Consider the following 57,671-nt stretch of genomic DNA (forward strand, 5'->3'; position numbering starts at 1 on the left):
TCTACCTCCTGGGGGGGGCGGGGGGGGGGGGGGGGGGGGGGGGGGGCCGGGGGGGGGGGGGGGGGGGGGCGGGCCCCCCCCCCCCCCACCACCCGATGCTCAGCGCCGCCCGGAGCGACGGTCGCCGCGGCGGTCGTCCGCCGCGCCACCGCCGGCCAGCCCGGCCCGGCGCAGCGCGTCCGCCATGGCGCTGTTGCCCAGCGGCGCCGAGCCGCCGGAGCCGCCGCGGTCACCGCGGTCGCGGCGGTCCTGCCCGCGCCCGCCGCCCTGGCCGCCGCTCTGGCCGCCCTGACCGCCCTGGCTGCCGCGCCGCTCCTGGCGCGGCGGACGGGCCTGCCGGTCGCCACCGCGCCCGCCGCCCTCGCCGCCGCGCCCCACCTCGTCGTCCAGCCGCAGGGTGAGCCCGATCCGCTTGCGCGGCACGTCCACCGAGGTCACCCGGACGGTCACGATGTCGCCCGGCTTCACCACCTCGCGCGGGTCCTTGACGAAGTTCTTCGACAGCGCCGACACGTGCACCAGCCCGTCCTGGTGGACGCCCACGTCGACGAAGGCGCCGAACGCGGCCACGTTCGTGACCACGCCCTCGAGCACCATGCCGACCTCCAGGTCGCCGATCTTGTCGACGCCCTCCTTGAAGGTCGCGGTGCGGAACGCCGGGCGCGGGTCACGGCCCGGCTTGTCCAGTTCGCCGAGGATGTCGGTGACGGTCGGTACGCCGAAGGTGTCGTCGGCGAAGTCGCCCGGCCGCAGGGCGCGCAGCTGCCCGCTGTTGCCGATCAGCTCCCGCAGCTCCCCGCCGGTCGCGGCGAGGATGCGGCGCACCACCGGGTACGCCTCCGGGTGCACGCTGGAGGCGTCCAGCGGGTCGTCGCCGCCCGGGATCCGCAGGAAGCCGGCGCACTGCTCAAAAGCCTTCGGACCCAGCCGGGACACGTCCTTGAGCGCCTTGCGGGTGCGGAACGGGCCGTTGGCGTCACGGTGGGCGACGATGTTGTCCGCGAGGGTGCCGGTGATGCCGGAGACCCGGGTCAGCAGCGGGGCGGAGGCGGTGTTGACGTCCACGCCGACCGCGTTGACGCAGTCCTCGACCACCGCGTCCAGCGAGCGGGAGAGCTTCACCTCGCTCAGGTCGTGCTGGTACTGGCCGACGCCGATCGACTTGGGGTCGATCTTGACCAGCTCGGCCAGCGGGTCCTGGAGCCGGCGGGCGATCGAGACCGCGCCGCGGATCGACACGTCGAGGTCCGGCAGCTCCTGCGAGGCGAAGGCGGACGCCGAGTAGACCGAGGCCCCGGCCTCGCTGACCATCGCCTTGGTGAGCTTCAGCTCCGGGTGGCGCTTGATGAGGTCCTCGGCGAGCTTGTCGGTCTCCCGGGAGGCGGTGCCGTTGCCGATCGCCACCAGGTCGACGTCGTGCTTCATCGCCAGCGCGGCCAGCGCCGCCAGCGCGGCGTCCCACTTGTTGGCCGGCTGGTGCGGGTAGATCGTCTCGTACGCGACCACCTTGCCGGTGGCGTCCACCACGGCGACCTTCACGCCGGTGCGGAAGCCCGGGTCCAGGCCCATCGTGGCGCGGGTGCCGGCCGGGGCGGCGAGCAGCAGGTCCCGCAGGTTGGCGGCGAAGACCCGGACCGCCTCGTCCTCGGCCTCCGCCCGCAGCCGGCCGCGCAGGTCGATGCCGAGCCTGACCAGGATCCGGGTGCGCCAGGCCCAGCGGACGGTGTCGCCGAGCCACTTGTCGGCCGGGCGGCCGTGGTCGGCGATGCCGAAGCGGGCGGCGATCCGCTGCTCGTAGTCGCTCGCGCCGGGCAGGTCGCCGGCCTCCTCCCCGTCGTACGGGGACAGGTCGAGGTCCAGCACCTCCTCCTTCTCGCCGCGCAGCATCGCCAGGATCCGGTGCGAGGGGAGCTTGGTGTACGGCTCGGCGAAGTCGAAGTAGTCGGCGAACTTCGCGCCCTCCTGCTCCTTGCCCTCGCGGACGGTGGCGACCATCCGGCCGCGGGTCCACATCCGCTCGCGCAGCGAGCCGACCAGGTCGGCGTCCTCGCCGAACCGCTCGACCAGGATCGCCCGGGCGCCCTCCAGCGCGGCCGGCGCGTCGGCCACCGACGCGTTCAGGTAGCCGGCCGCCAGCGCCCCCGGGTCCTGCGACGGGTCGGCGAGCAGGGTGTCGGCCAGCGGTTCGAGACCGGCCTCGCGGGCGATCTGCGCCTTGGTGCGCCGCTTCGGCTTGAACGGCAGGTAGATGTCCTCCAGCCGCGCCTTGGAGTCGGCGGCCAGGACCTGCGCGCGCAGCGCGTCGTCCAGCTTGCCCTGCGCCTCGATCGACTCCAGTACGGCGCTGCGCCGCTCCTCCAGCTCGCGCAGGTAGCGCAGCCGCTCCTCCAGGGTGCGCAGCTGCGCGTCGTCCAGCGAGCCGGTGACCTCCTTGCGGTAGCGGGCCACGAACGGCACCGTCGCGCCGCCGTCCAGCAGCTCGACCGCCGACTTCACCTGCCCCTCGCGGACGCCCAGTTCCTCGGCGATCTTCCGCTCGATCGCCTGCTGGGCCTGCTGGGCCGCCTGTTCGACTGGCGTGGTCACGAAGCCGGTCACCTTCTTCAGAGTTGCTGTCCGTACCCGGGCATTCTCGCAGCAACCCCCGACACCCCGCCCTGCCCCCGGCACCCCGGGCGTGGCGCGCCGGGGGCTCCGGCCGCGGTCAGTAGCCGTCGTCGACGGTGCGCTCCGGGGAACCGTCCGGACCGAGCCCGATCAGCACGGTCTCCTTCTCCTTCACCAGCCTGATCCGGTCCGGGCCGTCCCAGGCGACCTCGGGCGGCGGCTCCGGCCAGCGCGGCCGCGAGCCCGAGCGCCCCCCGTGAAACCCAACGCCCCCGCGAAATCCCCATGTTCTCACCCTAGTGTTCGAAATCCGCCTGAGCGCGGGGCCCCTCCCGGCGTACAGTGCCGGGCATGTGCGCAGCCGCTCGGACGCCCGACCACCTGCACGACGACGACCACCCGTACGACCCTCTGCACGATCCTCTGCACGACCGTCTCCACGACGACGAACCCGCCATCGACACCGGCCTGGTGAGGCGGCTGCTCGCCGCCCAGTTCCCGCACTGGAAGGGCCTGCCGCTGGCGCCGGCGGGCTTCACGGCCACGGACAACGCGATGTTCCGGCTCGGCCCCGAACTCGCCGTCCGCCTCCCCCGGGCGGCCTGGGCCGCGGGGAACCTCGGGCGCGAGCAGCACTGGCTCCCCCGCCTCGCCCGGCACCTGCCGACGCCCGTCCCGGCACCGGTCGGCCAGGGCCGGCCGACCGTCGGCTACCCCTGGAACTGGTCGGTGCTGCGCTGGCTGGACGGCGCCACCCCGGTCCCGGGTTCCATCCCCAATCCCGTCCAACTCGCCTACGACCTCGCCGACTTCCTCCGCGCGCTGCGCGCCGTCGAGCCGGACCCGGGTGCCCCGGCCGCGCTGCGCGGCGGACCGCTGGCCGGCCGTGACGCCGCCACCCGGGCCGCCATCGGACGGCTGCGCGGGGTGATCGACACCGAGACGGCGACCGCCCTGTGGGACAAGGCGCTGCGGCTGCCCGGGCACACCGGTCCGGCGGTCTGGGTGCACGGCGACCTCACCCCCGGCAACCTGCTGGTCACCGGCCAACGGCTGAGCGCCGTCCTGGACTTCGGCCTGCTGGGCGTCGGCGACCCGACCGTCGACCTGCTGCCCGCCTGGAGCCTGCTGCCGCCCACCGCCCGCCCGGCCTTCCGCAGCTCCCTGGCCGTCGACGACGCCACCTGGGAGCGCGGCCGTGCCTGGGCGCTGTCCCTGGCGCTCGTCCAACTGCCCTACTACCGCACCACCAACCCGCCGCTGGCCGCCAACGCCCGGCACATCGTCCGGGAGATCCTGGCGGACCGCAGCGTGTGACCCCGGCGTGCGCCCCCGCACCCGCCCCCGCCCCCGGCCCCGGTCCGGCCCCGGTCAGATGAAGCGCGTCGGCTCGGCGGCCCCCGGCGGCAGCGGGGTGCGGGCCGACTCCGACTGCCAGGCCCCGGCCAGCTCGGCCGGGAAGCGCCGGCCACTGCGGGTCAGCACCAGCCCGGGCGTCAACTCGACCTCGTCGCCCGGGCGGAACGACCGGTCGGCGCCCGGCGGGAGCCGCTCCCACGGGCCCAGGTGGCCGCGCCGCCCGGCCGCACGCAGCCGGCTGCCGTACGTGCTGGCGTCCCGTACGGTCACCGCGCCGCCGCGCACCGAGACCACCAGGTGCCGCCGGCTGACCAGGGCCGCCCGCTCGGCCGGCAGCAGGCCGAGCAGCGCGATGCCGTCCTCCGCCGCCACCGGCGCCCGGCCGACCACCGTCCGCGACCCCTCGTCCAGCGTGTACCGGGCCACGCACTCCCCGTCCAGCACCACCTTGACCTGGGCGGCACCGGGCCGGGCCCCGTCGTCGAGCAGCGGCGTCCCGTGCAGCTCGCAGGTGGGCACGCCCCGGCGCATCCTGGGCAGCATCACCCGCCCGCCGCGGTGCAGGCTGTACAGGGTGCAGCGGGCCTCCGGGCAGCGCCACGCCCGCCCGACCACCTCGACCAGCGGCTTGCGGGCGGGCGTCAGCAGTCCCTGCTTCTTCAGCGCGGACAGCTCCATCTTCTTGGAGATCTCCGCACCCGTCCGGTACCCCATGTCCAGCGGCACCAGCCGCACCGCGCCGCGCCCGGCCGCCTCCGGCCGCAGGAACTGCCAGGTGTTGCCCTGGATCCACGGGTGCTCGATCCGGTGGTCGTCGTAGTGGTCGGCGGTGACCACCTGGATCCCGGTCATGCCGGCGATCTCCAGTACCCGTTCGTCGGCGTCCGGCACCTCCTCCACCAGTCCCTCGGCGACCCAGCGCGCCAGGGTCCGGCCGTCCGCCGCGTCCTCGAACTCCCGCCGCCCGCCCAGCAGACTGCGGTCGGCCACGCAGTAGACGGCGACGTCCCGGTCCCCGGTCAGCCGCACCAGCGCGTCCACCACCAGCCCCAGCCGGTGCAGCGACCGCGCCGCGGAGCCGCCGAGGTCGGTCCGCCGCACGACGTTGGAGAGTTCGACCAGGTAGTCCGCCCGGTCGGCGGAGGTGGCGAGGTTGCGGTCGAGAGCGCGGAACGAAGGGCGTTCGGGGCGGTGCTCCATGGAGGCCTCCGTGCGGTCGGCGTGCACGGGGCGGACCGGGACGAACCGTCCCCACGCCCCGTCACAACGCTTCCATCATGGCCGATCCCGGGTCCGATCGGGGGCGGGCAGCGCGTCGACGAGGCGGTTGACCGCCCGGTCCCGCGTCCAGGGCGGGAACTGTGGCACCCGGTGGAGCGCTTCCAGACTGGCCGCCAGTTCCGGCGAGCCCAGATGGGACCGCCTGCCGGTCTTGTCGAGACGGCGGACGAACCGCCGCACGGCCCCCGGGCTCCAGCGGGCCTCGGAGCGCATCGGCACGTCGAACGGCCAGGTGGTCGGCGGTCCGCCGACCGGCTTCAGCCAGACGTACGAGTCCTCGGTGCCCGGTGCCCGCTGCGTCACCGAGCCGACGGTGAGGAGGAACATCGCGACGTTCTGCACCAGGGACTTGAGGCCGATGTCCCGGATCTCCACGTCGATCTGCTCGATCTCGTCCCAGCGGAAGCCCTCCATGCCCTCGGGGCGCAGCCCCTCCTGGTCGAAGACCGGCACCCCGGCGGCACGCTCGCCGCGTCCCAGGTGCGCGCCGCCCGGTTCGTACCGGAGCGGACCGTACATCGCTGCCATGCCGTGGTCCTCTCTGCCGATAGGGCGCTGCCCGGCAGCCGGCCGTGACCGGTTGCCGGGCAGCGCCTGCTTCAGTGGCTTCCCGGGGAAACCGGCGTCACGCGAAGAGGTCCCGGAACTTCCGGAAACGCTCGGTGACGCTGTTGATCGTCTCCTGCACCTTGTTGTAGTAGATGTACTCGTACTTGGTCGCCAGCTGGTTCCCTCCGATGAAAGCCCACGGCACGTACTTGTGGAACCTCCCCGCGAAGCTGCTGGCCGCGTAACTGGCCCCGCTCGCCTTGGCCAGACCGGAGATGCCCGCGGTCCAGCCCTTGGTCAGGTTGTTGTAGCGGCCTGCCATGCCGGCGAACTTCGTCGCCGTGTTGAAGCGCCCGAAGCCGCCGACGGCCGCGTTGAGCACGGTGTTCCGCGCCTGCCGCTTGGCCTCCGTCCAGTGGCCGCCGGAGGCGTACGAGACGGTGGCCAGGCCACCGGTCACCGCGGAGACCGCCTTCATCTGCGGCACCCAGATGCCCATGACGCCGGTGGTGGCCGAGACGGCGCCCAAGGCCTTGCCGACGTACATCGACCCCTTCTTCTTCCACCAGTCCTTGATGCCCTTGCGCCCGTCGAGGTCCGTGCAGCCGATCGGGTCGGCCATGCAGTACTCGTAGGCGTTGGCGCTGCCGCCGGGGACGGGGTCCACGGAGAGGAAGCGGCCGGTGGCGGGGTTGTAGAGGCGCACGCCCATGAGGACGATGCCGTCCTGGGCCTCGGCGGAGCGCTGCTTGCCGCCGAGCCAGCCGTAGCGGGCGGCCGGGGTGCCCGCGGTCGGGTTGCCGTACTCGTCGGAGTCGAGCAGCACCGGGCTCGTCAGGGCGGTGTCGGTGACCAGCACGACCGAGCCGAACAGGTTGGTCAGCTGGAGCTTGACCGTGCCCTGGTCGGTGACGGTCGCTGACAGGTCGCCGTCGGTGCCGGGGACGTTGCGGGTCCAGGCGCCGGCCGCGTTCTCGGTGATCCAGCGCGGGCTGTCGGCGCCGGTGCCGAAGTGCTGGACGCGGGTGGCGGTGGTGGACCAGCTGCCGTCGGCCTGCTTGGCGGCGGTGGTGCTGCCGTTGAGCCGGCCGACCGGGTCGAGGCTCCAGGTCTGCTTCGTGGTCGCGGTCTCCTGGGAGGCGACCAGGTCGTTGACCCGGTAGCCGAAGGCCGTGCCGCTCGGCGTGGTGAGCGTGCGGCCGAACGCGTCGTAGGTGTAGCCCGCGTCGGTGATCCGGTCCGCGCTGTCGTACGCCGAGTTCACCGTGGTGGCGCCGGCGGTGGTGCAGGTGCCGTCACCGGCCGGGCCGGAGGTGGTCTTGGCAGTGCGGTTGTAGTGGACGTCGTAGGTGTAGGTGCGGGTGGTGCAGCCGGCGGCGGCCGTGGACTGCTCGGCCTTGACCAGACGGCCGAGGCGGTCGTACCCGTAGGTCTTGGTACCGCTGGTGCTGGTGGTCCTCGCCACCTGGGCCTGGGTGGACAGGTCGTTGCTCTGGGACCAGACGACCTTGCCGTCGGAGGCGCGGGTGTAGCTGCGGGCGACGGCCTTGCCGGAAGCGTTCAGGGTGTCCTTGCGGACGATGCCGCCGGGGTAGGTCTGCTCGACGAGCTGGCCGTCCGGGCTGTACTTCGCCGTGAACTCACCGGCCTTGCTGTCGTTCACCGAGGTGAGCAGACCGCGCGGTTCCTTGGTCCGGTCGTAGGTGAACGTGGTGACGCCGGTGGGGTCGGTGACCTTGACCGGCTTGCTGAACCTGTCGTACTCGGTCGTGGTGGTCGCGCCGTCGGCATCGGTGTACGAGATCGTCCGGCCGAGGACGTCCTGGACCATGGTGACGGACTTGCCGCCCGCCGTGGTCGACAGCACGTCGCCGGTGGCCGGGTCGTAGGCGGTGACGGCCTTCGGCACGGCCTGGCCCTCGTCGCCGGTGATCTCGGTGGAGACGGTGCGGTCGACGGCGTCGTAGACGGTGGTGGTCCTGCGGGTCTTGCCGGCGTTGGTCTCGACGATCTCCTCGGGCTTGCCGGTGCGCGAGTACCGGGTGGTCTGCTTGACCGGCAGGGTGGTCGCCATCCGCGCCGTGTCCGCACCGGTGACGTCCGCCCCCGGCGCGGTGACGCACAGCTGGCCCGCCCACTCCGGACGGTTGGCGCAGACCGGGTTCGCCGCGTTGGCGCCCGCCGTGTAGTAGGTGTACCTGGTGGTGGTGGCGTCGGCCGCCTCGGACCCGGGGACCCGGATCTCCTCGGGGTGGCCCTGGGGGTCGAAGCGGGTGCTGGTGGTGAGCTTGGCGCCCAGGGCGTCGGTGGTCACCGTGGTCGGCTTCTTCACCGTCCAGCCCGAGGTGCCGCCGATCGGGGTGCCGTAACCGTTCTTGGTCACCCGCAGCTCGACGTCGTCGGCGTAACCGTCGATCCGGGCGCCGTCGGTCACGGTGGTGGCCAGGTGGTAGGCCCGGCCGTCGGGCTTGCCCTCGTCGTAGCTGTTGGTGTTGTGGTCACGGGCCACCACCGAGGTCCCGACCGGGAGGGTCGGGTTCAGGGTGGTCTTGGTCAGCGTGACGGTGTCCAGGCCGGCGTGGTGGCGCTCGCCGGTGCTGGCCGGGTTGGTGCCGGTGATGGTGATCTTCAGCTCGTGGTCACCACGCGCCAGCCGGATCGGCTGGCCGGTCGCGTACGGCACCACCGCCGGGTTCGCGGAGTAGGTGTCGATCGGCTGGCCGAGGTTCTGCCCGTCGATCGCGAACTGCACGATGCCGTGGTCGCTGTACTTGGTCAGCTGACCGGAGAGCAGGTACTCGCCCTCCTCCGGCACGCTGACCCGCACCACGTCGAAGCCGCCGGCCGCGGTGGCCCGCACGCTCAGGTGCGCACCGCCCGACCAGGTGAGGCCGCAGCAGTCGGTGTCGACCTTGACCGGCACGTTGGCGCCGAGCTGCGGCAGCTTCTCGGCCTCCGCCGTGACGGTGGCCGGCGTGGTCTGGCCGTTGACCTGCTCGCTCAGCGAGGCGCGGTAGACCGGGCCGAGCGTCTCGACGACGTCCTGGCCGTCGGCGGTGTAGACGGTGCGCGAGTCCAGCAGCCGGGCCCGCGACGCGGAGTCGGTGGGCAGGTTCAGCTCGGTCGCGTACCGGGCCGCGTCCGGGTGGGTCCCGAGCGCGATCGCGCGGTTGGTCGCCTCCAGGGCACGTACGACGTGGCCGTAGCGGTCGTACTCCTTGGTGTCGATGTCACCGCCCGGAGTCACCGACGGGGAGGCGGTGTTGACCTCCTGGCCGTTGGCGTTCAGGTAGTGCACGGCGGCCGGCTTGTAGCCGTCGGGTCCCGGCTTGACCGCCGTGGCGGTGTTGGTGCCCGGGTCGTCCTCCGGGTCGTACACGGCGGTGGCGTCGGTGGGGGCGTCGAGCTGCGCCCACTTGGCCACGTCCGCGCCGGCCAGGTCGTACGGACCGCCCGCGCCGCGGGTCAGCGGCACGTCGTAGACCACGGTGATCGCGGTCTCGCCGCTCACCTGGTCCTTGCTGCCCTGCGCCAGGGCCGGACGGCGGACCTTCAGCAGGCGCCCCGGGTCCTGGTCGGCCGCGGCCTTGCCGAAGTCGAAGGACCACGGCAGGTGCCCGGCCGCCGTGGTCCGGGTGACCCGGCCCGCGTCGTCGTAGCCGTAGGTGGTCTTCAACGTCTGGGTCAGGCGCGGGTCCCAGGTCTCGGCGAGGCGGCCCTTGTCGTCGTACGCGTAGTGGGCGACCTCGACGGCCTCCTGCTTGGAGGTCGCCGGGTTCCACGACCAGACCTTGACGGCCTTGACGCGGTCCAGGTGGTCACCGGGAGCCGTCGCGGTCGCCGTGGTGACCTTGGCGTACTCGTACTCCATGACCTCGCAGCCGCGCGGCAGCGGGTCCACCGAGCACCTGTTGGTGTCGTCCACCCCGGCCTCGACCGGCGGGATCACGCGCTTGACCAGCGAACGGCCGTCGGTGGTGTCGTACAGGTACCGGGTCGCCGAGGCGGCGCCCGGACCGATCTCGCTGACCACCTGGTAGCTGTTCGAACCGGCCTGCTGGGCGAAGACCGTCCTGGTCCCGTCCTGCTCGGTCAGCTCGTACGTGGTGGCGTTGGTCCGGACGTCCCAGACCTGGTTCGCACCGGCCCAGCAGACCCAGATGGTGGCGCCGTTGTAGGCGTCCAGGCACTTGCCGGACTGCTGGTTCAGCAGCTGGCCGTCGGTGCGCACGTCCCACTTCTGGTTGGCGCCGCCGTTGCAGTCCCAGAGCACCAGCCGGGTGTTGTCGTCGACCGCGCCCCAGGGGTTGTCCAGGCACCGGCCCAGGATCTGGATGCGCTGCTGGTCGTCACGGGTCCACTGCTGGTTGGTGGCACCGGTGCACGGCGCGGTCTGCAGCACCGCCCCGTTGCCGGCGTCGCCGTTCGGCACCTCCAGGCAGAGGCCGTTGGTGCTGAGCACGATCGCACCGGAGGTGGCCGGCACGGCCTTCAGGGTGAGCGACTCGGCGCCCGGCTCCGGGAACAGGGTGCCGTCGGAGCCCTTGGCGAAGGTGAGCGAGGAGTCGTCGTTGCCCTTGATCTCGACCAGGTCGGACTGCGGGAACGACAGCGAGCGGAAGTCCGAGCCACCGCCCGCCGCCGGGCCGCCGGCCCACTGCGGACCGAACGGCGCCACGATCTCCTTCATCGACAGGTCGTCGAAGAAGACCTGCTTGTCGGCGGCCGTGAAGCCGTTGTAGAGGCGGAAGAACGCCTCGGTGGCGTCCGCCGGAACGGCCAGGTCCACGCTGAGCTGCTGCCAGCCGTCGGTGAAGCCCGCCTTGGCCGAGGTGGTCTTGGCGTAGCCGGCCCCGGTCTTCACGAAGCCCACGAGCCGCAGGCCGCGGTCGCCGAAGTCCGGGTTCAGACCGGTCGAGCCCGGCACGTAGATCCAGCCGGTGAGGCGGTAGGTCCGGCCCGGCTTCATGCCGAGCGCCATGGTGTTGTCCGGACCGACACCCGCGTAGGAGTCGATCTGGCCGGTCGGCGTGATCAGCAGCGAGTCGGTCGAGCTGTCGTGGCCGCGCGCGGTGGAACGCGACAGCGTGGCCAGGCCGGCCGAGAACCCGTTGGTGTCGGTGCCGATCTGGCGCTGGTTGGTGGTCAGGCGCTCGCCCTGCGGCTGCCAGCCGCGGTCCGTGCCCCGCGAGGAGGAGGTGCGGGACACCGACATGCCGAAGGCGTCGGCGTCGGTGGTGCTGGTGGTGTAGTCACCGGTGAGCAGGTTGACCGAGCCCGGGCCCGCGTCGGCGCTCGCGGCGCCGTCCGCGTTGCGGTCCACGGTCAGGGTGTTCCAGACGGTGGTGTAGCCGTTGCCGGAGCCGTCCTGCGGGAACAGCTTGGCGCGCACCTGCAGGACACCGCCGACGTTGCCGAGGGTGTCCAGGACGTTCCAGTTGGCGTGCGGGCCGAGGTCCGACAGCAGCGGCTTGTCCTCGGTGACCGGGGTGTTGTCCGCCTTGGTCAGGTTGACGCGCGGAACCGTGTACTCGGTGGCGCCGGGGCCGCGGCGGTACTCGTAGACCACCCGCTTGAACTGCGCCTGCGCGTCGACGGCCAGCTTGACGCGCTTGGCCGCCTGGGTGCCGTTCACCGGCGAACTGATGCCGGCCTGGCCGACGTGGAACACGTACTCGGCGGGCGGGGAGAGGTTGCCCGCGCGGTCCTTGGCCTGCACGCTGAGCACGCGCCGGCCCTCGGTGGTCGGGGTGATCGACGTGGTCAGCGCCGCGGTGGCGTCGACGGTGACCGCGGTGCCGCCGTCCAGGGTGTAGACGTAGGCGGTGAGGTCGTCGGTACCGGCGGCCGGGGTGAAGGTGAACGAACCGGCCTGGTTGGCCGCACCGTGCCACAGCGAGTCCGCCGGGTAGTCGGCCGAGGTGACGAACGGCGTGCCGGGCGCCACGGTGTCCACCACGAACGGGGTGGTCACCCAGTTCGAGCGGGACTTGCCGTCGTCCAGCATCGAGGAGATCGAGTACTGCACGCCCTCGTCGAGCTTGGCGATCCCGAAGTCGGACGCCTTGACGGAGGCCCAGGAGCCGCTCGGCGTGTCCTTGGGGATGCTGCCGATGAAGGTGCCGCCGCGCCACAGGTCGAAGTAGACCTTGACGTTGTCACCGTCGTCGTCCGCCGCCTGCGCCAGGAAGCGCGGGTTGGCGTCCGCGACGTACTTCGGGGTGCCCGGCTGGGACGGCTGGATCTCGACCGACGCGGGGGTCCGCGGGACCGAGTTGTAGGTGATCGAGATGTACGGCGGGGCCGAGCTCTGGGCGGAACCGAACTTCTTCCAGGAGAGGCTGCTGTTCTCGTCCGTCGCCTTCAGCATGAAGCCGTAGTCGTTGGAGCCGTACTGCGCGAAGTACCGGATCATCTCCGTGACGTCGGTGTTGGTCCAGCCGGACCCGTCCGGGGCCGCGCACTGGTGGGCGTCGCCGCCGTCGAGGTCGTAGGTCTCGTACGTCCGGGTCCACATCTGGCCCCACTGGGGCTCGTTGCCCCACCGGGTCCACCAGGCCGCGCCGCCCGCGTTCCACACCTCCCACTGCTTCGGGGTGCAGGAGGAGGAGTGGAAGTTGTACAGGTGCAGCTTGGCGTCCAGGATCTGCTTGCCGTTGAACTGGCCGCCCGGGATCGTCACGTACGAGCGCGCCTTGACGCTGCCGTTGTAGCTGCCCAGCTTGAGCTCGTCCGAGCCGGAGGCGTCGAAGTTCTCGTTGTTCTGGACATACGTGTCGAAGGTGCTGCCGATGTCCACGACCGGGTCGATGGTCACCGGGTACTGGGTCCCGGCGTCGGCCAGGAAGGCCGCGTCCGGGGTGAACACCAGCTCGGTGTCCGCCCCCTCACCGCGCACCTGCATCGTCACCGGGGCCCGGTTGAGGTGCTCGCCCGAGGCCTCGTCGAGCGCCGCGTCCCACATCACGGGGGCCGGGATCTTGACGGCCTCCTTGCCGGTCGCCTTGTCCAGCAGCTGGATCGAACCGTCCTGCTGCGGGGCGATGTTGAGGCCGGTGGTGTCCAGCGGGATCGTGACCGTGCCGGTCTGCGCGACGGCGGAACGATTCTTCACGATCAGGAACTGCTCGAAGCCGGTCCGGGTCGCCTTCAGCACCAGGTCCACGCCCGGGCGGGCGTCGACGTACGTCGCCTGGCTGCCCTCCAGCTTCGGCCTGGGGAGCCTGCCGAGCCAGCCGAAGCCGACCTGCTGCCCACCGGTGCCGATCTTCACCAGCTCCCGCTCGGCGGGCGCGGGCTCCGGTGCCCCGGCGGCGGCCGACGCCCCCTTCGCCAGTACCCCGGTGCCCGGCGCGCTGTCGCCCACCGTCACCCCGGCCTCGCCGCCGGCCAGCACCAGCCCGCCGGGGTGCGCCTTCGGCGCCACCTTCCCGTCGGGGGTCTGCACCAGTGTGGTGTCGACCTCCACCCAGTCCTTGCCGTCCTTGCCGGCCTTCATCCGGACCTGCCCGGTGGACCGGTCGGCGGTCAGCGTCCCGTCCGGGTTCGCCCACAGCGTGGTGAACTCCGTCCGGGCCCCGGTCACCTCGATCCGGTGCCCCTGGAGCCGGGCCGCCAGCAGCGCCGACGCCTCGTCGGGCGCCTCATCGGTCGGCGTGGCGGGCGCCTGCGGACTCTTCGGGTCCGCCGGCTTCGGCGCCGCGGACGCCGGGGAGGCGGTCAGCGCTTGGGCGGCCACACCGCCCTGTACCAGCAGGCCGAGCGTCAGAGCGGCCGATATCGGCCTTCTCCAGCGCCCGGAGGAAGTCCCGTCCGCGGCTGCGGAGGGATTCTTGGAACGTCGCAACATCAGTTCCTCTTCGGAGAGGGTGCCATGACTGTTCAGGCCCTCTGGCCCGCCGGAGGATCTCCCCAGTCGCACGCGTCCCAGTAGCGCTCACCCGTCTCGATTCGATAACGGTGAATCGCATACGACCAACTTCTGATGCCATGTCATGTCACCGATGCCTATGGGTGATTTGCGCTCTTCGCACCGCCCGCCCCGGCGCGGCCCGGCGGCGACGTCCGCTCCAGGGGCCGAGGCCCCCGGAGCGGACGTCGCGATCAGTGCCCGACCGCCACCACGATCTTGCCGATCTGGCTGCCCGCCTCCAGGTAGCGGTGGGCGTCGACGATCTCCTCGAAGGGGAAGACCCGGTCGATCACGGGCTGGAAGGCGCCGGTCGCCAGACCGGAGGAGACGAAGGCCTCGGCCCGGCGCAGGGCTCCGGGGTCGGTGGTGATCTCGTACAGGGTGTAGCTGCGCATGGCCTTGCCGCGCATCACGGGCATGGGCGGGAAGGGGGTGTCCTCGCCACTGAGTGCGCCGTAGACGACGATGGTGCCGCCGGGGGCGAGGGCGCGGGCGAGGTCGACGACGCCGGGGCCGGCGACGGCGTCGAAGGCGAAGTCGGCACCCCGGCCGGCGGTGAGTTCCCGGACGCGCGACGCGAGGTCCTCCTCCTCGGTGACGACGACCTCGGCGGCGCCCGCCTTCAGCAGGGCCTCCCGCTTGGCCCGGGTGCGGGTGGTGGCGATCGGGACGGCGCCGATCCGACGGGCGATCTGAACAGCCGCCAGACCCACGCTGCTGGAGGCGGCGGTGATCACCACGGCGTCGCCGGCCCGCATGCCGCCGACCTCCACCAGGGCGCCGTAGGCGGTGACGTACGGCATCCAGACCGCCGCCCCGCCGATCGCGTCCAGCCCCTCGGGTCGGTGCAGCACGGCGTTCGCGGGGACGACGGCCCGTTCCGCGTAGACGGCGTAGTCGTTCATCGAGAAGGCCGGCACCACGCTGATCGCGTCGCCGGGCACGAAGCCGGTCACACCCGGACCGACGGCCTCGACGACGCCCGCGGCCTCGGTGCCCAGGCGGCCGGGGAACTCCCGGACGTCCTCGATGTAGTGGCCACTGCGGTACAGCACCTCGGCCCGGTTGAGGCCGATCGCCTCGACCCGGATCAGCAGCTCCCCGGGGCCCGGCTCGGCGACCGGCACCTCCTCCACCCGCAACACCTCGGGCCCACCCGGCTCGCGGAACAGCACGGTCCTGACCATGGTTCAACTCCCTTGCCCTGTCGATGATCTCCGCGTCGCGGCGCTCTCACCCAAGCCCAAAGTACGAACGCTGTCAAACTTCGATGACCGTCGTACGATGGGTGGGCGACAGAAACAGGAGGCCGGATCCCCATGACACGAACGGCACAGCAGGGAAGGCGCGTTGCCCCTCACCCCGACCCGCGGACCGTCCCGCTGCAGCAGGTGCTGGAGGCGCTGGTCGACCCGGTGCGGCGCAGGATCGTCCGCGCGCTGGACGCGGCCGACGAGGACCTGGCCTGCGGGGTGATCGAGCTGTCGGTCAGCAAGTCGACGGCGACCCACCACTTCCACGTGCTGCGCGAGGCCGGGCTGATCCGCCAGTACTACGTGGGCACTTCGCGGCTGAACGCGCTGCGGCGCGAGGAGTTCGAGGAGTCCTTCCCGGGCCTGCTCGACGCGCTGATCGCGGCGCCTGAGCACCGCTGAGCCCGGCCGACACGACACCCGGCGGGCCCAGTAGGGTGCGGACATGACACGCCATCTGGACTTCGAGGGCCCGTACAACTTCCGCGACCTGGGCGGCTACCCGGCCGCCGACGGACGGACGGTCCGCCGGGGGCTGCTCTACCGCTCCTCCTCGCTCGCCAGACTCACCTCCGCCGCCGACCAGGAGCGGTTCCGGGCACTGGACATCGGCACCGTGATCGATCTGCGCTACCCCTGGGAGATCGCCCGCCGGGGGCGGATACCGGAGCTGGAGGGCGTCGCGTACCACAACCTGTCGATCGAGCACCGGCCGTACGACCAGGCCGAGATCGACCCGGGGCTCGACCCGTGGCGGTACCTGGCGGACCGGTTCGCCGAGGTGGCCGAGGACGGCGTCGCGGAGATCCGCGGCGCCCTGGAGCTGATCGCCGGGGCCGAGCGGCCGGTGGTCTTCCACTGCGCCGCTGGAAAGGACCGCACCGGACTGATCGCCGCCCTGGTGCTCAGCCTGCTCGGCGTCGGCGAGGACGACGTGGCCGCCGACTTCGCGCTCACCGAGCTCGTCACCGCCCGGCTGGTGGAGGACTGGCGCGCCGCCAACCCGGGGCGCACCCTGCGCTGGCCCGCCTTCGGGCGCGCGCCGGAGGAGGTGATCCGGCTCGCGCTCGCGGACCTGACCGCCGCGCACGGATCGGTCCACGCCTATGCCACCGGCCGCCTGGGCGTCGACGAGGAGCTGATCGGCCGGCTGCGGGACCGGCTGCTCACCGCGTAGCACGGCGGCGACGGGAACCGGCCAGCACCCGACCGGAACGACAATCGCATGAAAAAGAAATCGATCGACCGGTGAATCAGAAACGGGCATGGCTGATCGATATTCGACCGAAAGAATCAAAGGGGTGGAACTTTCGGTGAATGTCGATCAGCCTCTTGCCAAGCCCTGGATCTCCGGCCTCACCAGGCCGAATGGCCGAAAAAAATAGTGCTGGGCGCCTGTTCGTGCACGCTAAGGTCATTTCCGCGGCGGCTCGGCCGATCGGGTGACCACGACCGTTCGGGTCGGACCTCCGCTCGTTTCCTTTTGCCTGCATGACCCCGCCCGCCCGGCGGCGTCACCGAAATGATCGGACGGAATATGCACGCAAAGAACCGCGCCGACCGGCCCCGCCCCGCCGACCGGCCCCGCCGCACCGACCGCGCGCTCGTCCGAGGCGTCCTGGTCGCCACCGCACTGCTCGGGTTCTCGGGCGCCGCCCCCGCGCTCGCCGAAGGCTCCTGGACGTCCTACATCAGCAACTGGGGGCCCGGCTCGGAGTCCCGCCGCTGGGAGGACGCCGACCGGGACGACGTCGTCACCTCCGTCACCTTCCAGGGCTGCGCGACCGCCACCGACGACTTCAAGGACTCCGGCCTCCAGCTCTACAAGGACGTCTTCGGCCCCGACAAGGCCTACGGCCACCGCACCAACCACTGCGACACCTCCAGCTGGGGCGACCAGAGCGCCGGCAACTACTACTTCGTGCTCGAAGGCGTGCGCAACGGCGGCAGGCTCTGGGTGGACACCGTCACCACCCGGTACTGATCCCGCCCCCTCGTCCTCCGACCCGCCCCCCTTGACCCTCGCCCCGGCCGTGGTTCCGGCGGACACGCCCGTCCGCCGGCGCCCCCGCACCCGTTCCGAGCGAAATGCGTCGACCCCGCCATGGCCCTTGAATTCCACCGCATCGACTTCCAGTACAGCCGCAAGGCGCTCCTGTTCACCGGTCTCGATCTGCGGATCGACAACCCGGCCACCGTCCTGCTCGGCCCCAACGGCGCCGGCAAGTCCACCCTCATGGCGCTCGCCGCCTCGCAGTTGAGCCCGCACCGGGGGCTGGTCACCTGGCGCGGCGTCAACCCCGCGGCCGGCGGGGGCGACCGGGCGGCCTACCGGCGCGCCGTGGCGTGGCTGCCGCAGCAGATCACCCCCATCCCCGGGCTCAGCGTGCGCGAACAGGTCGCCTACTGCGGCTGGTTGAAGGGCATGTCGCGCACCGCCGCCTGGCGGGCCTCGGCCGGTGCGCTCGCCCGGGTCGGCCTCTCCGGGCTCGCCGACCGGCCCGGCCACCAGCTCTCCGGCGGCCAGCTGCGCCGGATGGGCATCGCCGGCTGCCTCGCCCACCACAGCGAGCTGATCCTGATGGACGAGCCCACCGCCGGGCTCGACCCCACCCAGCGCGCGGTGTTCCGCTCCCTGGTCGAGGAGTTGACGGGCGAGGTCGGCATCCTCGTCTCCACCCACCGGACCGAGGACCTCGCCGGCACCTACCGGCACGTGGTGGTGCTGGACCGCGGGCGGGTCCGGTTCCAGGGCGCCACCGAGGAGTTCCACGCCCTGGCGGCGGTCGGCAGCGCGGTCCCCGGCGGGCCCGAGGGGGCCGACGGCGGGTCCGGCACGCCGAGCGCCGAGGCCGCGTACGCGCGGCTGATCGAACGGGAGACATGACCGATGCTGCTGCGCACCGTTCTGCGGATCTCGGCCGCCACCCGGATGCTGCCTTTCCTGCTCGGCTTCGTCCTGGTCGCGCTCGGCGACGAACTGACCGCCTGGGTCACCCCGGCCTACGGGCTCGCCGCCGCCGGACACGCCGGCCTCGCGCTGCCGTTCGCCTGCGCGGCGTGCGCGGCCGGCGGCGCCTGGGAGGGCGGACGGCTGCAGCGGGGCGGTGCGTTCGGCCGCTCGCCGGTCCGCTCCGCGACGGCCGTCACCACCCCGCTGCTGCTGCCGGTCGCGGTGATGGGCGCGCTCGGCATGGCCGCCGCCCTCGGCACCGCCGCGCTGGCCGGCGGCACCGTGCACGGCCTCCCACAGCCCGGTCTGTTCGCCGTCTGGGCCGGACTGCTGCTCGCCGCCACCCTGGTCGGCTCGCTCGTCGGCCGGGTGCTGGCGCCGGTGGTCGCCGTGCCGCTGGCGCTGGTCAGCAGCTTCGTGCTGACCTCCTATCCCGCCGCGTTCGACAGCTACTGGCTGCGGCACCTGGTCGGCGGCGGGCTCTCCGACTGCTGCGCCGTGGACCAGGTGCTGGACGGCCGGGCGGTGGCCGGCTCGCTGGCCTTCTCCGGCGCGGTCTGCGCGGCCGCCGTCCTGCTGATCCGCCGACGCGGCACCCCGCTCGCCGTGGCCGTCGCACTGGTGGTCACGGCGGGCGGCATCGCGGTCGGCGGCTGGACCGTCCGCGACCTCGGCCCCGAACCGGTACGCGCCCGGCCCGCCGGCGCCCTGGTCTGCGACGGCGGCCGGCCCCGCGTCTGCCTCTGGCCGGAGCTCGGCGGTGCCCGCTCGGCCGTGGTCCGCGCCGAGGTCCGACGGGTCACCGACACCCTGGCCGGGCGGGGCGTCACCGTCCCGGAGTCCTTCACCATGGCCGCCCGGCCCGGGCCGGGCGAGGCGGGACTCGGCGTCCCGACCGACGCCCGGGCGCAGGACGTCCTCCCCGCCGTGGTCGGCGCTCTGCTCCCGCGTGCCCCGGACTGCGCCCGCCGCGGCGAGCCCTACCCGGCCGCCGTCGCCATCGGCACGGCCACCGCCTGGCTCACCGCCCGGGCGGGCCCGGACGGCGGCACCCCGCCGGCGGCCGGCGTCGGCGGCCGGTTCACCGAGGCCGACGCCGCCCGCGCCGCCCAGTTGCTCCGGCTGCCCGACGGGGCCCAGCTCGCCTGGTACCGCGCCACCTCGGCGGCGCTGGCCGGCTGCGGCGCCCCGCCCCCGCCGATCCCCGACACCGGGACGGCCTCCGCGGGCGGGGGTGGGCGGTGATCTGGTGGTGCAAGGCGCGCGCCGTCCCGGTGCTCGCGGCCGTACTCGCCGCGACCTTCGCCGTCGGCCTGCCGTTCGGGGACGGCGAGCTGCCGGTACCCGCCCTGCACGGGCAGGCCGGGCACTTCCTGCTCGCGCACGTCGTCACCCTGCTCCCGGCGGTGTTCCTGCTGTACGGGCTGGGCCGGGGCGACCTGCGGACCGAGACGGTCGCCGCGCGGTTCCTGCGCGGGCTGGACGTCGGGCTCGCGCTCGCCCTCGCGGCCACCGGGACGGCCTGCGGCGGCCTCGCGTACGCGACCGGGCAGGGGGCGCTCGCCCTGGTCCTGGCCCGCAACATCGCCGGCTACCTCGGCCTCGCGCTGCTCTTCCACCCCCTGGTCGGCCACCGTCCGGCCGCCGCCGCGCTGGCCGCCGCCCCGCTGCTCTGCTCGGCGGCGGGCTGGTACCCGGACGGCCGGCCCCGGCCCTGGGCCTGGCCGCTGCACCCGGCCGGCTCCGCGCCCGCGCTCGCCGCCGTCGCCCTGCTGCTGCTCACCGGTGCGGCCGTCGCCCTGCTCCGCCGACGCCCGCCCAGCACGCCGCACCTCCTGGCCGGCTGAGTGCCCTCACCGGCCGGGCGGGCGGCTCAGCGGCGCCGGGGCCGGCCCAAGCGGGCGCCGCCCTGGGAGCCGCGGGGCCCGCGGGACGGCCGGGCCGCGCGCGGGTTGCCGCCGTCGGTGGCCGCCGGGGCGTCGGCCGTGTCGGGCCAGTGGGCGGGGCGCTTCAGCGTGGCCGGGAGGCGGGTGGCGGCGTCGCCGCGGGCGGCGTTGAGCTGCGCCTGGGTGAGGAACAGCGCCTCGGTGAGATCGGCGCCCGCCAGGTCGGCGTCCCGCAGGTCCGCGCCGACCAGGTCCGCGAGCCGCAGGTCCGCCCCCGCCAGGTCCGCCGCGACCAGCAGCGCGCCCCGCAGATTGGCCCCGCGCAGGTCCGCGCCGCGCAGCCGGGCGCCGAACAGGTCCGCGCCCCGGTGCTCGCGCCGGCGCGGGACGCCGGCCCGGACCAGCTCGCTGGCCCTGAGCAGCAGCTCGGCCACCGCCTGCCGGTGCGCGGGCACGTCGACCGCGAGGATCTCCTCCGGCGTGCCGCCGACCAGCCGCTCGGTCTGTTCCAGCGCCCGGCGCAGCTCGTCGTGCACCGGCCGGGCCGGTTCGAAGGTGAGCGCCTCGGTGAGGTACCGGAGCAGCTCGTGCAACTGCCGCACCACCGGGAACACCTCGAACATGGTCCCCGCGCTCTCCGGCGCCTCGCGCCAGCTGCGCCCGCCGAAGACGACCTGGGAAACCTGCTGGCCGGCCCCGAAGCAGTCGTACACCGTGCAGCCGGGGAAGCCGCTGTCCCGCAGCCGCTCGTGGATGCCGCAGGTGAAGTCGGTCCGCAGATTGCGGCAGGCGGTGCCGGCGGCCTTGTTCACGGCGAAGTCGGTGCCGGCGGCGAACGGCAGCGCGACGCAGCACAGTCCGAAGCAGCTCCCGCAGTCGGAGACGAGGTTGAGGCTCGGGACGCTCACGGTGCTGTTGTTCCTCCGGGACGACGGTGCGGTGCGGTGGTGCAGCTGTAGAGCGTACCGACAGTCCCCGTACGGCCGTCGGTTAGTGTGGTCGGCCGAGCACGAGCAGCACCGCGGCACCACAGCACCGACGGAGGAACCAAGGCATGTCCCGGCACGACGTGGCGCCGTACCCGGACACCGAGGACAGCGAGGACACCCCGGGCGCCGAGCCCACCGCCCTCCGCCTCCCGCCCCGCGCCCGCACCGTCGCGTTCACCCTGCTCTGCTTCGCGGTCTGCCTGGCGATCGGCCTCCAGCAGTGGAGCACCCTCCAGCTCGGCGGCTTCGACCTCGGGATCTTCGACCAGGGCGTGCGCGGCTACGCGCACTTCGGTCTGCCGGTGTCCACGCTGAAGAGCTTCCACCACGAGTTCCCGCCCGGCTTCTCGCTCCTCGGCGACCACTTCTCGCCGGTGATCGCGCTGATGGCGCCGCTCTACTGGCTCTGGGACGATCCGCGCTCGCTGCTCCTCGGCCAGGCACTCTGCTTCGCCGCCGGCGTGCCGCTGATCCGCCGGATCACCGACCGCTGCTTCGCCGACGCCGACCCCCGCACCGCCCGCCGCGCCGCCGACCTGGCCGCCCTCGCCCACGGACTGGGCTGGCCCCTGCTGGTGGCCTCGCGCGGCGGGTTCCACGAGGTGGCGTTCGCCGTGCCGCTGACGCTGCTGATGCTGGAGCGCGGGATGGCCCGGCAGTACTGGGCGTCCGCACTGGCCGGCCTGCTGCTCTGCTGCACCAAGGAGGACATGGGCCTGGCCGTCGGCGCCTACGGCCTGGTACTGCTGCTGCGGGCGCGCCGGGAACCGGACGCCGAGCGGCGCCGGCCGGCCGTCCGCTGGGGGCTGGGCCTGCTGCTCGGCGGCCCGCTCGCCTCGGCGGTGGCGATCGCCGAGCTGATCCCGGCGATGGGCGGGGTGCCCGGCTACTACTGGAACTACCAGGCGCTCGGGGAGGACGGCGGCTCGGCGGTCGCCCATGTGCTGGCCGACCCGACCCGCCTCGTCTCGGCGCTCTTCGACGCCCCGCTGAAGCCGCTGCTGCTGCTGTGGATCTTCGGCACGCTGTTCCTCCTCCCGCTGCGCTCCGCGACCGTGCTCCTGGCCGTCCCGCTGCTCGCCGAGCGGGTGCTCTCCAGCAATCCCAACCACTGGTCGATCGCCCGGCACTACGACGCGTTCCTCTGGCCGATCCTGCTGGTCGCCGCGGTGGAGGTGCTGGGCCGCTGCCACGACCGGGCGCCGACCCGACGGCTCGGCGTGGCCGCCGCCGCGCTGACCGTCGCGGCCGCGCTGCCGCTCGGGGTGGCGAACCTGTTCGTGCCGGCCTACTGGCAGCCGAAGGCGAGCGAGGCGGCGCTGCTGCGCGGCGCGGCGCTGGTCCCGGACGGCGCCTCCGTCGAGGCCGACAACCAGGCGGCGCCGCGGCTGACCGCCCGCGCGGACGTGGTGCTGGTCGACGAGAAGCCGCGCGGACGCGAGTACGTGCTGATCCGGGCGGACAAGCGGTCCTTCCCGTTCCGGACCGACCACGAGCAGGCGGCCAGGATCGAGCTGCTGCTGGCGCACGGGTACCGGACGGTCTGGTCGGAGGACGGCGTGTACCTGCTGCACCGGGAGGGCACCGAGCCCGTCCCGGGCGAGCAGGTGCCCGGCCCGGACGCCACCCCGTACCAGGACGCGGTGCCGTCGGACGTGGGCCACAACCTCTTCCGCGGCTGACGGCGGTCGCCGCAACGCCCGCCGCCGCCCGGCGGCCCGTACGCCGCTCAGCCCTCGTAGGGCAGCAGCTCCGCCCGCTTGGGCGGGCGGCCGTCGCCGGAGGAGCGGCCGGTCAGACGGCGGCCGATCCACGGCCCGAGGTGGGTGCGGGCCCAGCGGGCGTCGGCGGCCAGCTTCTCACCGCGGGTCGGCGGGGCGGCGACCGGCAGCGGGGCGCGCCAGTCGAAGCCGGCGGGGCGCCCGAGCGCTTCCAGGACGGCCTCGGCGACCCGGCGGTGGCCCTCGGACGAGAGGTGCAGCCGGTCCTCCGCCCAGAGCCGGCGGTCGTCGAAGCAGGGTGCGGAGAACAGGTCGACCACGGCGATGCCCGGATCCTGGGCGAGCTCCTGCACGAAGGCCTTCATCCGCAGGATCGCCGGGAGCAGCCGGGCGGAGCCGGCCATCCGCCGGGTCGGGTCGGTGCTGGTGAACATGACCACGGTGGCGCCGGTGGCGCGCAGCCGGGCGGCGGAGGCGCCGAGGAGTTCCTCGACCCGCGCGACGTCGCAGCGCGGGCGCAGCACGTCGTTGAGCCCGCCGGCCAGCGTGACCAGCTCGGCGCCCATGGCGGCGGCCCGGTCGAGCTGCTCGTCGTGGATCTGGCCGATGAGCTTGCCGCGGACGGCGAGGTTGGCGTACCGGAAGCCGCCGGCCGGGTGGTCGGCGGCGAGCCGGGCGGCGACGCGGTCGGCCCAGCCCCGGAAGTGGCCGTCGGGCAGCAGGTCGTCGCACATGCCCTCGGTGAAGGAGTCCCCGACGGCGACGTAACTGCGGAAGGCGGTGGGCGTGTTCTGGGTGTTCTCCATGGCCCGACGATCGTACGCGCGCGGCCGGCGCCGGGATCGGGCGGGATCCGGCGGGATCCTTCGTCCGAGCCGGTCAGACCCCCGCCGGCGCCCCTGCCGGCTCCTCCGCCGGCTGCTCCACCCCGCCGGTGATCCAGTGCGTTCGCACGGCATCGGTCGGCCGCTGCTCCCCCAGCGCGTCGAGCCCCCAGACGCCGAGCGCCGCCACGACCGGCCGCAGCGCGGCGCCGCGTTCCGTCAGCTCGTAGACGGTGGCGTTGGCCGGCCGTTCGAGGCGTCGCCGCTCGATGACGCCCTCGCCCTCCAGCTGCTTGAGCCGCGCGGCGAGGATGTCGGTGGAGACGCCGGGCAGGTCGGCGTGCAGGTCGGTGTAGCGGCGCGGACCGGCCAGGAGTTCACGGACGATCAGGAGGCTCCAGCGCTCCCCCACCGCGTCCAGGGCGCGGGCGACGGCGCAGTACTGGTCGTAGCTTCGGCGTGACATGTGGATCAGCATAGCCAAGAGGTTGGACTTTCCAAGTGCCTACTTGGTAGAACAAAGCGACCAGGATCGACGCGGGGTGACGGTCGGGAGGCCACAGATGGAGTTTCGGCAGTCCAGCAAGCTGAATGACGTGTGCTACGAGATCCGCGGCCCGGTGGTCGACCAGGCCAACGCGCTGGAGGAGGCCGGGCACAGCGTGCTCCGGCTGAACACCGGCAACCCGGCCACGTTCGGCTTCGAGGCGCCCGAGGAGATCCTCCAGGACATCATCCGCAACCTCCCCCGGGCACACGGCTACAGCGACTCGCGCGGCATCCTGTCGGCCCGCCGCGCGGTCGTGCAGTACTACCAGCAGCGCGGGGTCGACGGCGTGACCGTCAACGACGTCTACCTCGGCAACGGCGTCTCCGAGCTGATCCAGATGGCCGTCACCGCGCTGGTGGACGACGGCGACGAGGTGCTCGTCCCGATGCCCGACTACCCGTTGTGGACGGCGGTGGTCCGGCTGGCCGGCGGCAAGGCGGTGCACTACCTCTGCGACGAGGGGGCGGACTGGTTCCCCGACCTCGACGACATCGCCTCGAAGATCACCGCCCGCACCAAGGCGATCGTGGTCATCAACCCCAACAACCCCACCGGCGCCGTCTACCCGAAGGAACTGCTGGAGGGCATCCTCGACCTCGCCCGCCGCCACCAGCTGATGGTGCTGGCCGACGAGATCTACGACAAGATCCTCTACGACGACGTCGAGCACCACTGCCTGGCCGCCCTCGCCGACGACGTGCTCACGCTCACCTTCAACGGCCTCTCCAAGTCCTACCGGGTGGCCGGCTTCCGCAGCGGCTGGCTGGTCGTCTCCGGCCCCAAGCAGCACGCGAGCGACTACCTGGAGGGCCTCACCATGCTCTCCGGCATGCGGCTGTGCCCCAACGTGCCCTCCCAGTACGCCGTCCAGGCCGCGCTCGGCGGCCACCAGTCGATCAACGACCTGGTCCTGCCCGGCGGCCGCCTCGCCGAACAGCGCGACGTCGCCTTCCGCGCCCTCAACGAGATCCCCGGCGTCAGCTGCGTCAAGCCCCGCGGCGCCCTCTACGCCTTCGCCAAGCTCGACCCGGCCGTCCACCGCATCGTCGACGACGAGCGCTTCGTCCTGGACCTCCTGCTCCGCGAGAAGATCCACGTGGTCCAGGGCACCGGCTTCAACTGGCCCCGCCCCGACCACTTCCGCTTCGTCACCCTCCCTCGCGCCGACGACCTGGAGACCGCCATCAACCGCATCGGCCGCTTCCTCACCACCTACCGCCAGGTCTGACCCCGGCCGCGTCTCCCCCGCGGATTCGACCCCCGAGGGTGCTGACGCAGAAGAGCCGGCACCGCTCGGCCGGTGCGGTGGGACTCCGCGGTCCGGATTCGGCCCGCAGCCCCCGCAGGCGGTGCCTGCGGGGGCTGCCGCTGTGCGGGCGAGGCGGGGCTACCAGCCCCAGCCGCCGCCCTGGCCGTCGTCGTCGCGGTTGCCGTCCCAGCCCTCGCCGACCTCGCGGAGGATGGTGTAGTGGTCCACCCGGGTGCCGTCCTCCGCCAGGGCGGTGACGGTCATCTCGGACTTCTGGCCCAGGTGGGCGGGCTTCACGTCGACCTTGATGAAGGAGTAGCCGGTGTAGCGGACCCGCGACCACTCGACCTTCTCGGTGACCTTGCCACCGCCCTTGGCGAAGTAGTAGGTGTCCACCGAGTCGAGGCGGTTCTCGTGACCCTCGTAGGTGTCCGGGGCGTCGAACCGGTAGAGGCTGCGGCCGGCCGCGCCCGCCGTCACGTACACCACGCCGTCCTTGGCCGGCTCGACGGAGGCGCCGCTCGGCACCGCCCTGGAGACCTTGTTGCCGAGGATCGCGTCGGTGCGCTCGTACACGTGGTTGTGACCGTTGATCACCAGGTCCACCCGGTACTTCTCGAACAGCGGCACCCAGGCCTCGCGCACCCCGCCCTCGGAGGCGTGCTGGTGGGTGGTGGAGAAGGCGCAGTGGTGGAAGAAGACCACGACGAAGTCGATCGTCTCGTCGTTGCGCAGGTCCTTCAGCGTGCGCTCCAGCCAGCGGGTCTGCTTGCCCGCCGAGACGCCCAGGTTGGCCGGGATCTCGTAGGAGACGTCGTTGGCGTCCAGCGAGATGACGCCGACGTTCTTGTAGCGGAAGGAGTAGACGCCGGGGACGCTGCGCTTGTCCGGGCCGTTGTCCGGCAGGTAGAAGCGGGCGTTCTCGCCGCCGTAGCCGTTCGGCGAGTACCAGGCCTCCATGTCGTGGTTGCCGTAGGCGACCATCCACGGCACCTTCGAGGCGACCGTCTCGGTCTGCACCAGGAAGGCGTCCCAGGTGGTGGCGTTGAACACCGACTTGTCGGAGTCCTGGCCGGAGCCCGCCGGGTCGGCGTAGCAGATGTCGCCCGCGTGCAGGTGGAACGCCGGGTCCTGGGCCAGGATGATGTGGTCGTTGCCCTTGGCGTGGTCGCTGACGCCCTGGTCGCCGAAGGCGGTGAAGGTGAACGGCTCGTACACCTTGCCCCAGCGGTGCTCGCGCGAGGGCGCGGTGCGGAAGGTGCCGAGCGTGGAGACGGCCTGCTGCGAGGCCGGGTCGAAGCCCTGGTGGCCGACACCGTAGTAGTAGGTGGTGTCGGGGTGCAGGTCCTCCAGCGCCACGTGCAGGTAGTACTGGTCCACCGGCTGGCCGGTGGGGGTGAGCGCCGGGGTGTGCAGGGTGCGCACCTCCGCCTCGATCTTGTGGCTGAGGTCCCACGGGTTCTTGCCGTAGCGCAGGAACGGCCGCTTCACCGGGGCCGGCACCTGCCAGGAGACCCGGAACTGGGTGTCCGGCTCGGGACCGAAGGCGAGGTGACGTCCGATCGGGGCGACCAGCGAACCGTCGACGGTCGCGGTGGCGCCGCCGGCCAGCAGCTGAGGCGTCGTCGGGGCGGCCGAGGCGGTGCCGCTGCCCAGCGCACCGCCCACCGCCAGCGCGCCCACCGAGACGGCGCCGACGCGCAGCATCCGGCGGCGGGAGAAGCGGGCCCGCAGGTACTCGTGCTGCTCGGCCATGCTCATGCGTTCGGCGAGCTTGACCGGCACGCCCATGTTCGGAGTTTCCATGGACCGGACTCTTCCAGGCACGCGTTGACCCGACACGGACACGCGGTGAACGCGCCCGGGCGCGCCGGTCAGTCGAACACCAATGTTCGACCATGCCTCGGCAAAGCCGTACGCAGGCGAAACGCGTCTCCCGGGCCCGGACACGCGCACTCCGGACGGGGCTGGCAGGATCGTCCACCATGGCCCGGATCCTGATCTACCGTCGAAACCTCCGCTTCCCGCACGCCTCGGTCGTCGACGGCACCCGCGCGCTGGGCGAGCTGGGCGAGCGGCACGGCTTCACCGTCGACGCCACCGAGGACCCGGCCGTCTTCCGGCCCGCCGCGCTGCGCCGCTACGCCGCCGTGGTCTTCCTCTCCACCGGCGGCCCGGTGCTCGACGAGGCCGGGCAGGACGCCCTGCGCGCCCACCTGACCGCCGGTCACGGCTGGCTGGGCGTGCACGCGGCGTCCAGCACCGCGTACGAGTGGCCGTGGTTCGAGGGACTGGTCGGCGCCCGGTTCGACCGCCACCCGGCGATCCAGACCGCGCCGGTCCGGGTCGCCGACGCCGACCACCCGGCCACCGCCCACCTGCCCGCCCGCTGGGAGTGGACCGACGAGTGGTACGACTTCCGCTCCGACCCGCGCGATCGCGGCGTCCGCGTCCTGCTCACCGTGGACGAGGCCGACTACACGGGCGCGGCAATGGGCCTGGCCGACCGTCACCCGCTCGCCTGGTCCGGGGAGCACGACGGGGTGCCGACCTTCTACACCGCGCTCGGCCACGCGCCCGAGGCCTACGCGGACCGGGCCTTCCGCGGGCACCTGCTGGGCGGCCTGCGACACGTGCTCGGCTGAGCGGGCCCCCGGGCCGTCGTCACGACAGCACAGGACCGCCCGGAGCAGGGAGCCTGCTCCGGGCGGTCCGTCGGATCAGCCGGTTACCAGCAGTCCTCGTCCTTCTCCTTCTCGTTGGTCAGGCAGATGGGGACGCAGTCGTCGCAGTTCACCTCGATCGGGCCGGTGACCGGGTCGCGCGGCAGCTGGTAGCCGTCGGGCGCCTCGGTCTCCCGCAGGTAGTACTGCCCGACCGGCAGGTGGTCGAACTCGCAGGTTCCGTCGGCGTCGGTGGTGCAGCCGCTCACCTGGGTGTCCGGGTTGGCACCCCCGGTCTGCAGGCCGGGGACGCCGTTGCTCTCCCGCCACAGCTCGAACACCGCGCCGGCCAGCGGCTCGCCCGACCACTTGTCCTTCTTGGTCAGGTGGATCGAGCCCTTGCCCGGCGGCTTCGGCGACGGGCGGTCGGCGGCCGTGACCTGGACGCCCGCCATGGCGTTGGCCGCGGTCAGCATCAGCGGGCCGAACACCGGGTCGGCCGGCAGGTCGTACCCGGGAGGTGCGGCGATCTCCCGCCAGTAGTAGAGGCCGAGGTCCACCGTGCGGCGGCAGAGACCGTCCGCACCGGTGGTGCAGGTGCTACCCACCTGGGTGTCCGGGTTCGCGCCAGTGGTCTGGAGACCGGGAACGCCGTTGGTCTCCTCCCACAGCTCGAACACACCGCCGGCGAGCGGCGCACCGGTCTCGGCGTCCTTCTTCAGCACCCGCACCTCACCCGTGACCACCGACTGCGGAACGTCGGGCGCGGTGACCTGAACGCCGGACGCGGCGTTCGCCGAGGTCAGCACCAGCGGACCGAACACCGGCTGAGCCGGCAGCACGTACCCAGGGGGTGCGGCGATCTCCCGCCAGTAGTACGTGCCGAGCGGCACCGTGCGGCGGCAGAGACCGTCCGCACCGGTGGTGCAGGTGCTACCCACCTGGGTGTCGGGGTTCGCGCCGGTGGTCTGGAGACCGGGAATCCCGTTCGTCTCCTCCCACAGCTCGAACACACCGCCGGCGAGCGGGTTTCCGGTCACGGAGTCGGTCTTCAGAACCCGGACCTCACCGGTCACCGGCGCCTGCGCCACGTCGGGAGCCGTCACCTGCACACCCGCAGCGGCATTCGCCGCCGTCAGCACCAGCGGACCGAACACCGGATCCGCCGGCAGGACGTACCCGGGCGGCGCGGCGATCTCCAGCCAGTAGTAGGTACCGAGATCCACCGTCCGGCGGCAGAGACCGTCCGTGCCGGTGGTACAGGGGGTGCCCGCCAGCGTGTCGGGGTTCGCGCCGGTGGTCTGGAGACCGGGAATCCCGTTCGTCTCCTCCCACAGCTCGAACACACCACCCGCCAGCGGCGCACCCGTCACCGAGTCCGTCTTCAGAACCCGGACCTCACCGGTCACCGGCGCCTGCGCCACGTCGGGAGCCGTCACCTGCACACCCGCAGCGGCATTCGCCGCCGTCAGCACCAGCGGACCGAACACCGGGTTGGCCGGGAGCACGTACCCGGGCGGCGCGGCCGTCTCCTGCCAGTAGTAGGTGCCGAGCGGCACCGAGCGGCGGCACAGACCGTCCGCACCGGTGGTGCAGGTGCTACCCACCTGGGTGTCCGGGTTCGCGCCAGTGGTCTGGAGACCGGGAATCCCGTTCGTCTCCTCCCACAGCTCGAACACACCACCCGCCAACGGCAGACCCGTCACCGAGTCCGTCTTCAGCACCCGCACCTCACCCGTCACCGGCGCCTGCGGCGCGTCCGGAGCCGTCACCTGCACACCGGCCGGAGCATTCGCCTCCGTCAGCTCCAACGGACCGAACACCGGATCCGCCGGCAACTCGTAACCCGGCGGCGCGGCGATCTCACGCCAGTAGTAGGAACCGAGCGGCACCGTCCGACGGCACAGACCGTCCGCACCGGTGGTGCAGGACGTACCCACCTGCGTGTCCGGGTTCACGCCACTGGTCTGGAGACCCGGAATCCCGTTCGTCTCCTCCCACAGCTCGAACACACCACCCGCCAACGGCAGACCCGTCACCGAGTCCGTCTTCAGAACACGGACCTCACCGGTCACCGGCGCCTGCGCCACATCCGGGGCCGTCACCTGGACGCCCTGAGCAGCATTCGCGTCCGTCAGCACCAGCGGACCGAACACCGGATCCGCCGGAAGCACATACCCGGGAGGCGCGGCGATCTCCTGCCAGTAGTACGTACCGACCGGAACCGTCCGACGGCAGATGCCGTCCGCACCAGTCGTGCAGGACGTACCCACCTGGGTGTCCGGGTTCGCGCCACTGGTCTGGAGACCGGGAATCCCGTTCGTCTCCTCCCACAGCTCGAACACACCACCCGCCAACGGCGCACCCGTCACCGAGTCCGTCTTCAGGACACGGACCTCACCGGTCACCGGCGCCTGCGGCGCGTCGGGAGCCGTCACCTGCACACCCTGAGCGGCATTCGCCGGAGTCAGCACCAGCGGACCGAACACCGGATCCGCCGGAAGCACATAGCCCGGCGGAGCCGCGGTCTCCCGCCAGTAGTACGAACCGACCGGCACCGTCCGGCTGCACAGACCGTCCGCACCGGTGGTGCAAGGCCTACCCACCTGCGTGTCCGGGTTCGCACCGGTGGTCTGGAGACCGGGAATCCCGTTGGTCTCCGCCCAGAGCTCGAACACACCACCCGCGAGCGGCGCACCCGTCACCGAGTCCGTCTTCAGCACCCGCACCTCGCCCGTCACCGCGGCGGCGCAGTCGGGCAGGTCGCCGTTGAAGGGGTAGGCGTGGAACTCCTGGCCGCCGCCTCCGGTGGGCGAGCTGGTGTGGATGAGCCCGCCGGTGGTGTAGAAGCGGCCGTTGACCCCGGGCAGGGTGACCGTGGTCTGCGAAGCCTGCTCGCCGACCAGGACGCTGCCCTGGAACTGGCCGGTGCCGGCCAGGGTGACCGTGGTGGCGTCGGGGAAGTTCCACAGCAGGCGCTCGCGGTAGGCGTTCAGCGGGTCGTCGTCGGTGATGCCGCCGCTGAACGTGTTGATGGTCCGGGCGGCACCGGTGAGGTTGACGAGGATGGTGGCGCCCGCCGGAATGTTGGCGAAGGTGATGCCCTGCTGGGCGCCGCCCCGGCCGGTAAGGTCGAAGTCGACGTTGAAGACCTGGAGCGCCGACACGCCGTCACCGGTGAACAGCGTCTCGAATCCCGCGTTCACCGCGGTGCCGGTCGCGGTGCGGGGCACACCGTTGACCCGGGCGTAGCAGTCGGAGGCGGCGGTGAGCTGGTCGCGCAGGCCGGCGTAGGGCTGGATGGCGTCGGGGTCCTGGACGAGGGTGCCGACCACGGTGCCGGTGACCGTGCCCGCGTGCCGGACCACGCCGCCCTCGGCCACCAGGCTCTGGCCGGCGGCGATGGTGATGTCGTCACCGGTGGTGAGGAAGTCGGCGCCGTCCGGCGGAGGGACCCGCGAACCCACACCGACGATGCCGATGTTGTAGATGGAGCTGGCCCCGGGGTCCTTGGACTGGTTGAAGTCGTTGAGGACGACGACACGGCCCTCGGCCTCGGCGGCGCGGCCGCGGACCAGGAAGTCGGAGCCGACGAAGATGTTGATCCCGTTGTCCCGCCCGGCGAACGGGCCGTTGTTGATCGGGGGGAAGGGCTCGGGACAACTGCCGGGGACGCAGGGCCCCAGGCCACCGGGCAGCGTCGCGGCCTCGGCGGACACGGCTCCGGGGCCGAGCGCGAGGACGGGGACGAGGGCCGAGGCGATGGTGCACGGCAGTGCCAGGGCGAGGGCCTTTCGGCGGACGCGCGCTAACAGTCGGTTGAGGGAAGCCATGGTCGTAGCGTCCGACAGGCCATGTGCGCGAGGTCGCCGTTGACGCGTCCACGTACGCTGAATGATGAAACGCGCGCACCCGCACAGACCAACCGTCACCTGCCGCGTCCCGTCGGCCGGGACCGCGGACGGGCCGCGGGGCCGACCGCTCGACGGGGCGTCAGCGGGACGTGCTCAGGACGCCTCGTCCCAGGGGGACGCCGCCCGGTTGCCGGTGCCGTCGCAGGTGCGGCAGATCTCGTCGCGGTAGGCGTGCTTGGCACCGGTGGCGTCGACCCGGTAGCGGACGTAGACGCCGGTGCCGTCGCAGAGGAAGCAGTTGCCCCCGCCGCCGCCGACCTCGGTGGTGCCGGTGCCCTGGCAGGTGCGGCAGCTGAGGCCGGCGGTGCGGCCGGTGCCCGCGCAGATGCGGCAGACCGTGGTCATCGTCTTCCTCCCGGGTCGGAACCTGGGCCCGACGGAGGGGGCCCAGGTCATGGTAGGCGCTGACCGCCGCTTCCCGGGCGGGCCCTGCTCAGCCCGGCAGGCCCGCGCTCACGCGGCGGGAGACGGCGATCTGCTGGAGGTCGAGCATCCCCGGCGGGTCGGCGAGGCCGGGGCCGCCGGCCTGCACCCACGCGGCGATCTCCTCGATCATGTCGTCGGCGAGCACCCAGCCGAGCCAGACCGGCCGGCCGCCCGCCGCGCGGCCCTCGCTGGAGGGGCCGACCACGACGACGTTGGAGTGCGCACAGGTGTCCAGGCACTTGACGGCCCGGACCCGGCCCGCGTCGCCGACCGCGGTGCGCAGCCGCTCGTACTGGCCGGCGTGGTCGACGCCGGGGTGCTTCTCCTGGGTGCCGCAGCAGCAGCCCCGGCAGACGGTGACGGTCACCGGGGACGCCGGGCCTCGGCCGCCCGCCTTCCCCGCGGCCTTCCCCCCGGCCCGTTCGCGCTCACGCTCGCGTCGGCTCATCGTCCTCGGTCCTCCTCGTTCCGCAGGGCCCGCCGCGACGCCCGTTCGCGCGGCAGCCGCAGGCCGTGGTGGCCGACGATCACGGTGGAGCCCTCGTGCCCGGCGGCGCCGAGCGGCAGGGGCAGCGTACCCGCCAGGTCCCGGGTGACCGGCAGGGCGATGGCCGCCCCCGCGATCGCCGGGTTCTGCCCCCCGGGGCCCGCCTCCCCCCGCATCCGCGCCCCGTAGGATTCACCCATGGGACACGCAGCCGCCGAGAACACCGTGCCGCGGATGCGCCTGGACGCCTCCAACGCCGCCAAGGTGGCGAGCACCCTCCAGGCCCTCGCCACCCCCTCCCGCCTGCTGATCCTGGCCGAGCTCCGCGAAGGGCCGCGGGCCGCCACCGAACTCGCCGACGCCGTCGGCATGGAGCAGTCCGCCTGCTCCCACCAGCTGCGCCTGCTGCGCAACCTCGGCCTGGTGGTCGGCGAGCGCCGCGGCCGCTCGGTCGTCTACTCGCTGCACGACGACCATGTCGCCGCCCTCCTCGACCAGGCGGTCTACCACGTCGACCACCTGCGCCTCGGCATCGTCGACAACGGAATGGCGAGCTCCGCGCCGAAGAACGGCAGTTGAGCGACGCGACGGTGACCGCGGGAGCGCCCCGGCGGCTGGGCTGCGGGCCGTGGACCTCGTCGCGCTCACGATCGGCACGGTCCTGGGCGGCGGTTCGTACCTCGCCGGGACGCAAGCCGCGACCGTCTTCTTCTGGCCGGCTTTCACCCTCCACCGACGCCGGCCCGCCGCCCCGGCGGTCACGCCGTGGCCCTCGCCGCCGCGCGGCCCGCGATGCGGCCGGAGAAGAGGCAGCCGCCGAGGAAGGTGCCCTCCAGGGAGCGGTGGCCGTGGAGGCCGCCGCCGCCGAAACCGGAGGCCTCGCCGGCGGCGTAGAGGCCGTCGAGGACGGAGCCGTCGGGGCGCAGGACGCGGGCCGAGAGGTCGGTGTGCAGGCCGCCGAGCGACGTGCCGGTGAGCACCGAGAGCCGGACGGCGATCAGCGGGGCGGCGTCCGGGTCGAGGATGCGGTGCGGGGCGGCGGTGTGCAGCAGCCGGTCGCCGAGGTAGCGGCGGGCGCCGCGCAGGGCGGCCACCTGGAGGTCCTCGGCGAAGGGGTCGGCCGGCTGACGGTCCCGGGCCTCGACGACGTGGCGCAGTTCGGCGGTGTCGATCAGCGGGGCCCGCACCCTGGCGTTCATCGCGCGGGCGAGGTCGCGCAGGTTGCCCGCGACGACGAAGTCGGGCCCGTGGGCGAGCTGGGTGCGTACCGGGCCGGGGACTCCGGGCAGGGCCCGCCGGAGCACGGCGGGCAGTGAGCCGCCGGTGGGATCGGGGTTCCGTCCCGAGCCGGAGAAGGTGAACTCCTTCCCGATGATCCTCCGGTTGAGAACGAACCAGCTGTGCTCGTACCCGGTGGCCCCGAGGTGCTCCAGGGTGCCGAGGGTGTCGAAGCCGGGGAACAGCGGAGCGGGCAGCCGGCGGCCCAGGGCGTCGAGCCGGAGGGAGGACGGGCCGGGCAGGATGCGGATGCCGTGGCCGGCCCGGACCGGGTCCCGGTCGGCGATGCCCTCGGCGCAGTGCCACATCCGGTCGCCGTTGACCAGCGCGGCCCCGGCACCGGCGGCGACGCCCAGCATCAGCCCGTCGACGTGCGCGGGCACCCCGCGCAGCATCCGCCCGGGCGGGGGGCCGAGCCGGGCCGGCCAGGCCCGGCGGACCAGGTCGTGGTTGCCGCCGATGCCTCCGGAGGCGACGATCACGGCCTGCGCGCGCAGCTCGAAGTGGCCGGCCACCTCGCGGGACCCGGCCTCGCCGCGTGCCGCCGCGCCCGGGACCAGCACTTCGCCGGTCACCGTGTCGAGGGCGCCCGCGCTCGCGGCCAGGCCGGTGACCCGGTGCCGGAAGCGCAGGTCGACCAGCCCGCGGGCGGCGGCGGCGCGGACCTTGCGGACGAAGGGCTCCAGCAGTGCCGGGCCGGCGCCCCGGACGGTGTGGAGGCGCGGCACCGAGTTGCCGGGGCCGTCGGCGAGCGGTCCGCCGCGCTCGGCCCAGCCGACGACCGGGAGGAACCGCACGCCCAGCGCGCGCAGCCAGGCCCGCTTCTCCCCCGTGGCGAAGTCGACGTAGGCCTCGGCCCAGCGGTGCGGCCAGCGGTCCTCGGGCCGGTCGAAGCCGGCGGAGCCGAGCCAGTCCTGCCGGGCGAGGTCACGCGAGTCGCGGATCCGCAGTCGGCGCTGCTCGGGCGAGCCGACCAGGAACAGCGCGCCGGGGGACCAGTACGCCTGGCCGCCGAGCGAGGCCGCGGGTTCCTGGTCGAGCAGGATCACCCGCCGGCCGGCCCCGACGAGCTCGGCGGTCGCGGCGAGGCCCGCGAGTCCGGCTCCGATGACGACGACGTCGGCGTCCATGGCCATCCGGCGGCTCCTCCAGACCGGCGGCGGGCGGTCGCGCGCATTCCGCTCCGCCCCGTTTCGGAAATGAATTCGACACACCGTGGAGCGAAATTCGAAATTCCCGCCGGGGCGCCCTCCGAAACCGAGCGGCGAAACCGAGCGGCGAAACCTTCGGCGGGTTTCCGGAAATGTCTGCGCGCGGCATGGACGGCGACGAAACCTGCCAGTAACTTACCTGTCGGTAGTAGCTGTGGCCCGGCTGGTACGTCCCCCACCCGTTTCTCTCCCCCAGGAGGAACCGTGCTCCGCCGTGCCCGGAATTCCCTGCTGCTCGCGTCCACCGCGCTCGGCGCCGCCCTGGCGATGACCGCCACCGGCGCCCAGGCCGCCACCCCCGCCCCGCACCGCTACGTGGCGCTCGGCGACTCCTACGCGTCCGGCGCCGGCGTCCCGAACCAGTCGGCCGGCCTCTGCCTGCGCTCCGACCGCAACTACGGCCACCTGGTCGCCGCCGCCCTGAACGCCACCGCCTACCGCGACGTCACCTGCGCCGCCGCCAAGGTCAAGTCGATCACCCAGGCCCAGTACGACGCCTTCCTGCGGGTCAACGACCCGCAGATCGACGCGGTGACCGCGGACACCGACCTGATCACCCTCGGGATCGGCGGCAACGACCTCGGCGACAGCGACATCGGGATCGGCGACGTGATCGCCACCTGCATCGCCGGCGCGGTGGTCAACCCGCTCGGCACCCCGTGCACCGACGTCTACCACCACGGCTACTGGGACTGGTCCAGCTGGTCCTGGCAGTACGGCAACGACGACCTCGCCGACCGGATCGACGCCACCGGGCCCCGGCTCGCGGACACCGTGCGCAAACTGCGCGCCAAGGCCCCCGACGCCCGGATCCTGCTGGTCGGCTACCCCTCGGTGCTGCCCGCCGACGGTGCCTCCTGCGTGCTGCGCCAGCCGCTCGCCCCGGGCGACGTCCCGTACCTGCACGGCGTGCTCGACCGGCTCAACGGGATGCTGCGGTCCACCGCCGCGGCGGTCGGCGCCGGCTACGTGGACACCGCCGCCCCGACCCGCGGGCACGACGTCTGCTCGGACGCCCCCTGGATCGAGGGCGCGCTGCCCGGTTCCCCGGCCGTCCCCTTCCACCCGAACGCGACCGGCGAGCGGGTCATGGCGGACGCCGTCCTGGCCGCCCTGCGCTGAGCGGGAACCGCCCGAGGGGGCGGTGACCGCACCCGGTCACCGCCCCCTCGGTCGTGCGCTCGGCCGCCTCACGGCTTGATGCGGACCACCTGCGGGTCGTGGTCGCTCGCCTGCTGGGCGAACTCGGCGTTGATGTGCACCACGTCGTACTTGGCGTACCCGACCTCCGGGCTGACCAGGATGTGGTCCAGCACCTGCGAGTTGCCCTGGTAGACGTACGAGTACTGCTCCTTCTCCGGCAGCTCGTTCACCAGGTCGCGCAGCACGCCGTCCTTGGTGAGCGCGGCCAGCGCGGGCGAGAACTGGTAGTCGTTGAAGTCGCCGACCGAGACCACCTTGGCCTCCTTGTCGGCGGCCAGCAGCTTGGCCACGAAGGCCTGCTCCACGGTGGCCTGCTTGATCCGCTGGACCTCGGAGGAGCGGGTCGGGGCCTGGAAGCGGCTGTCGATGCCCTGGTCGCCGCCCTTGCTGTTGAAGTGGTTGGCGATGACGAAGACCTTCTTGCCGCGGAAGGAGAACTGCCCGACCAGCGGCTTGCGGCTGCTGGTCCACGCCTCGTCGGCGGGGGCGATCCGGCCGGGCGAGGCGGTCAGCGAGGCGGCGGCGCCGGTGCCGGCGACGTCCACGGCGGTGGTCGCGGTGCCGCCGGGGATGTCGGTGAAGGACACCCGCTGCGGGTTGAACAGGAAGACCTGGCGGATGTTGCCGCCGGGCTCGCCGCCGTCCTTGCCGTCCTGCGGGTCGACCGAGCGCCAGTCGTACGCCGGGCCGCCGGCCGCCTTGATCGCGGCGATGAACTTGGCCACGGTCTGGCTCGCGTCCACCGTGCCGTCGTTCTTGGCGCCGTTGTTGTCCTGGATCTCCTCCAGGGCGACGATGTCGGGCGAGCGCAGGTGGGTGACGATGCCTGCGGCCAGCTCGGCGAACTTGGCGTCCGGGTTGGTGGCGGCCAGGTTCTCCACGTTGTAGGTGGCGACGGTGAGTTCGCGCTCGCCGGCCTGGGCGGTGACCTCGCGCTGCAGGTGGTTGTCCTGGAGCGCGCCGAGGGTGCCGGCGACCAGGGTGTAGCCGCCGAACTGGTTGTAGTCCAGCGGGCCGCTGGTGGTACCGGTCAGCACGTCGCCCACGTTGGCGACCGGGAAGGGCTGCCGGGAGACCGGGGCCTGCTGCTGGACCATCAGGCGGCCGACGTTCGGCTCGGCGTAGGACTCGTAGAGCAGGCCGCCGCGCTTGCTCTTCTGGTCCTGCTTGTCGGCGGCGACCCACAGCTCGTTGTACTTGTCGGTGGCCTGGACCACCCGCACGTCGCGGACCTCGACGAGCATGCCCTCCAGCGACTCGTAGAAGTCGAGGGCGTACTTCTCCGGGTCCAGGGCGACGCCGTTGACGGTGCCGTCGGCGCCGGCCGGCGGGCTGTAGGTGCCCGGGATGTTGCGGGTGTCGACGACCACCGGGGCCGGCAGCGGGTTGCCGGAGGAGAGCACGGTGACGGCCGGGTTGCTCAGCTGGGTGAGCGACTGCGAGCCGCCGTTGAAGTTCGGGTAGTACTCCGTCACCTTGCCGGTGACCAGCACCGAGTCTCCGACCTTGACGGTCGGGTCGGCGGAGCCGGTGTAGACGAAGACGCCCTCGCTGGTGGCCGGGTCGGCGTCCGGGTTCGGGTCCTGGATCCAGAAGCCCTTGGAGCCGTACGCGCGCACGCCGGTGACGACGCCGGGCACGCCCGCGACCGTCTTGCCGGTGCGCTCGGACACCCGGGTCTTCCCCTGGATGTCGTGGATCCGCACGGTACCCGGCTCGGTCGGGCCGGTCGGGGTGGAGCCCTCGGCGACCTCGCCCCGGCTGTTGGTCGGCGTCGGGGCGCCGGCCGCGAGGTCGGCCGCGTTGTCGTCGGTGTCGGGCAGCCCGGCCTTGCGGGCCACCGAGGCGGTGTTGGAGGCGCCGGGCACCGAGGCCGAGCCCTCGTGGACCACGGCGGTGCCGAAGCCGACGAGGTCGCGCACCCGCGGGTCGGCGGCGCAGTCGGCGGCGGTCTTGCAGGTCAGCGGGTCGGTGCCGCGGACCAGCGCGACGGTGCCGCTGGTGGCGGAGAGCGCCAGCGAGCCGGCCGCGTCCGGGGTGGGCAGCTCGACGGTGCCCGCCGCGCCGGCCGACTCGGCGACCAGGTAGCGCCCGCCGGGGGCGATCGACCCGGTCAGCGGGGTGACGCCCCACTGGGAGCCGGCACCCGGCGTCGCGGATATGTACTGGATGCTCCAGCCGTCCAGGCCGAAGGCGGCGCCGCCCTTGTTGGCCAGCTCGACGAAGTCGTTCTTCAGGGTGGCGCCCGAGTTGCCGCCACCGCCGTAGACCTCGGCGATCAGCACGTCGGCGGAGGGCGCGGCCACGGCGGCCGGCAGCGGGGCCAGCACCAGGGAGGCGGCGAGACCGGCCGGGAGGATCGCCGCGCGCAGCAGGGCGCGGCGGGAACGCGGACGGGGAGCAGTGGGGGTGGTCACCGGAACGGGACTCCTAGCTGTGGGTGAGGGTCGGTCGGGCCGGGCGCACCGCGCACCCCGCCCCGCTACCCGCGTAGAAAGCCGTGCGAGGGCCGGGATCCACCCCCGCAGCGCCCAAAGATACGCGCGTAGAAAATGGCCGGACAAGAGCCCGGAAGTGAACTTCTCCGTTACGTCCGACGATCGTCGCCACCGCCGCGACCACCGCCGCGACCACCGCCGCGACCGGCTACAGCCAACCCCGCTGAGCCGCCTTCAGGCCCGCCTCGAAGCGGCTCGCCGCCTCCAGACGCTCCATCAGCGCCGCCATCTGCCGGCGTACCGTGCGCACCGAGACGCCGAGCCGCTTGGCCGCCGCGTCGTCGGTCAGGCCGGTGGACAGCAGCCGCAGCAGTTCGCGCTCGCCGGGGCTCAGACCGGTGGCGGCGTCCTCGGGGCGGGGGTCCCCGCCGAGCGGGACGGCCGTCTCCCAGGTCTGCTCGAACAGCGCGACCAGCGAGGCGACGATGCCCGGCTCCTCGGTGCACAGCGCGCCGGCCCGGGTGTTCTCCGGGTCGATCGGCACCACGGCGGTGGTCCCGTCGAAGACCAGCATCCGCGGCGGCAGCACCGGGGCGGTGCGCACCCGGCCGCCCAGGCCCGTCATCCACTGCGTGTAGGCGAAGGTCTCCGGGTCGTTGCGGACGCTGTCCTGGTAGATGGTGCGCAGGCTGACGCCGCGCCGCAGGGCGTCCTCGTCGAGCGGGCGGGAGGCGGCCAGGCTGGCCGCGGACTGCGCGCCACCGGGCATCACGCCCAGGCACTCGGTGGTCAGCCGGGCGGTCAGCACCTCCAGCTTGGCCTGGATCGCGTCGAGGCCGACCAGCCGCTCGCCGCCGTCCACCAGGGTGGCCGAGCGGAGCGCGGCGTACTCCGCGACGGCGCGCGCCACGGCCGCCTTGGAGACCGCCAACTCCTGCTGTCGGCGTGCCAGTTCCTCTTCCTGACGGCGCAGCAGCAGCTCCAGCCCGCGCTCCGGGCTGACCGGCCACAGGGCGCCCGGGCGCTCCCGGGAGGCCCGCAGCAGGGTGAGGTCGGCGAGGCGGTCGAGGGCCGCCCGGACCTCGGGGTCGGGGAGTTCGAGGCGTTCGCAGAGTTCGGCCACTCCGCCCTCCGGATCCGCGAGCATCTCGCGGTACACGGCTTCCGCGGTGGCGTCCAGGCCCAGCAGTTCCAGCACGTCAACGACCCCTGATCGTCACAGCATCGCCTCAAGCGAATGAATACCCGTCCGGTCTGCCGAACCCCGATCCTTCCGTCGGCCGTCCCACCCCCACAAGGCCCGATCCGGTCAGCCGAGCCGAATCGGACCATCCGGTCTGTTCCGCGGAGGGAACCGGGCGGGCGACGCCACCCCCGGCGGCCGGCCCGGGGTTGCAGCATGCTGCCTGGCCGGATGCTGCCCGCCGCACTCCCTCCCCACGGGGGGCGGGCAGCGGGAGGATGCGGTCTGCGCGCAACGCACCGCCCTTCTCGAACACGCCCTGAACCACCGTGCACAGACAGGAACCGCCGTGCCGAAGACCGTCCGACTGCTCGCCGTCACCGTTCTCGCGCTGTCCCTCGCCACCGCCGCCGCCCCCGCCTTCTCCGCCCCGCGGACCGCTCCGTCCGCCGTCACCCTCGCCACCACCACCCCCGCCGACGGGCCGGGGATCGGCTGGGACGGGCCGGGAATCGGCTGGGGCACCGCGGGCGCCGGGACCATCGGCTGGGACAGCCCGGTCAGCGGCCCGGGCATCGGCTGGGACTGACCGTTCCGTGTTCGCCGTCCATCTGACCCTCCTGGACGTCTCCGCCGCGCCGACGGGCGGGGCCGGAGCCGACGACGTCCAGGCCGCCCTGTGGGCACGCGCGGTTCCGGGTGACGGCCTGGAGCACGTGCGCGCCCGCGCCGTCCCGGGAGGCGTCGGCCTGGTGCTGTACGTCCGCGCGCCCCACCGGGAGGCGGCCGAGGTGCGGGCGCACGCCCTGCTCGGCCGGGCGCTGGCGGACGGCCCCGCGCGCCGCTACGCGGTGGCGGCTCCGCCGTAGGCCGCGGGGCCTTCCGCCGGCCGCTTCCTGACCTTCCGTCCGGTTTTCGAACGGTTCCCTTCACCCGCAAATTTGGCCGATTCATGCCTACGGCTTGACCAGGCCGTTACTGACATGCGCATGCCCAATCACAGGTCTCCGTGCGGCCCGGTCTGCGGGTCCGCCCTGCCCTGCCTCGCCCTGCCGCGCCCTGCCCGCGTGTGCGGGCGCATGCCGCCGTCGAGAACGAACCCCCCGCTCAACCAAGACCGTCGAGGAGCCCCATGTCACACCCGACCGGCACCCCACCCCGGCCCCGCGCCGGGGACGGCGTGCCAGCCGCCCCCGCGGCACGCCGCCGCAACGGCGTCCTGCGCAACACCGCGGTCGCACTCGCCGTGGTCCTGGCCGCCGAGGCCGCCGTCGTCGCCCTGACGAGCGGCCAGTCCTTCGCCCTCGGCGCGGACAGGCCCGCCGCGCCCGACACCGCCCGGGCGCTCGGCGCCGCCGAGGCCGCGGACATCGCCTCCGCCCACCTCAAGGCCCGGCTGGAGAACCGCCGGATCGAGGTGGTCGGCGAGCGCACCGAGTCCACCACCACCTGGATCAACCCGGACGGCACCACCACCCTCGACATGGCCACCGGCCCGGTCCGGTACAAGGACGGCTCCGGCAGGCTCCAGCCGATCGACGTGGACCTGGCCCAGCAGCCCGACGGCTCCGTCAAGGCCAAGGGCCACCCGCTCGGCCTCAAGCTGGCCGGCGCCACCCCGGCCGCCGCCGCCTCCAAGTTCAAGGCCGCCGGTGCCCCCGCCGGCGACCGGCAGGCCCCGGCCGTCCCGCTGGTCTCCTTGGACAACGGCAACGGCACCGCCATGTCGCTGTCCTGGCGCGGTACCCTGCCCGCCCCCAAGGTGGACGGCACCAAGGCCCGCTACGAGAACGCGCTCACCGCCACCGACCTCGTCATCGAGTCCACCCGGACCGGCTTCGAGCAGTTCCTGGAACTCAAGGACCGCACGGCGGTCGGCGCCAACGGCACCGTCACGATGACCCTGGACGCGGCCGGCCTGCAGGCCCGCCACAACGCGGACAACTCGGTCTCCTTCCTCGACCCGAAGACCGGCGAGGAGAAGGGCCACCTGCCCGCGCCGGTGATGTGGGACGCACAGGTCGACGAGCGCAGCGGCGACCACACCCGCACCGCCCCGGTCGCCCTGAAGGTCACCCAGAACGGCAACGCCGTCGACCTCACGCTCACCCCGGACGCGGCCTTCCTCAACGACCCGGAGACCCGCTACCCGGTCACCGTCGACCCGGCGGTCAACATCGGCGTCGGCTTCGACACGTTCGTCCAGGAGGGCTACGGCACCGACGTCTCCTCCCAGACCGAGCTGAAGCTGGGCAACAACGGCTCCAGCCAGGTGGCGCGCTCCTTCCTGCAGTTCCCGATGGCCGCCATCAGCGGCAAGCAGGTCACCGCCGCCAAGCTCAACCTGTGGGAGTTCCACTCCTGGTCCTGCACCGCCAAGAGCTGGGAGGTCTGGGACACCGGCACGGCGACCACCGCCACCCGCTGGACGGCCCAGCCCGGCTGGAACCGCAAGTGGGCCACCACCACGGCGACCAAGGGCTACTCCAGCTCCTGCGCCGCCGGCTGGACCAACACCGACATCACCTCGCTGGTGCAGGCCTGGGCCGGCAACGGCAACGCCAACAACACGCTGGGCATCCGGGCCACCGACGAGACCGACCCGTACGGCTGGAAGAAGTTCAACTCCGGCAACGCGGCCTCCAACACGCCCTACCTGTCGGTGACCTACAACACCGCGCCGGCCGTCTCCACCCTGGTCTCCCCGGCGAACGCCGCGGTGACCGGCGACTCCACGCCGACCCTGTCGGCCAAGGCGACCGACCCCGACGGCGGCAACATCGCCCTGGACTTCGAGGTCTGGACGTCCGCCGGCACCGCCGCGCTGCAGTCCGGCCGCACCGCCATGGCGGCCTCCGGCTCCACCTTCACCTGGACCCCGGGCACCGCGCTGCCGGCCGGCGCCTACAAGTGGCGCTCCCGCTCCTGGGACGGCACCGCCTACAGCCCCTGGTCCGGCTTCCGCACCTTCACGGTCGACACCACCGCCCCGGCGGCCACCGCCGTCTCCTCCGGCGACTTCCCGGCCGGCCAGTGGGCCGGTACCCCGGACGCCTCCGGCAACTTCACCGGCACCTTCACCTTCACCCCGCCGAGCAGCGACGTGAAGGACATCCAGTACCGGCTGGACGGCGGCACCTGGGTGACCGTCGCGACCACCGGCACGCCGGTGACCGCGGCGCTCGGTTTCAAGGGCGGCCAGCACACCGTCACCGCGCACACCCGCGACGCGGCCGGCAACGTCTCCGCGGACACCTCCTACGTGTTCAACGCGGGCAAGGGCGCGGCCCTCACCTCGCCCGGCGCCGGCGAGCGCCCGGCCCGCCGCACCACGCTGGCCGCCGAGGGCCAGACCACCTCGACCGGCGTGCGCTACCAGTACCGCCGCGGTGAGACGGCCGCCTGGAGCGACATCCCGGTCGCCAACGTCACCACCGCCGCCGGCGGCGCCGTCGCCGCCTGGCCGTTCGCGGTCACCGGCGGCAAGCCCGCGCCGCTGACCTGGAACATCACCGACACCCTGGCCACCGACGGCCCGGTCGACGTCCGCGCGGTCTTCACCGTCGGCACCGGCACCGACGCCTCGGAGCCCAACACCATCACCGTCGACCGCAACGGCGGCAACGCGCCGGACGCCGAGGTCGGCCCGGGCCGGGTCAACACCCTCACCGGTGACTACACCCTCAGCGCGACCGACGCCTCCGCCTTCGGCCTGAGCACCGGCCGCACCTTCTCCTCCCGGCACCCCGAGAACGGCGCCGCGCAGGAGGGCCAGGCGGCCATCTTCGGCCCGCAGTGGAGCGCCGGCACCATGGCCGAGCTCACCTCCTCGGACTGGGCGTACGTCCGGCAGACCTCGCCCACCTCGGTGTCCATCGTCGACGCCACCGGCCACGAGACCGGCTTCACCGCCACCACGGGCGGCGGCTGGAAGCCCGAGCCCGGTGCGGAGACCCTCACCCTGACCGGCGCGCTCACCGGCACCTTCACCCTGAAGAGCACCAACGGCGCCACCACGACCTTCGCCAAGGTCGACCCGGCCGCCACCACCTGGCAGGTCACCACCTCCTCGACGGCCACCGACAACTCCACCACCACCGTGGTCTCGGAGAAGGTCGTGACCGGCGGGAAGACCCTGGCCCGCCCGAAGTTCGTCGTCGCGCCGACCACGGCCGTCGCCAACTCCACCTGCGCCGCCAACCCCGCCGCCAACGGCTGCCGGGTCCTGGAGTACGTCTACGCCGACGCCACCACCGCCACCACCGCCGCACTCGGCGACGTGGCCGGCCAGGTGAAGCAGGTCCGGCTCTGGTCCAACCTGCCCGGTGCCACCGCGGCCACCCCGGTCGCCGTCGCCGAGTACCGCTACGACGACATGACCCGCCTGCGCGAGGAATGGGACCCGCGGATCAGCCCCGCGCTGAAGACCGCGTACAGCTACGACGCGGCCGGCCGGGTGATCACCCTGACGCCGCCCGGCGAGTTCGCCTGGACCTTCACCTACGGCAAGGCCGGCAACGCCGCCACCGCCGGTGAGGGCATGCTGCTGGCGGCCTCCCGGCCGTCCCTCCAGCAGGGCAGCGCCGACGTGGCGAACGGCACCGCCGCCACCAACCTGGTCTACGACGTGCCGCTGAGCGGCGCCAACGCCCCGTACAAGCTGGGCACCGCGGACGTCGCCGCCTGGGGCCAGACCAATGCGCCCACCGACGCCACCGCGATCTTCCCCGCCGACGCGCCGCCGGCCAGCCACAACGGGCGACTGCTCGGCTCGGGCGACTTCGCCAAGGCGGGCATCACGTACACCAACGCCTCCGGCCGCGAGGTCAACACCGCCTCCGCGGGCGGCGTCACCACCACCGAGTACGACGCCTACGGCAACGCGGTGCGCAAGCTGACCGCGGAGAACCGGGCGCTCGCTCTGTCCACCTCCGCCGAGGGCCTGGCGAAGCTGCGCGCGCTCGGCCTCGACAAGGCCACCACCGCCGACCGCGCCCAGGCGCTGTCCACCCTGACCGTCTACTCGGCGGACGGCGAGCGGCAGACCGACGAGTTCGGCCCGCTGCACCTGGTCACCCTGGAGCACGACCTGGCCGCCTCCGGCGCCAGCCCGGCCCGCCCGGCCGGCGACGAGGTCCCGGCCCGCACCCACACCGCGACCGCCTACGACGAGGGCCGTCCGGCCGACGCCGCGGTCAGCAACGAGCCCACCACCGCCACCATCGGCGCGCGCATCGACGGCTACGCCGCCGACGCCGACGTCCGGACCACCGCCACCGCCTACGACTGGGCCAAGGGCCTGGCCACCCAGACCACCGAGGACCCGGCGGGCCTGAAGCTCACCAAGACCGTCGCGTACGACGCCCAGGGCCGGGCCGTCAAGACCTCGCTGCCCAAGTCGAACGGCACCGACGTCGGCACCACCGTCACCACCTACTGGTCCGCCACCGGCACCGGTGCCTGCGCCGGCCGCCCGGAGTGGGCCGACCTGCCCTGCTCCACCGGCCCGGCCGCCGCGGCGGGCGACGCCGGCGCCAACCCGGCGGAGATCCCGACCAGCACCACCGAGTACGACCGCTACGGCCGCCCGGCCGTGGTCCGGGAGACCGCCAACGGCGTCACCCGCACCACCACCACGACCACCGACGCGGCCGGCCGCACCACCAAGGTCGCGGTGACCGGCGGCACCGGCACCGCGGTGCCGGACACCACCACCGCCTACGACGCCGCCACCGGCCGGGTCGTCGGCACCGCCAACGGCACCGCCACCGTGCGGACGACGTTCGACCGGCTCGGCCGCGTCATCGGCTACGACGACGGCGCCGGCAGCGTCACCACCACCGAGTACGACGTCGCCGACCGCCCGGTCAAGCGCGCCGACTCGGCCCCGTCCACCACCACCACGGGCTACGACGGCTACGGCCGGCCGCAGTCGCTCACCGACTCGGTGGCGGGCACCATGACCGCCGAGTACGACTCCGAGGGCAAGCTCACCCGGCAGACCCTGCCCGGCGGCTACGTCCTCACCAACAGCTACGACACCCAGGGCACCCTCACCGGCAAGGTCTACACCGCCGCCGACGGCACCGTCGTCCTGGCCGACTACGCCGACTTCACCGTCCACGGCCAGCAGGCCGGGCACGCGCTGACCGCCGGCGCCAGCACCGAGTCGGTCTTCGGCTACGACGCCTCCGGCCGCCTCACCAAGGCCGCCGACAAGTCCCTGGACGGCTGCACCACCCGCGCCTACACCTTCGACAAGAACAGCAACCGGACCGCGCTGACCACCACCAAGGAGGACTGCGACCCGGCCACCGTCGACTCCACCAGCAGCACGGTGGGCTCGCAGTACGACGCGGCCGACCGGCTGAAGGGCGCCGGGTACGACGCCTTCGGCCGCACCACCACGCACCCCAGGGGCGCCCAGTTCGGCTACTACGCCAACGACCTGGTCCGCACCGAGACCTCGGGCACCCAGCGCAACACCTGGGCGCTGGACGCGGCCGGCCGGCTGGCCTCCCGCAGCACCGAGACCCAGGCCGGCGACGGCACCTGGAGCACCACGGCCACCAGCCTGAACCACTACGGCTGCGCCTGCGACAGCCCCAGCTGGTCCAAGGCCGGCAACGGCGCGGTCGCCCGCAGCGTGACCGACCTCGGCGGCACGCTCGGCGCCATCACCGGTGCCACCGACGGCACCGTCCTGCAGCTCACCAACCTGCACGGCGACGTGTCCGTCCAGCTGCCGCTGGACCCGGCCCAGGCGCTGAGCGTGCGGGCCTTCGACGAGTACGGCGTCAGCCTCGGCGACCCGGTGACCGGCTACGGCTGGGTCGGCGGCGAGCAGCGCGACTCCTCCACCGCCAGCGGCGTCGTCCTGATGGGCTCCCGGCTGTACGACCCGGGCCTCGGCCGGTTCCTGCAGGCCGACCCGGTCCCGGGCGGCAACGCCAACGCCTACACCTACCCGACCGACCCGGTGAACTCCTTCGACCTGGACGGGCGCTGGAGCTGGTCGAAGACCCGCTACTACTCCTGGGGCCGCCTCTGGGCGCACCTGGAGGCGCACATCGGCTGGCGCGGCCTGAAGTACCTGGCGCAGCTCACCTTCTACTTCAACCGCGCGTACACCGGGAAGATCGGCCGCAACGCCCACTACGTCTACGGCCCGATCTGGGTCGGCGTGGGCCTGCTCGGACCGGTCGGCGCGGGCTTCGCCCTCGCGGCGGGCGCCTACTCCGGCTACGTGCAGCACATGGCCTCGAAGGCGTACTACAACCACCGGTGCCTGGCGATCGCGATCGGCGCGGCCGGCTGGAACTCGCTGCCCTTCCCGGGCGTGCGGTCCTGGACGACCAGCTGCTGACCCGGACACCCGGCTGAGCAAGGAGGCCCGCCCGACCACCAGGTCGGGCGGGCCTCCCGCGTTCGGCTCCGAGGTCGCCGGGTGGTGCTACTCGCCCTTCTCGGCGGCCGCGGCGGTGAGCCCGGCCGACCACTTCTCCTCGACGTTGCCGAACTTCCAGTAGGCGATCGCCGCCGCCCAGGTGAGCACGAAGAGGCCGACGATGGCGTAACCGACGAGGTCGAGGTTCAGCTCGCCGATCCAGGCGACCGGCCCGCTGGTGATGTCGAGCTTCTCGCCGAGCAGCCCGATCAGCTCGATCGAGCCGATGACCAGGGCAACCAGGACGGACAGGCCGGTGACGGTCAGGTTGTAGTAGATCTTGCGGACCGGCTTGGAGAACGCCCACTCGTAGGCGAAGTTCATGAACGAGCCGTCGATGGTGTCCAGCAGGCTCATGCCGGCGGCGAACAGGATCGGCAGCACCAGCAGCGCGTACCACGGCAGCTGGAACGCCGCCGCGCCGCCGGCCAGCACCAGCAGCGACACCTCGGTGGCGGTGTCGAAGCCCAGGCCGAACAGGAGACCGACCGGGTACATGTGCCAGGGCTTGGTCACGGCCTTGGTCACCCGGCCGAGGATGCGGTTCATGAAGCCGCGCTTCTCCAGCTGCGCCTCCAGCTCGGCCTCGTCGAACTCGCCCTCGCGCATCCGCCGGAAGACCTTGAGGATGCCGTTGAACGCGCCCAGGTTGATCAGACCGAGGGCGAGCAGGAAGGTGCCGGAGACGGCGACGCCGATCAGGCCGGTGGTCTCGTGCAGGGTGGAGTCGTCCGTCTCGATCTGCCCGGCGAGCGAGCGGATGCCGAAGGCCAGCAGCGCGCAGAGGCCGAAGACGATCGACGAGTGGCCGAGCGAGAACCAGAAGCCGACCGACAGCGGCCGCTTGCCCTGGCCCATCAGCTTGCGGGTGGTGTTGTCGATGGCGGCGATGTGGTCGGCGTCGAAGGCGTGCCGCATGCCGAGGGTGTACGCGGTGAGGCCCATGCCGGCGCCGAAGACCTGGCCGCCGACGTCGTAGTGCTCGGGCGCGACGAGCGCGAGCAGGGTGAACCAGCCGATCACGTGCAGGGCGAGGATGAAGCCGCCCATTCCTGCGAGGCGGATCCACTCCTCACGGGTGAGCCGATCGCGCCAGCGGGGGCCGGTCATCGGGGGTCCTTTCATGAGGCCGTCGGAGCTCCGGGGTCCTGTCCGGCCCTCGGAGCTGGGCCATCTTTCCTTCTTGTCGCAAATAGTTGCAAGTCATTCGCAATTACAACCTGGTCACCGGATAGCGGTCGAACGGGCTCGCGGCACCGCCGGCCAGGGAGCGGGACCGCCGGCCAGGGAGCGGGACCGCCGCGCCGAGATCGTCATGCACCGTACAAGTAGCGGTAACCCGGAGTGCCCCGCGAGCGCCGTTCTACGCGCGGATACTCAACTGCCCCGAACCCCAACCCCCTCTGGAGGGACGGCACATGATGAACCTTCGACCCGCCGCCGCGCTGGCCGCGTCCGCCCTGCTCGCCACCGGCCTGGCCACCCTCGGCGCCCCCGCCCCGGCCTCCGCCGCGACCACCGCGCTCCCCCACCGCGTCCTGTTCGACAACAGCAAGGGCGAGACCGCCGGCAACGCCGACTGGATCATCTCCACCGCCCAGCCCGACCCGCTCGTCCAGAACGCCAACCCCACCACCGAGAAGAGCTGGACCGGCGCGCTCTCCGCCTGGGGCGTCGCCCTGCAGAAGACCGGCCAGTACAGCCTCAAGACCCTCCCGGCCGGCTCCACCATCAGCTACGGCACCGGCGCCGCGCTCGACCTCGCCAACTTCGACACCTTCGTGCTGCCCGAGCCGAACATCCGGCTGTCGGCCCCGGAGAAGTCCGCGATCATCCGCTTCGTGCAGAACGGCGGCGGGCTCTTCCTGATCTCCGACCACAACCAGAGCGACCGCAACAACGACGGCTGGGACTCCCCGGCGATCATCAACGACCTGCTGACGAACAACGGCGTGAACAACAACGACCCGTTCGGCTTCTCGGTGGACATCGCCAACATCTCCACCGACAACCCGCGCGCCGTCAACGACGCCGCCGACCCGGTGCTGCACGGCCCGTTCGGCACCGTCACCGGCTCGATCCTGCGCTCCGGCACCACCTTCACCCTCAAGCCGGCCGACAACCCCAAGGTCAAGGGCATCGTCTACCGCACCGGCTACTCCGCGAACACCGGCGCCTTCTTCCTCACCAGCGGCTACGGTTCCGGCCGGGTCGCCGCCTGGGGCGACAGCTCGCCCGCCGACGACGGCACCGGCCAGCCGGGCAACAACCTGTTCAACGGCTGGAACGACCCGGCCGGCACCAACGCCGCCCTCGCCCTCAACGCCACCGCCTGGCTGAGCAAGGCCTGACGGCCCCTGCCGCCTCCCGCGCGCCCGGCCGTCCGCTCGCCGGGCGCGCGCCCGCTTCCTCCCCTACTGTCGGAATGATCCGCACCGGCCTGCCGTGAGCCACGGCCGTGCGCACCGACCGGGACCCGATGGAGCGGCCATGCCCTCGTACCCCTACCGCACCACCCGCGAGGACCTGCGCGTCCCCCTCCCCGACGGCACCGAACTGTTCGCCCGCCTCTGGCGCCCGGTGACCGACGAGCCCGTCCCCGTCGTACTGGAGTACTCCACCGGCCGTCTCACCGACTGGACCGCCACCGACGACGCCCGCCGCCTCCCCTGGATCGCCGGCCACGGCCACGCCGCCGTCCGGGTCGACGCCCGGGGCCACGGCAACTCCGGCGGCGTCGCCCCGGTCGCCGACGGTCCGGCCACCACGGACGGCCGGGCCGCCGCTGACGGTTCGGCCGCCGACGGCGCCGAGGTCGTCCGCTGGCTCGCCGCCCGGCCCTGGTGCAGCGGCCGGGTCGGCCTGCTCGGCACCGGCGCCGCCGGGGACACCGCCCTGCGTCTGGCCGCGCTCGCCCCCGGCGCCGTGCACGCCGCGGTCGTCGTCTGCCCCGACGGCCCGCACCGCCTCGGCGGCGCCGTCCTCGCCGCCGACGGCCACACCCGCGCCACCGACCGGCTCGCCGACGCGGCCCGCCCACCGGACCCGCAGTACGTCGGCGACGACTGGCGGGCGATGTGGCTGGCCCGGCTCGACGCCCTCGAACCACCGCTGGCCGACTGGCTCGCCGCCCCGTCCCCCGACGCACCGGCCGCCGCCGTCCCCACCCTGGCCGTCGCCGGCTGGTCCGACCCGTCCGCCGCCACCGTCCTCGCCCTCGCCGCTGCCGGCGGCGGGGCCGGCGCCGGCCCCGCCGCCGGCCCCGCGGTGCGCGCCGTCCTCGGCCCCTGGCCGCACGGCCTGCCCGACGAACTCCTCCCCGAGGCACTGCGCTGGTACGACCACTGGCTGCGCGACATCGACGCCGGCGCCCTCGCCGCCCCCACCCTGCGCAGCTGGCGCGCCGGCCACTGGTCCGGCGACGACCCCTGGCCCCCGCCCGGGCTCCGCGAGGTCCACTACGGCCTGGACGGCCCGCTGCGCACCGCCGGCACCGCCTCCGAGGACCGCTGGGTGCACGTCCACTCGCCGCAGCACACCGGCCTCGACGCCGGCGCCCACGTCCCGCTCGGCCGCCCCGCCGACCAGCCGCCCGACCAGCGCGAGGAGGACGGCCGCTCGGTCTGCTTCGACTCCCGCGCGCTGCCCGAGCCACTGGACCTGCTCGGCGCCCCGTCGCTGGCCCTGCACCTTCGTCCCCCGGCCGCCGGCCCCGCGCTGATCGCCGCCCGTCTGTGCGCCGTCGCCCCCGACGGCACCTCGACCCTGCTCACCCGCGGCATCCGCGCCCTCGCCGGCCCGGCCGACAGCCACGACGACTCCGTGGCCGCCGACGCCGTCGTCGTGGAGCTCGCCCCGACCGGCGCCACCGTTCCGACCGGACACCGGCTCCGGCTCGCCCTCTCCTCCACCTACTGGCCGTGGATCTGGCCCGGCCCCGAACCGGCCGGCTTCGCGCTCGACCCCTCCCGCTCCACCCTCACCGTCCCCGTGCACCACCCCGCCCGGCACGCCGACGACCTCACCTTCCGCTCCCCCACCCTCCCCCTGCCGCCCCCGCTCCACCTCACCGAACCGCTCACGGCCCGCCCCGAGCGCGTCACCGTCCACGACATCGGCCGCCGCGAATGGCGCACCGAACTCTCCCCGGCCACCGACGGCACCCGCACCCACCCCGACGGCCTGGTCCGCGCCGAACAGACCGTCACCGCCTACCGCGTCCTCACCGCCACCCCGCTCAGCGCCCTGGCCCGCACCGACCGCACCGTGCGCCTGGAACGCCCCGCCCTCGGCTGGGACGTCACCGTCCACACCCGCACCGAACTCCGCTGCGACCCCACCCACCTCCTCGCCCGCACCCAGCTCCGCGCCGAGGAAGCCGGCAACGTCGTCTTCACCAAGGAGTGGCACCACCGCATCCCCCGCTGAGCCGGCCTGATCGCCCGCGCCGAACCGACATCCAAATACTGTGGATGTCGACTGCGGCCTACGAGGAGATCCCCTTCAGCGAGTTGCTCCACCGGCCCGCTGCCACCACCAGCCGACTCGACGCCGTGCGTGCGCTGAGACTCCGCCGCCGTGACGCCGGCGATCTCGCGCTGATGCGTGTCGACCAGTTGGAACAGGACGCCACCGTCGTCGACTTCACGTCCCGTCTGCTCGGCGGACTGGTACGGACCGGGAACGTCGCCGCTCTCCGTGCCGCACTGCCCGAAGCGCTGCCGTGGGTGACGTTCCTGCCCGACGAGGACGTGGCCGAGCTCATCGGCGAACTGGTGGACGTCGCCCGTGGCGCGGTCGCCCTCGACAACCTCGCCCCGATCGCCCTGCTCCTCACTCAGTGGCGGCACACGGCCGAAGTGCACGCGGACCCGGCCCTGTACGCCGTCCTGGCCCGTGAGCCCGACGGCGACCTCGGGCTCGTGCCCCGGCCCGGAGTACCCGAGTGAGCCCGAAGCGCGGCGACCGCGCGGCACCGCCGCCGGTCGAGGCGGCGGGCCGATCCGGTATCTGGTCGGCAGTCTGGACCGGATAGCCCGGATCACCTACGCGGGCACCGGCCATGGTGCCCCCGTTCGGCATACTGCGACTGCTCCCAGCCGATGACGTGGGAGGATCTTCCGACGATCTGCCCGGAGGAGCGCCCCATGCACGAGCCCCTGCACATCCACCGGATCCTCGGCGGTGGGCCGTTCGCCGAGGCCGGGAAGCCCAGTGCCCTCGCCCGCGACGACGCGCGCGGGCTGATCGCCGTCGGCGGAAGCGTCGGCGACCTGCAGTGGGGCGGCCGTGCGCTCAACTCCTGGTACGGCTACCGCGTCGGTGTCTACGGGCTCGACGACCTCCGCTGCCGGCAGCTCGTCCGAACCCGGTGGCCCGTGCTCGACCTCGCCCTCCACCCCCACCTCCCCCTGCTCGCCGTCGGCACCGGCGCGTACGACGGCGGCTACATGTACGAGGGCGAACTCCTGATCGTCGACCTGGAGGACGGCACCACCACCTCCGTGCTGGAAGGCCTCTGGGAAGTCCGCCGAGTGCGCTGGCGGGAGGACGGCCGCGCGCTGGAGCTGGTCGTGGCCCCGCCCGACGACGACGCGGACGACGCCCCCGAGACCCACGGCTTCGCCCCCGTCCTCGAACGCGACGACTGGCGCCGGGTCGCCCCCCGCAGCATCTCCTACAAGGACCTCACCGGCCCACGCGTCAGGGCGTCGCGCCGCCCCGAGGGTGTCAAGCAGGCCGCCCGCGAGACGCTCGCCGCGCTCGCCGACGCGCACGGCGCGACGTGGTCGCCGCGGCGCCAGGTGTGGGCACTGGAGGCGCTGGACGACGGGCGAGTGCTGGCCGCGCTGGAGGGGACGAAGCTGGAGAGCTGGTCGCCGTCCGGTGAGTCGCAGTGGTCGGTGCCGGACCCGGACGGTGCGCGTGAACTGCACATCTCCCCCGACCGAACGTCCGCCTGGGTCAATGTGGCCCGCCCGAGCCGCTGGGCACACGGCGTCGGGTGGGAGGAGGTCCCCGGCCTCGTCGAACGGGTCTCGCTCGCCGACGGCAGCACCCTCGACACCGTCGACGCCGGTTTCCCCGCCGCCCTCGCCGCCGGTCTCGACGGCCGGCTCGCCCTCCGTGACACCCGCCTCGAACGGCGGAACACCCGGATGACCCTGCTCGCCCCCGACGGCACGCGGTCCGCCGGGCCGGCGCTCGGCTGCTACGACTCCCTCAACATGTACTTCGGGGTACGGCGCAGCCCCGAACTGCTGTTCCTCCAGGGCGGGAAGAAGGAGTACTGGAAGGACCAGTGGGTCGTCGCCGTCGACCCCGCGAAGCGCGAGGGCCGCAGGCCGGAGACCCGCCGGCTGTTCCCGCTCGACTGGGACGGCAAGCGCTCCCGTCGTCTCACCGGCGGCCCGGCCGTCCGCCTCGCGGGGAGCGACGGAACGGGCGGCGCCCTGGTCCACGCCGGCGAGATCCACGTCGACCGCGGGCCGAAGGCCGACCCCGCCTTCGTCGCCTGCCGCCGCTTCCCGGACGGCGCGCCGCGGTGGGTGTTCCCCGTGGACCACCCGGTCACGGCGCTCGACTCCGACGGCGACACCGTGTTCGCCGCCCTCCTCTCGGGCGAGATCGTCGCCCTCGACGCGGCCGACGGCACCGTCCGCCGGCGCGCCCCGCTCTCGGTGGGCGGCGTCCCGACGGTGGCCCTCTCCCTCGCCGCGACCGCGCCCGGGCAGCTCGTGCTCGGAACGGTGGACGGGCGCATCCTCCTCGGCGAACTTCCCCCTCCGCAGTGAGCCGGCGGCCCGCCGCAACGGATGGCGCTTGCGGTGGCCGGACGCCGCAGATCAGCGGGATCCGGCCACCCCTGGTTCCCCGGTCCTCCAAAGCCGACCATCCTGACTTCCGGTAACCCAGGCACAGCGGAACGCGCTCACAGCAGGAACCGCCACGTCACACCGGCGCCCATCCCGATCGACCGCCAACCACGGCCGACTACCTACCAGCAGCTGCGCCAGGGACCATCCCCGCGTGCGCGGGGAGCAGCCGGCCGTGTTGGCCGCGTCCTTGGCCTGCACGGGACCATCCCCGCGTGCGCGGGGAGCAGCGGCTACCAGGTCTCCTCGGAGACGCTGGCCCTGGGACCATCCCCGCGTGCGCGGGGAGCAGAGTTCGTGAGCTGCGGGTTTATGCGGGGATGGGGCGTGATTCTGCAACTTGTCGGGAAACGGGCATGTCGGGCTTTCGGGATGCTTCCTGGCCGGCGTGAGAGCAGCCTACCCAGGTTCCGCCGGAGGCGTCGGACAGCTTGCGCGGCGTAGGAAGTCGGCCTGTCCGACTTCCTACACCGGGCAAGCGCCCACACGACACGCCTGCCACCCGGCTCGGGGCCGGGCGGCAGGCGGGAGGGGTCAACCGACAGGTCAGCTTGTGGTGATCGAGGTGTCGTCGATCACGAAGCTGGTCTGCAGCGAGACGTCCTCGGTGCCGGTGAACTTGAGGGTCACCGTCTGGCCCGCGTAGGCCGACAGGTCGAAGGTCCGCAGCTGGTAGCCGGCGGCCGCGTCGACGTTCGAGTAGGTCTTCAGCGTGGTGCCGTTCACCTGGACGGCCAGCTTGTCGTACGCCGTCGTGCCGGACTCGGCCGTGTCGATGTGCAGGTAGAAGCTCAGCGTCGCCGAGCAGCCCGCCGGGATGGTCACCGTCTGGGACAGCGTGTCGGTGTGCGTCGAGCCGTAGCCGTTCAGCCACGCCTTCCACGAACCGCCGTGCGGCGCCTGCGAGGACGAGTTGTCGACCACGCCGCTGGAGGTCGTCCACGGCGCGGCCGTGCCGGTCTCGAAGCCCGCGTTGCCGAGCAGCTGCGCCGGGGTGCAGGTGCCGCCGCCACCGCCGGTGACGGTCCAGGTGAAGCTCGCGCTGCCCGTCCTGGCGGCCGAGTCCTTCGCCGTCACGGTGACGTTGTAGGTGCCGGCCGTGGTCGCGGTGCCGCTGATCACGCCGGTGGAGGCGTTGATCGACAGGCCGGCCGGCAGCCCGGTGGCGGTGTAGGTGTACGGCGTCGAACCGCCGCTCGCCTGGATCTGGAGGTTCGCCGAACCGCCCACCGCCGTCGACTGGTTGCCCGGGTTCACGACCGAGACGGAGCCGCTGCCCGCGGGCTTCGTCAGCAGGCAGCCGCTGACGTTGAGGTCGATGACGCGGCCGTTGCCCAGGCAGGTGGTGAACCAGTAGGTCTCCTGGCCGTAGCTCTGCCCCTGGTAGGCCGCGGTGGTTCCGTCGGCCGCCACCTCGCAGGGGTTGTTGAGCGTGCACATCTGGCCGTCGTCGTTGCCGGTGTTGTTGATGCCGACGACCTTCTTCGTCGCGGCGTCGACGATCGGCGAACCGGAGGTGCCGTGCGTGGTGTTGCAGCCGGAGCTGTAGCGGAGGGAGTCGTGCCAGGTCCACGCGTCCTCGCGCAGTGTGCCGACGAAGCCGTTGACGGAGCAGTTCCAGGTCTGCTTCCAGTACGAGGAGGGTATGAACATCGCCGAGCCGTCGACCGGGTGGGTGTCACTGATGGTCAGCGCCGTCGCACCGAACTTGGAGGTGATCGACCCGAAGGTGTCGGTGAGTTGGTACAGCGCGACGTCCGTGCCGGTCATCGTGGCGTAGAGGATCTTGTCGGCCGTCACGGTGCCGAGGGAACCGCCGGAAGCGTTGAGCAGGGTGCCGCTGCGGCTGGCGGACTGGTTCTGGATGACCTGGCCGGCGGACGGCATGGTCGGCAGGCAGTGCCCGTTGGTGAGCATGAGGGCCCGGTCGGCGTCGACCGAGGAGGGGTAACGCACCAGCGAGGCCGAGCAGTTGCTCAGCGCGATGGTGGACGTCAGGTCACCGGCCTGCACCGCCTGCGCGGGCGCGACCGCCACGGAGGTCAGGACCCCCGCGATGACGACGCTCGCGGCGGACGCGGCGGCAAGTCTCTTGAACATGGCTCTCCTTGTGGGGGATGCGGGGCGTACGACCGGTTGCGGACGCCCGCGCCGCACGAAAGTGCCATGACCACATCAATTGGTCAACGGTGTGAGCAGAAGTCAGGCGGAGAAATCCGCCCGGAGGCGCCGGATCACCGGTACGGCTGCCGGAGCCGCTCGGGTTGGAGCGGGAGTCGGCCGACGGGCTCGCCGATGTCAGCTACTGGTCAGCTACTGGGGGGCGGGACCGGGAGGAGGCGCACCAGCGGTTCGCGTGCGCCAGCCGCACCCGCCCGCCGGCCGTCGGCGAGATCGAGGTCGGCGGCTGCCCGGTGCTCGGCTTCGGGTGGTGCCAGGGCGACCACGCCGTCCAGCACCACGGTGAGCGGGACCGGGGGCGGGTGTACCCCGTCACCCTGGACCGTGGTGCGGACGGCGGGACGGTGCTGCGGTGGAGCATCCCGGAGTGGGCCGAGGAGGAGTAACGGCCAGGAGGAGTGACGGCCGAGGCGTCAGCGGAGGGCGAGGACGGGGCGGGCGGAGAGGTCTTCGGTGCAGTAGTCGCCGTCCTCGTCGAAGACCATGGCGGCGAGGTCCGGGTGCCGGTTGGCGGTGGCGAGCGGCAGCCAGGCGAGGACGGTGCCGTAGCCGCCGCAGACGGACTCGCCGCCGTCGCCGCCGTAGATGGTGCCGGGGTCGCTGGTGATCTCCGAGTGGTAGGTGTCGTGGGCGATGCGCAGGCCGAAGGCGTTGGGGCCGGTGTGCGGGCCGGGCTCGGGGCCGTACGGGATGCGGTCGAGCGGGCACTCGTCGCCCCAGCGGAACAGGGTGTGCGCTCCGGCCCCGCAGCCGTGCTCCCACTCGTCGGGGGTGGGCAGGCGCAGGCCCTCGTGGGCGAGGACGGCCGGCAGGTCGGCGGGCTCCTCCTCCAGCGGTTCGCCCTCCACGGCCATCAGCAGCGTCGGCACGGTGACGGTCCGGCGCGGGCTGAGGACCCGGGCGAGGTGGGCGTGCAGGTCCCCGTCACCGAAGCCCTGGCTGACGCTCTCCTCCCGGTAGCAGGCCAGGAGTTCGGGGGACGGCCGCCAACTCGCCGTGTCGAAGCCCACGGTGACCCGCCCACCCGGTATCAGCGCGAACATCCGCCCACCGCGCTCGACCAGCACCCGGTGCAGCGGCGCGCCCAGGTGCTCGACCTCCTCGACCCGGTCGAGCCGGCCGCCGACACTGCCCGCGATCTGGGTGGCGAGACGGCTGGCGGCGGTGCGGTCGAGGCGGCGCCAGGCGGCGAAGGTGAGGGTGGCGAGCGGTTCAGGAGCCATGCCGGGAGT

General features: G+C 73.2%; 36 protein-coding genes, 4 pseudogenes and 1 CRISPR repeat array. Of the genes and pseudogenes, 20 read left to right on the plus strand and 20 right to left on the minus strand.

Annotated elements, in window-relative coordinates:
• Nucleotides 1-99: 99 nt before the first annotated feature.
• Nucleotides 100-2,586 carry a Tex family protein gene (locus ABZW10_RS14985; protein ID WP_355364440.1) on the minus strand — a complete coding sequence of 829 codons (2,487 nt, stop codon included), beginning with the start codon at nucleotides 2,584-2,586 and terminating at the stop codon, nucleotides 100-102.
• Between the two features lie 372 nt (nucleotides 2,587-2,958).
• On the opposite strand from ABZW10_RS14985, the gene ABZW10_RS14990 reads away from it, so the two are divergent.
• Nucleotides 2,959-3,924 (plus strand): aminoglycoside phosphotransferase family protein, encoded by a 966-nt coding sequence (locus tag ABZW10_RS14990; RefSeq protein ID WP_355364443.1) that lies wholly within the window; start codon nucleotides 2,959-2,961, stop codon nucleotides 3,922-3,924.
• 54 nt (nucleotides 3,925-3,978) lie between these two features.
• On the opposite strand, the gene ABZW10_RS14995 is transcribed toward ABZW10_RS14990, so the two are convergent.
• The 4 genes from ABZW10_RS14995 to ABZW10_RS15010 form a co-directional block, all read right to left on the minus strand.
• Nucleotides 3,979-5,166 (minus strand): FHA domain-containing protein, encoded by a 1,188-nt coding sequence (locus ABZW10_RS14995; protein ID WP_355364446.1) that lies wholly within the window; start codon nucleotides 5,164-5,166, stop codon nucleotides 3,979-3,981.
• A gap of 75 nt (nucleotides 5,167-5,241) precedes the next feature.
• Nucleotides 5,242-5,775, minus strand: coding sequence for a hypothetical protein (locus ABZW10_RS15000; RefSeq protein ID WP_355364449.1), 534 nt, complete (start codon nucleotides 5,773-5,775; stop codon nucleotides 5,242-5,244).
• Nucleotides 5,776-5,872: 97 nt separating this feature from the next.
• Nucleotides 5,873-13,534: a ricin-type beta-trefoil lectin domain protein gene (locus ABZW10_RS15005; protein ID WP_355364452.1), complete on the minus strand. Its 7,662-nt coding sequence runs from the start codon at nucleotides 13,532-13,534 to the stop codon at nucleotides 5,873-5,875.
• 365 nt (nucleotides 13,535-13,899) lie between these two features.
• Nucleotides 13,900-14,895 carry a zinc-dependent alcohol dehydrogenase family protein gene (locus ABZW10_RS15010; RefSeq protein ID WP_355364455.1) on the minus strand — a complete coding sequence of 332 codons (996 nt, stop codon included), beginning with the start codon at nucleotides 14,893-14,895 and terminating at the stop codon, nucleotides 13,900-13,902.
• Between the two features lie 132 nt (nucleotides 14,896-15,027).
• Between ABZW10_RS15010 and ABZW10_RS15015 the strand changes: the two genes are divergently transcribed.
• The 6 genes from ABZW10_RS15015 to ABZW10_RS15040 all read left to right on the plus strand — a co-directional run bounded on the left by ABZW10_RS15015 (nucleotide 15,028) and on the right by ABZW10_RS15040 (nucleotide 19,761).
• A complete protein-coding gene (locus ABZW10_RS15015; protein ID WP_355364458.1) occupies nucleotides 15,028-15,363 on the plus strand; it encodes a helix-turn-helix transcriptional regulator in 336 nt (111 codons plus the stop codon).
• Nucleotides 15,364-15,406: 43 nt separating this feature from the next.
• A complete protein-coding gene (locus ABZW10_RS15020) occupies nucleotides 15,407-16,138 on the plus strand; it encodes a tyrosine-protein phosphatase (protein ID WP_355364461.1) in 732 nt (243 codons plus the stop codon).
• A 360-nt stretch (nucleotides 16,139-16,498) separates the two neighbouring features.
• Nucleotides 16,499-16,945: a hypothetical protein gene (locus tag ABZW10_RS15025; RefSeq protein ID WP_355364464.1), complete on the plus strand. Its 447-nt coding sequence runs from the start codon at nucleotides 16,499-16,501 to the stop codon at nucleotides 16,943-16,945.
• A 120-nt stretch (nucleotides 16,946-17,065) separates the two neighbouring features.
• Nucleotides 17,066-17,848, plus strand: a complete 783-nt coding sequence (locus ABZW10_RS15030) for an ATP-binding cassette domain-containing protein (protein WP_355364467.1) — start codon at nucleotides 17,066-17,068, stop codon at nucleotides 17,846-17,848.
• A gap of 3 nt (nucleotides 17,849-17,851) precedes the next feature.
• Nucleotides 17,852-19,159, plus strand: coding sequence for a hypothetical protein (locus ABZW10_RS15035; RefSeq protein WP_355364470.1), 1,308 nt, complete (start codon nucleotides 17,852-17,854; stop codon nucleotides 19,157-19,159).
• Nucleotides 19,156-19,761 carry a hypothetical protein gene (locus ABZW10_RS15040; RefSeq protein WP_355364473.1) on the plus strand — a complete coding sequence of 202 codons (606 nt, stop codon included), beginning with the start codon at nucleotides 19,156-19,158 and terminating at the stop codon, nucleotides 19,759-19,761. The genes ABZW10_RS15035 and ABZW10_RS15040 overlap by 4 nt, the downstream gene beginning before the upstream one ends.
• A gap of 26 nt (nucleotides 19,762-19,787) precedes the next feature.
• Here the strand turns inward: ABZW10_RS15040 and ABZW10_RS15045 are convergent, their stop codons facing one another.
• Nucleotides 19,788-20,708, minus strand: coding sequence for a pentapeptide repeat-containing protein (locus ABZW10_RS15045; protein ID WP_355364476.1), 921 nt, complete (start codon nucleotides 20,706-20,708; stop codon nucleotides 19,788-19,790).
• Between the two features lie 146 nt (nucleotides 20,709-20,854).
• Here ABZW10_RS15045 and ABZW10_RS15050 point away from each other — a divergent pair, with 146 nt between their 5' ends.
• Nucleotides 20,855-22,471: a DUF2079 domain-containing protein gene (locus tag ABZW10_RS15050; protein ID WP_355364479.1), complete on the plus strand. Its 1,617-nt coding sequence runs from the start codon at nucleotides 20,855-20,857 to the stop codon at nucleotides 22,469-22,471.
• Nucleotides 22,472-22,518: 47 nt separating this feature from the next.
• Here ABZW10_RS15050 and ABZW10_RS15055 read toward each other — a convergent pair whose 3' ends face one another.
• Nucleotides 22,519-23,316: an SGNH/GDSL hydrolase family protein gene (locus ABZW10_RS15055; RefSeq protein WP_355364482.1), complete on the minus strand. Its 798-nt coding sequence runs from the start codon at nucleotides 23,314-23,316 to the stop codon at nucleotides 22,519-22,521.
• Between the two features lie 133 nt (nucleotides 23,317-23,449).
• A pseudogene (locus ABZW10_RS15060) lies at nucleotides 23,450-23,800 on the minus strand (helix-turn-helix domain-containing protein); the annotation flags it as partial.
• Between the two features lie 97 nt (nucleotides 23,801-23,897).
• Here ABZW10_RS15060 and ABZW10_RS15065 point away from each other — a divergent pair.
• The gene (locus tag ABZW10_RS15065) at nucleotides 23,898-25,112 is read left to right on the plus strand and encodes a pyridoxal phosphate-dependent aminotransferase (protein ID WP_355364485.1); all 1,215 of its coding nucleotides are present in this window, start codon (nucleotides 23,898-23,900) and stop codon (nucleotides 25,110-25,112) included.
• A 159-nt stretch (nucleotides 25,113-25,271) separates the two neighbouring features.
• On the opposite strand, the gene ABZW10_RS15070 is transcribed toward ABZW10_RS15065, so the two are convergent.
• Nucleotides 25,272-26,939: a metallophosphoesterase family protein gene (locus tag ABZW10_RS15070; protein ID WP_355364488.1), complete on the minus strand. Its 1,668-nt coding sequence runs from the start codon at nucleotides 26,937-26,939 to the stop codon at nucleotides 25,272-25,274.
• A 179-nt stretch (nucleotides 26,940-27,118) separates the two neighbouring features.
• On the opposite strand from ABZW10_RS15070, the gene ABZW10_RS15075 reads away from it, so the two are divergent.
• On the plus strand, nucleotides 27,119-27,778 hold the full coding sequence (locus ABZW10_RS15075) for a ThuA domain-containing protein (RefSeq protein WP_355364491.1): 660 nt from the start codon (nucleotides 27,119-27,121) through the stop codon (nucleotides 27,776-27,778).
• An 83-nt stretch (nucleotides 27,779-27,861) separates the two neighbouring features.
• On the opposite strand, the gene ABZW10_RS15080 is transcribed toward ABZW10_RS15075, so the two are convergent.
• From ABZW10_RS15080 to ABZW10_RS15095, 4 genes and pseudogenes are all read right to left on the minus strand, one after another.
• Nucleotides 27,862-31,629 carry a SpaA isopeptide-forming pilin-related protein gene (locus ABZW10_RS15080; RefSeq protein ID WP_355364494.1) on the minus strand — a complete coding sequence of 1,256 codons (3,768 nt, stop codon included), beginning with the start codon at nucleotides 31,627-31,629 and terminating at the stop codon, nucleotides 27,862-27,864.
• A 174-nt stretch (nucleotides 31,630-31,803) separates the two neighbouring features.
• Entirely contained in the window at nucleotides 31,804-32,055 is a 252-nt protein-coding gene (locus tag ABZW10_RS15085) for a hypothetical protein (RefSeq protein ID WP_030302164.1), read from the minus strand.
• Between the two features lie 88 nt (nucleotides 32,056-32,143).
• The gene (locus ABZW10_RS15090; RefSeq protein ID WP_355364497.1) at nucleotides 32,144-32,584 is read right to left on the minus strand and encodes a (2Fe-2S) ferredoxin domain-containing protein; all 441 of its coding nucleotides are present in this window, start codon (nucleotides 32,582-32,584) and stop codon (nucleotides 32,144-32,146) included.
• Nucleotides 32,581-32,772 (minus strand): annotated as a pseudogene (locus ABZW10_RS15095) (hypothetical protein); the annotation flags it as partial. The pseudogene ABZW10_RS15095 and the gene ABZW10_RS15090, both read right to left, overlap by 4 nt.
• Nucleotides 32,773-32,821: 49 nt before the next feature.
• On the opposite strand from ABZW10_RS15095, the gene ABZW10_RS15100 reads away from it, so the two are divergent.
• Nucleotides 32,822-33,202 carry a metalloregulator ArsR/SmtB family transcription factor gene (locus tag ABZW10_RS15100; protein ID WP_355364500.1) on the plus strand — a complete coding sequence of 127 codons (381 nt, stop codon included), beginning with the start codon at nucleotides 32,822-32,824 and terminating at the stop codon, nucleotides 33,200-33,202.
• Between the two features lie 179 nt (nucleotides 33,203-33,381).
• Here ABZW10_RS15100 and ABZW10_RS15105 read toward each other — a convergent pair whose 3' ends face one another.
• The gene (locus ABZW10_RS15105; RefSeq protein ID WP_355364503.1) at nucleotides 33,382-35,037 is read right to left on the minus strand and encodes an FAD-binding dehydrogenase; all 1,656 of its coding nucleotides are present in this window, start codon (nucleotides 35,035-35,037) and stop codon (nucleotides 33,382-33,384) included.
• Nucleotides 35,038-35,316: 279 nt separating this feature from the next.
• Here ABZW10_RS15105 and ABZW10_RS15110 point away from each other — a divergent pair, with 279 nt between their 5' ends.
• The gene (locus ABZW10_RS15110) at nucleotides 35,317-36,234 is read left to right on the plus strand and encodes an SGNH/GDSL hydrolase family protein (RefSeq protein WP_355364506.1); all 918 of its coding nucleotides are present in this window, start codon (nucleotides 35,317-35,319) and stop codon (nucleotides 36,232-36,234) included.
• Nucleotides 36,235-36,302: 68 nt separating this feature from the next.
• Here the strand turns inward: ABZW10_RS15110 and ABZW10_RS15115 are convergent, their stop codons facing one another.
• Nucleotides 36,303-38,732 (minus strand): lamin tail domain-containing protein, encoded by a 2,430-nt coding sequence (locus ABZW10_RS15115; RefSeq protein ID WP_355364509.1) that lies wholly within the window; start codon nucleotides 38,730-38,732, stop codon nucleotides 36,303-36,305.
• A 229-nt stretch (nucleotides 38,733-38,961) separates the two neighbouring features.
• Complete coding sequence (locus ABZW10_RS15120) at nucleotides 38,962-39,951, minus strand: LuxR C-terminal-related transcriptional regulator (RefSeq protein ID WP_355364512.1); 990 nt, start codon at nucleotides 39,949-39,951, stop codon at nucleotides 38,962-38,964.
• Between the two features lie 334 nt (nucleotides 39,952-40,285).
• Here ABZW10_RS15120 and ABZW10_RS15125 point away from each other — a divergent pair, with 334 nt between their 5' ends.
• The 3 genes from ABZW10_RS15125 to ABZW10_RS15135 all read left to right on the plus strand — a co-directional run bounded on the left by ABZW10_RS15125 (nucleotide 40,286) and on the right by ABZW10_RS15135 (nucleotide 47,302).
• Entirely contained in the window at nucleotides 40,286-40,525 is a 240-nt protein-coding gene (locus ABZW10_RS15125; protein ID WP_355364515.1) for a hypothetical protein, read from the plus strand.
• Nucleotides 40,526-40,532: 7 nt separating this feature from the next.
• Nucleotides 40,533-40,805, plus strand: a complete 273-nt coding sequence (locus tag ABZW10_RS15130) for a hypothetical protein (RefSeq protein WP_355364518.1) — start codon at nucleotides 40,533-40,535, stop codon at nucleotides 40,803-40,805.
• Nucleotides 40,806-41,068: 263 nt separating this feature from the next.
• Nucleotides 41,069-47,302 carry a DNRLRE domain-containing protein gene (locus ABZW10_RS15135; RefSeq protein ID WP_355364521.1) on the plus strand — a complete coding sequence of 2,078 codons (6,234 nt, stop codon included), beginning with the start codon at nucleotides 41,069-41,071 and terminating at the stop codon, nucleotides 47,300-47,302.
• 87 nt (nucleotides 47,303-47,389) lie between these two features.
• Here the strand turns inward: ABZW10_RS15135 and ABZW10_RS15140 are convergent, their stop codons facing one another.
• On the minus strand, nucleotides 47,390-48,493 hold the full coding sequence (locus ABZW10_RS15140) for a HoxN/HupN/NixA family nickel/cobalt transporter (protein ID WP_355364524.1): 1,104 nt from the start codon (nucleotides 48,491-48,493) through the stop codon (nucleotides 47,390-47,392).
• Between the two features lie 308 nt (nucleotides 48,494-48,801).
• On the opposite strand from ABZW10_RS15140, the gene ABZW10_RS15145 reads away from it, so the two are divergent.
• The 4 genes from ABZW10_RS15145 to ABZW10_RS15160 all read left to right on the plus strand — a co-directional run bounded on the left by ABZW10_RS15145 (nucleotide 48,802) and on the right by ABZW10_RS15160 (nucleotide 54,177).
• On the plus strand, nucleotides 48,802-49,734 hold the full coding sequence (locus tag ABZW10_RS15145) for a hydrolase (RefSeq protein ID WP_355364527.1): 933 nt from the start codon (nucleotides 48,802-48,804) through the stop codon (nucleotides 49,732-49,734).
• Nucleotides 49,735-49,873: 139 nt separating this feature from the next.
• Nucleotides 49,874-51,811, plus strand: coding sequence for a CocE/NonD family hydrolase (locus ABZW10_RS15150; RefSeq protein WP_355364530.1), 1,938 nt, complete (start codon nucleotides 49,874-49,876; stop codon nucleotides 51,809-51,811).
• A gap of 44 nt (nucleotides 51,812-51,855) precedes the next feature.
• Nucleotides 51,856-52,332 (plus strand): hypothetical protein, encoded by a 477-nt coding sequence (locus ABZW10_RS15155; RefSeq protein WP_355364533.1) that lies wholly within the window; start codon nucleotides 51,856-51,858, stop codon nucleotides 52,330-52,332.
• A 198-nt stretch (nucleotides 52,333-52,530) separates the two neighbouring features.
• Nucleotides 52,531-54,177, plus strand: a complete 1,647-nt coding sequence (locus tag ABZW10_RS15160; RefSeq protein ID WP_355364536.1) for a hypothetical protein — start codon at nucleotides 52,531-52,533, stop codon at nucleotides 54,175-54,177.
• A 218-nt stretch (nucleotides 54,178-54,395) separates the two neighbouring features.
• Nucleotides 54,396-54,551: direct repeats of the CRISPR family, unit length 29 nt; unit sequence GGGACCATCCCCGCGTGCGCGGGGAGCAG.
• Nucleotides 54,552-54,804: 253 nt separating this feature from the next.
• Here the strand turns inward: ABZW10_RS15160 and ABZW10_RS15165 are convergent.
• Both ABZW10_RS15165 and ABZW10_RS15170 read right to left on the minus strand, forming a co-directional pair.
• Nucleotides 54,805-55,533: pseudogene (locus ABZW10_RS15165) on the minus strand (putative Ig domain-containing protein); the annotation flags it as partial.
• A 204-nt stretch (nucleotides 55,534-55,737) separates the two neighbouring features.
• A pseudogene (locus ABZW10_RS15170) lies at nucleotides 55,738-56,358 on the minus strand (serine protease); the annotation flags it as partial.
• A gap of 164 nt (nucleotides 56,359-56,522) precedes the next feature.
• Between ABZW10_RS15170 and ABZW10_RS15175 the strand changes: the two are divergent.
• Nucleotides 56,523-56,825, plus strand: a complete 303-nt coding sequence (locus ABZW10_RS15175; protein WP_355364539.1) for a hypothetical protein — start codon at nucleotides 56,523-56,525, stop codon at nucleotides 56,823-56,825.
• Nucleotides 56,826-56,852: 27 nt separating this feature from the next.
• On the opposite strand, the gene ABZW10_RS15180 is transcribed toward ABZW10_RS15175, so the two are convergent.
• Nucleotides 56,853-57,662: a hypothetical protein gene (locus tag ABZW10_RS15180; RefSeq protein ID WP_355364542.1), complete on the minus strand. Its 810-nt coding sequence runs from the start codon at nucleotides 57,660-57,662 to the stop codon at nucleotides 56,853-56,855.
• Nucleotides 57,663-57,671 lie beyond the last annotated feature (9 nt).

Origin of the sequence: Kitasatospora sp. NPDC004723 (genome assembly GCF_040609255.1) — a bacterium.
Classification (GTDB): Bacteria; Actinomycetota; Actinomycetes; order Streptomycetales; family Streptomycetaceae; genus Kitasatospora.

What these genes read in the sequence shown, in the direction of transcription:
- ABZW10_RS14990 (WP_355364443.1), top strand. Translation starts at nt 2,959, where the DNA reads ATGTGCGCAGCCGCTCGGACGCCCGACCACCTGCACGACGACGACCAC.
- ABZW10_RS14995 (WP_355364446.1), bottom strand. Translation starts at nt 5,166, where the DNA reads ATGGAGCACCGCCCCGAACGCCCTTCGTTCCGCGCTCTCGACCGCAAC.
- ABZW10_RS15000 (WP_355364449.1), bottom strand. Translation starts at nt 5,775, where the DNA reads ATGGCAGCGATGTACGGTCCGCTCCGGTACGAACCGGGCGGCGCGCAC.
- ABZW10_RS15010 (WP_355364455.1), bottom strand. Translation starts at nt 14,895, where the DNA reads ATGGTCAGGACCGTGCTGTTCCGCGAGCCGGGTGGGCCCGAGGTGTTG.
- ABZW10_RS15015 (WP_355364458.1), top strand. Translation starts at nt 15,028, where the DNA reads ATGACACGAACGGCACAGCAGGGAAGGCGCGTTGCCCCTCACCCCGAC.
- ABZW10_RS15020 (WP_355364461.1), top strand. Translation starts at nt 15,407, where the DNA reads ATGACACGCCATCTGGACTTCGAGGGCCCGTACAACTTCCGCGACCTG.
- ABZW10_RS15025 (WP_355364464.1), top strand. Translation starts at nt 16,499, where the DNA reads ATGCACGCAAAGAACCGCGCCGACCGGCCCCGCCCCGCCGACCGGCCC.
- ABZW10_RS15030 (WP_355364467.1), top strand. Translation starts at nt 17,066, where the DNA reads ATGGCCCTTGAATTCCACCGCATCGACTTCCAGTACAGCCGCAAGGCG.
- ABZW10_RS15035 (WP_355364470.1), top strand. Translation starts at nt 17,852, where the DNA reads ATGCTGCTGCGCACCGTTCTGCGGATCTCGGCCGCCACCCGGATGCTG.
- ABZW10_RS15050 (WP_355364479.1), top strand. Translation starts at nt 20,855, where the DNA reads ATGTCCCGGCACGACGTGGCGCCGTACCCGGACACCGAGGACAGCGAG.
- ABZW10_RS15055 (WP_355364482.1), bottom strand. Translation starts at nt 23,316, where the DNA reads ATGGAGAACACCCAGAACACGCCCACCGCCTTCCGCAGTTACGTCGCC.
- ABZW10_RS15065 (WP_355364485.1), top strand. Translation starts at nt 23,898, where the DNA reads ATGGAGTTTCGGCAGTCCAGCAAGCTGAATGACGTGTGCTACGAGATC.
- ABZW10_RS15070 (WP_355364488.1), bottom strand. Translation starts at nt 26,939, where the DNA reads ATGGAAACTCCGAACATGGGCGTGCCGGTCAAGCTCGCCGAACGCATG.
- ABZW10_RS15075 (WP_355364491.1), top strand. Translation starts at nt 27,119, where the DNA reads ATGGCCCGGATCCTGATCTACCGTCGAAACCTCCGCTTCCCGCACGCC.
- ABZW10_RS15080 (WP_355364494.1), bottom strand. Translation starts at nt 31,629, where the DNA reads ATGGCTTCCCTCAACCGACTGTTAGCGCGCGTCCGCCGAAAGGCCCTC.
- ABZW10_RS15085 (WP_030302164.1), bottom strand. Translation starts at nt 32,055, where the DNA reads ATGACCACGGTCTGCCGCATCTGCGCGGGCACCGGCCGCACCGCCGGC.
- ABZW10_RS15090 (WP_355364497.1), bottom strand. Translation starts at nt 32,584, where the DNA reads ATGAGCCGACGCGAGCGTGAGCGCGAACGGGCCGGGGGGAAGGCCGCG.
- ABZW10_RS15100 (WP_355364500.1), top strand. Translation starts at nt 32,822, where the DNA reads ATGGGACACGCAGCCGCCGAGAACACCGTGCCGCGGATGCGCCTGGAC.
- ABZW10_RS15105 (WP_355364503.1), bottom strand. Translation starts at nt 35,037, where the DNA reads ATGGCCATGGACGCCGACGTCGTCGTCATCGGAGCCGGACTCGCGGGC.
- ABZW10_RS15135 (WP_355364521.1), top strand. Translation starts at nt 41,069, where the DNA reads ATGTCACACCCGACCGGCACCCCACCCCGGCCCCGCGCCGGGGACGGC.
- ABZW10_RS15140 (WP_355364524.1), bottom strand. Translation starts at nt 48,493, where the DNA reads ATGACCGGCCCCCGCTGGCGCGATCGGCTCACCCGTGAGGAGTGGATC.
- ABZW10_RS15145 (WP_355364527.1), top strand. Translation starts at nt 48,802, where the DNA reads ATGATGAACCTTCGACCCGCCGCCGCGCTGGCCGCGTCCGCCCTGCTC.
- ABZW10_RS15150 (WP_355364530.1), top strand. Translation starts at nt 49,874, where the DNA reads ATGCCCTCGTACCCCTACCGCACCACCCGCGAGGACCTGCGCGTCCCC.
- ABZW10_RS15155 (WP_355364533.1), top strand. Translation starts at nt 51,856, where the DNA reads ATGTCGACTGCGGCCTACGAGGAGATCCCCTTCAGCGAGTTGCTCCAC.
- ABZW10_RS15160 (WP_355364536.1), top strand. Translation starts at nt 52,531, where the DNA reads ATGCACGAGCCCCTGCACATCCACCGGATCCTCGGCGGTGGGCCGTTC.
- ABZW10_RS15180 (WP_355364542.1), bottom strand. Translation starts at nt 57,662, where the DNA reads ATGGCTCCTGAACCGCTCGCCACCCTCACCTTCGCCGCCTGGCGCCGC.